The 56,944-nt window shown below is 42.8% G+C and carries 61 protein-coding genes (2 of these 61 cut by a window edge); 30 read left to right on the forward strand and 31 right to left on the reverse strand.

Going from position 1 to position 56,944, the window contains the following annotated elements; translation table 11 throughout:
• Positions 1–80 carry the 5' end (the start) of a diacylglycerol/lipid kinase family protein gene (locus ACFSYC_RS00960; RefSeq protein WP_377122492.1) on the reverse strand. It extends 817 nt beyond the left edge of the window, so 80 of the gene's 897 nt are visible here — the first part of the coding sequence; the start codon lies at positions 78–80; its stop codon lies beyond the left edge, outside the window.
• A gap of 185 nt (positions 81–265) precedes the next feature.
• Between ACFSYC_RS00960 and metK the strand changes: the two genes are divergently transcribed.
• The 4 genes from metK (at position 266) to ACFSYC_RS00980 (ending at position 3,481) form a co-directional block, all read left to right on the forward strand.
• Positions 266–1,516 carry a methionine adenosyltransferase gene (gene metK / locus ACFSYC_RS00965; RefSeq protein ID WP_377122495.1) on the forward strand — a complete coding sequence of 417 codons (1,251 nt, stop codon included), beginning with the start codon at positions 266–268 and terminating at the stop codon, positions 1,514–1,516.
• Positions 1,517–1,589: 73 nt separating this feature from the next.
• A complete protein-coding gene (locus tag ACFSYC_RS00970) occupies positions 1,590–2,120 on the forward strand; it encodes a DUF3347 domain-containing protein (protein WP_377122498.1) in 531 nt (176 codons plus the stop codon).
• A 17-nt stretch (positions 2,121–2,137) separates the two neighbouring features.
• Positions 2,138–2,704, forward strand: a complete 567-nt coding sequence (locus ACFSYC_RS00975) for an NUDIX domain-containing protein (protein WP_377122501.1) — start codon at positions 2,138–2,140, stop codon at positions 2,702–2,704.
• A gap of 39 nt (positions 2,705–2,743) precedes the next feature.
• Positions 2,744–3,481, forward strand: coding sequence for a lysophospholipid acyltransferase family protein (locus ACFSYC_RS00980; RefSeq protein ID WP_377122504.1), 738 nt, complete (start codon positions 2,744–2,746; stop codon positions 3,479–3,481).
• An 85-nt stretch (positions 3,482–3,566) separates the two neighbouring features.
• On the opposite strand, the gene ACFSYC_RS00985 is transcribed toward ACFSYC_RS00980, so the two are convergent.
• Positions 3,567–4,298: a LytR/AlgR family response regulator transcription factor gene (locus tag ACFSYC_RS00985; RefSeq protein ID WP_377122507.1), complete on the reverse strand. Its 732-nt coding sequence runs from the start codon at positions 4,296–4,298 to the stop codon at positions 3,567–3,569.
• 2 nt (positions 4,299–4,300) lie between these two features.
• Positions 4,301–5,335 carry a sensor histidine kinase gene (locus ACFSYC_RS00990; protein ID WP_377122510.1) on the reverse strand — a complete coding sequence of 345 codons (1,035 nt, stop codon included), beginning with the start codon at positions 5,333–5,335 and terminating at the stop codon, positions 4,301–4,303.
• A 195-nt stretch (positions 5,336–5,530) separates the two neighbouring features.
• On the opposite strand from ACFSYC_RS00990, the gene ACFSYC_RS00995 reads away from it, so the two are divergent.
• Positions 5,531–5,743, forward strand: a complete 213-nt coding sequence (locus ACFSYC_RS00995) for a hypothetical protein (RefSeq protein ID WP_377122513.1) — start codon at positions 5,531–5,533, stop codon at positions 5,741–5,743.
• A 186-nt stretch (positions 5,744–5,929) separates the two neighbouring features.
• Here the strand turns inward: ACFSYC_RS00995 and ACFSYC_RS01000 are convergent, their stop codons facing one another.
• A complete protein-coding gene (locus ACFSYC_RS01000) occupies positions 5,930–7,306 on the reverse strand; it encodes a M20/M25/M40 family metallo-hydrolase (protein ID WP_377122516.1) in 1,377 nt (458 codons plus the stop codon).
• 64 nt (positions 7,307–7,370) lie between these two features.
• Positions 7,371–10,553 carry an ATP-dependent helicase gene (locus ACFSYC_RS01005; RefSeq protein WP_377122519.1) on the reverse strand — a complete coding sequence of 1,061 codons (3,183 nt, stop codon included), beginning with the start codon at positions 10,551–10,553 and terminating at the stop codon, positions 7,371–7,373.
• A 141-nt stretch (positions 10,554–10,694) separates the two neighbouring features.
• On the opposite strand from ACFSYC_RS01005, the gene ACFSYC_RS01010 reads away from it, so the two are divergent.
• Complete coding sequence (locus ACFSYC_RS01010) at positions 10,695–10,916, forward strand: hypothetical protein (protein ID WP_377122522.1); 222 nt, start codon at positions 10,695–10,697, stop codon at positions 10,914–10,916.
• A gap of 161 nt (positions 10,917–11,077) precedes the next feature.
• Here the strand turns inward: ACFSYC_RS01010 and ACFSYC_RS01015 are convergent, their stop codons facing one another.
• Positions 11,078–12,802 (reverse strand): glycoside hydrolase family 3 protein, encoded by a 1,725-nt coding sequence (locus ACFSYC_RS01015; protein ID WP_377122525.1) that lies wholly within the window; start codon positions 12,800–12,802, stop codon positions 11,078–11,080.
• Positions 12,803–12,960: 158 nt separating this feature from the next.
• On the opposite strand from ACFSYC_RS01015, the gene ACFSYC_RS01020 reads away from it, so the two are divergent.
• Together ACFSYC_RS01020 and ACFSYC_RS01025 are read left to right on the forward strand one after the other, a co-directional pair.
• Positions 12,961–13,593, forward strand: coding sequence for a porin family protein (locus ACFSYC_RS01020; RefSeq protein WP_377122528.1), 633 nt, complete (start codon positions 12,961–12,963; stop codon positions 13,591–13,593).
• A gap of 106 nt (positions 13,594–13,699) precedes the next feature.
• Complete coding sequence (locus tag ACFSYC_RS01025) at positions 13,700–14,770, forward strand: acyltransferase family protein (protein WP_377122531.1); 1,071 nt, start codon at positions 13,700–13,702, stop codon at positions 14,768–14,770.
• A gap of 65 nt (positions 14,771–14,835) precedes the next feature.
• Here the strand turns inward: ACFSYC_RS01025 and ACFSYC_RS01030 are convergent, their stop codons facing one another.
• Genes ACFSYC_RS01030 through ACFSYC_RS01055 form a run of 6 tightly spaced genes read right to left on the reverse strand, consistent with a single transcriptional unit; the run spans position 14,836 to position 21,479 of the window.
• On the reverse strand, positions 14,836–15,798 hold the full coding sequence (locus ACFSYC_RS01030) for a nucleotide-diphospho-sugar transferase (RefSeq protein WP_377122534.1): 963 nt from the start codon (positions 15,796–15,798) through the stop codon (positions 14,836–14,838).
• A gap of 24 nt (positions 15,799–15,822) precedes the next feature.
• Complete coding sequence (locus ACFSYC_RS01035) at positions 15,823–17,649, reverse strand: ABC transporter ATP-binding protein (protein WP_377122537.1); 1,827 nt, start codon at positions 17,647–17,649, stop codon at positions 15,823–15,825.
• A gap of 53 nt (positions 17,650–17,702) precedes the next feature.
• On the reverse strand, positions 17,703–18,845 hold the full coding sequence (locus ACFSYC_RS01040) for a glycosyltransferase family 9 protein (RefSeq protein WP_377122540.1): 1,143 nt from the start codon (positions 18,843–18,845) through the stop codon (positions 17,703–17,705).
• A gap of 1 nt (position 18,846) precedes the next feature.
• Positions 18,847–19,605 carry a glycosyltransferase gene (locus ACFSYC_RS01045; protein ID WP_377122543.1) on the reverse strand — a complete coding sequence of 253 codons (759 nt, stop codon included), beginning with the start codon at positions 19,603–19,605 and terminating at the stop codon, positions 18,847–18,849.
• Positions 19,606–20,544, reverse strand: a complete 939-nt coding sequence (locus tag ACFSYC_RS01050; protein WP_377122546.1) for a glycosyltransferase family 2 protein — start codon at positions 20,542–20,544, stop codon at positions 19,606–19,608. It abuts the gene before it with no gap.
• Positions 20,545–20,591: 47 nt separating this feature from the next.
• Complete coding sequence (locus ACFSYC_RS01055; protein ID WP_377122549.1) at positions 20,592–21,479, reverse strand: glycosyltransferase family 2 protein; 888 nt, start codon at positions 21,477–21,479, stop codon at positions 20,592–20,594.
• A 144-nt stretch (positions 21,480–21,623) separates the two neighbouring features.
• Between ACFSYC_RS01055 and ACFSYC_RS01060 the strand changes: the two genes are divergently transcribed.
• Entirely contained in the window at positions 21,624–22,232 is a 609-nt protein-coding gene (locus ACFSYC_RS01060) for a hypothetical protein (protein ID WP_377122552.1), read from the forward strand.
• A 57-nt stretch (positions 22,233–22,289) separates the two neighbouring features.
• The gene (gene meaB, locus ACFSYC_RS01065; RefSeq protein WP_377122555.1) at positions 22,290–23,177 is read left to right on the forward strand and encodes a methylmalonyl Co-A mutase-associated GTPase MeaB; all 888 of its coding nucleotides are present in this window, start codon (positions 22,290–22,292) and stop codon (positions 23,175–23,177) included.
• 9 nt (positions 23,178–23,186) lie between these two features.
• Here meaB and ACFSYC_RS01070 read toward each other — a convergent pair whose 3' ends face one another.
• Positions 23,187–24,476 carry an aminopeptidase P family protein gene (locus ACFSYC_RS01070; protein ID WP_377122558.1) on the reverse strand — a complete coding sequence of 430 codons (1,290 nt, stop codon included), beginning with the start codon at positions 24,474–24,476 and terminating at the stop codon, positions 23,187–23,189.
• 150 nt (positions 24,477–24,626) lie between these two features.
• On the opposite strand from ACFSYC_RS01070, the gene ACFSYC_RS01075 reads away from it, so the two are divergent.
• From ACFSYC_RS01075 to ACFSYC_RS01095, 5 genes are all read left to right on the forward strand, one after another.
• Positions 24,627–25,988 (forward strand): OmpA family protein, encoded by a 1,362-nt coding sequence (locus tag ACFSYC_RS01075; RefSeq protein ID WP_377122561.1) that lies wholly within the window; start codon positions 24,627–24,629, stop codon positions 25,986–25,988.
• A 109-nt stretch (positions 25,989–26,097) separates the two neighbouring features.
• Positions 26,098–26,238 carry a DUF6728 family protein gene (locus tag ACFSYC_RS01080; RefSeq protein WP_377122564.1) on the forward strand — a complete coding sequence of 47 codons (141 nt, stop codon included), beginning with the start codon at positions 26,098–26,100 and terminating at the stop codon, positions 26,236–26,238.
• Between the two features lie 46 nt (positions 26,239–26,284).
• Positions 26,285–26,665, forward strand: a complete 381-nt coding sequence (locus ACFSYC_RS01085) for a RidA family protein (RefSeq protein ID WP_377122567.1) — start codon at positions 26,285–26,287, stop codon at positions 26,663–26,665.
• Between the two features lie 13 nt (positions 26,666–26,678).
• A complete protein-coding gene (gene recG / locus ACFSYC_RS01090) occupies positions 26,679–28,787 on the forward strand; it encodes an ATP-dependent DNA helicase RecG (RefSeq protein ID WP_377122570.1) in 2,109 nt (702 codons plus the stop codon).
• Between the two features lie 74 nt (positions 28,788–28,861).
• On the forward strand, positions 28,862–30,184 hold the full coding sequence (locus tag ACFSYC_RS01095; RefSeq protein ID WP_377122573.1) for an MFS transporter: 1,323 nt from the start codon (positions 28,862–28,864) through the stop codon (positions 30,182–30,184).
• Positions 30,185–30,230: 46 nt separating this feature from the next.
• On the opposite strand, the gene ACFSYC_RS01100 is transcribed toward ACFSYC_RS01095, so the two are convergent.
• From ACFSYC_RS01100 to rplM, 9 genes are all read right to left on the reverse strand, one after another.
• Entirely contained in the window at positions 30,231–31,997 is a 1,767-nt protein-coding gene (locus ACFSYC_RS01100; protein ID WP_377122576.1) for an ABC transporter ATP-binding protein, read from the reverse strand.
• Between the two features lie 73 nt (positions 31,998–32,070).
• Entirely contained in the window at positions 32,071–32,634 is a 564-nt protein-coding gene (frr, locus tag ACFSYC_RS01105; RefSeq protein ID WP_377122579.1) for a ribosome recycling factor, read from the reverse strand.
• A gap of 206 nt (positions 32,635–32,840) precedes the next feature.
• Entirely contained in the window at positions 32,841–33,341 is a 501-nt protein-coding gene (locus tag ACFSYC_RS01110) for a lipocalin family protein (protein WP_377122582.1), read from the reverse strand.
• Positions 33,342–33,460: 119 nt separating this feature from the next.
• The gene (pyrH, locus tag ACFSYC_RS01115; protein ID WP_377122585.1) at positions 33,461–34,165 is read right to left on the reverse strand and encodes a UMP kinase; all 705 of its coding nucleotides are present in this window, start codon (positions 34,163–34,165) and stop codon (positions 33,461–33,463) included.
• Positions 34,166–34,215: 50 nt separating this feature from the next.
• Entirely contained in the window at positions 34,216–35,334 is a 1,119-nt protein-coding gene (nagA, locus tag ACFSYC_RS01120; protein WP_377122588.1) for an N-acetylglucosamine-6-phosphate deacetylase, read from the reverse strand.
• A 72-nt stretch (positions 35,335–35,406) separates the two neighbouring features.
• Positions 35,407–36,258 carry a translation elongation factor Ts gene (tsf, locus tag ACFSYC_RS01125; RefSeq protein WP_377122591.1) on the reverse strand — a complete coding sequence of 284 codons (852 nt, stop codon included), beginning with the start codon at positions 36,256–36,258 and terminating at the stop codon, positions 35,407–35,409.
• Between the two features lie 91 nt (positions 36,259–36,349).
• Entirely contained in the window at positions 36,350–37,195 is an 846-nt protein-coding gene (gene rpsB / locus ACFSYC_RS01130; RefSeq protein WP_377122594.1) for a 30S ribosomal protein S2, read from the reverse strand.
• Positions 37,196–37,216: 21 nt separating this feature from the next.
• Positions 37,217–37,603 (reverse strand): 30S ribosomal protein S9, encoded by a 387-nt coding sequence (rpsI, locus tag ACFSYC_RS01135; protein WP_377122597.1) that lies wholly within the window; start codon positions 37,601–37,603, stop codon positions 37,217–37,219.
• 22 nt (positions 37,604–37,625) lie between these two features.
• The gene (rplM, locus tag ACFSYC_RS01140) at positions 37,626–38,063 is read right to left on the reverse strand and encodes a 50S ribosomal protein L13 (protein WP_377122600.1); all 438 of its coding nucleotides are present in this window, start codon (positions 38,061–38,063) and stop codon (positions 37,626–37,628) included.
• A gap of 380 nt (positions 38,064–38,443) precedes the next feature.
• On the opposite strand from rplM, the gene ACFSYC_RS01145 reads away from it, so the two are divergent.
• The 3 genes from ACFSYC_RS01145 to ACFSYC_RS01155 all read left to right on the forward strand — a co-directional run bounded on the left by ACFSYC_RS01145 (position 38,444) and on the right by ACFSYC_RS01155 (position 40,347).
• Complete coding sequence (locus ACFSYC_RS01145; protein ID WP_377122603.1) at positions 38,444–39,253, forward strand: SDR family oxidoreductase; 810 nt, start codon at positions 38,444–38,446, stop codon at positions 39,251–39,253.
• A gap of 101 nt (positions 39,254–39,354) precedes the next feature.
• Positions 39,355–40,005, forward strand: a complete 651-nt coding sequence (gene trmB, locus ACFSYC_RS01150) for a tRNA (guanosine(46)-N7)-methyltransferase TrmB (protein WP_377122606.1) — start codon at positions 39,355–39,357, stop codon at positions 40,003–40,005.
• Positions 40,006–40,014: 9 nt separating this feature from the next.
• The gene (locus tag ACFSYC_RS01155; protein ID WP_377122609.1) at positions 40,015–40,347 is read left to right on the forward strand and encodes an MGMT family protein; all 333 of its coding nucleotides are present in this window, start codon (positions 40,015–40,017) and stop codon (positions 40,345–40,347) included.
• A 40-nt stretch (positions 40,348–40,387) separates the two neighbouring features.
• On the opposite strand, the gene ACFSYC_RS01160 is transcribed toward ACFSYC_RS01155, so the two are convergent.
• The 3 genes from ACFSYC_RS01160 to ACFSYC_RS01170 are packed head-to-tail and all read right to left on the reverse strand — an operon-like array spanning position 40,388 to position 42,224.
• Positions 40,388–41,155: an exodeoxyribonuclease III gene (locus ACFSYC_RS01160; RefSeq protein WP_377122612.1), complete on the reverse strand. Its 768-nt coding sequence runs from the start codon at positions 41,153–41,155 to the stop codon at positions 40,388–40,390.
• Between the two features lie 9 nt (positions 41,156–41,164).
• Complete coding sequence (locus tag ACFSYC_RS01165; RefSeq protein WP_377122616.1) at positions 41,165–41,875, reverse strand: peptidylprolyl isomerase; 711 nt, start codon at positions 41,873–41,875, stop codon at positions 41,165–41,167.
• A 4-nt stretch (positions 41,876–41,879) separates the two neighbouring features.
• A complete protein-coding gene (locus ACFSYC_RS01170) occupies positions 41,880–42,224 on the reverse strand; it encodes a hypothetical protein (RefSeq protein ID WP_377122619.1) in 345 nt (114 codons plus the stop codon).
• 126 nt (positions 42,225–42,350) lie between these two features.
• On the opposite strand from ACFSYC_RS01170, the gene ACFSYC_RS01175 reads away from it, so the two are divergent.
• Complete coding sequence (locus tag ACFSYC_RS01175; protein WP_377122622.1) at positions 42,351–42,686, forward strand: hypothetical protein; 336 nt, start codon at positions 42,351–42,353, stop codon at positions 42,684–42,686.
• A 136-nt stretch (positions 42,687–42,822) separates the two neighbouring features.
• Positions 42,823–45,258 (forward strand): TonB-dependent receptor, encoded by a 2,436-nt coding sequence (locus ACFSYC_RS01180; protein WP_377122625.1) that lies wholly within the window; start codon positions 42,823–42,825, stop codon positions 45,256–45,258.
• 114 nt (positions 45,259–45,372) lie between these two features.
• On the opposite strand, the gene ACFSYC_RS01185 is transcribed toward ACFSYC_RS01180, so the two are convergent.
• Positions 45,373–45,783: a BrxA/BrxB family bacilliredoxin gene (locus ACFSYC_RS01185; RefSeq protein WP_377122911.1), complete on the reverse strand. Its 411-nt coding sequence runs from the start codon at positions 45,781–45,783 to the stop codon at positions 45,373–45,375.
• 189 nt (positions 45,784–45,972) lie between these two features.
• Here ACFSYC_RS01185 and ACFSYC_RS01190 point away from each other — a divergent pair, with 189 nt between their 5' ends.
• The 9 genes from ACFSYC_RS01190 to ACFSYC_RS01230 all read left to right on the forward strand — a co-directional run bounded on the left by ACFSYC_RS01190 (position 45,973) and on the right by ACFSYC_RS01230 (position 52,282).
• Positions 45,973–46,851 carry a peptidoglycan DD-metalloendopeptidase family protein gene (locus tag ACFSYC_RS01190; protein ID WP_377122628.1) on the forward strand — a complete coding sequence of 293 codons (879 nt, stop codon included), beginning with the start codon at positions 45,973–45,975 and terminating at the stop codon, positions 46,849–46,851.
• 14 nt (positions 46,852–46,865) lie between these two features.
• Positions 46,866–47,249: a bactofilin family protein gene (locus ACFSYC_RS01195; protein WP_377122631.1), complete on the forward strand. Its 384-nt coding sequence runs from the start codon at positions 46,866–46,868 to the stop codon at positions 47,247–47,249.
• A gap of 111 nt (positions 47,250–47,360) precedes the next feature.
• On the forward strand, positions 47,361–48,161 hold the full coding sequence (locus tag ACFSYC_RS01200) for a shikimate dehydrogenase family protein (protein ID WP_377122634.1): 801 nt from the start codon (positions 47,361–47,363) through the stop codon (positions 48,159–48,161).
• Positions 48,161–48,763, forward strand: coding sequence for a gliding motility lipoprotein GldD (gldD, locus tag ACFSYC_RS01205; protein WP_377122637.1), 603 nt, complete (start codon positions 48,161–48,163; stop codon positions 48,761–48,763). Before ACFSYC_RS01200 ends, gldD begins: the two co-directional genes overlap by 1 nt.
• Positions 48,764–48,771: 8 nt before the next feature.
• Positions 48,772–49,410 carry an MBL fold metallo-hydrolase gene (locus ACFSYC_RS01210; protein ID WP_377122640.1) on the forward strand — a complete coding sequence of 213 codons (639 nt, stop codon included), beginning with the start codon at positions 48,772–48,774 and terminating at the stop codon, positions 49,408–49,410.
• Positions 49,411–49,475: 65 nt separating this feature from the next.
• The gene (locus tag ACFSYC_RS01215) at positions 49,476–50,705 is read left to right on the forward strand and encodes an FtsX-like permease family protein (RefSeq protein WP_377122643.1); all 1,230 of its coding nucleotides are present in this window, start codon (positions 49,476–49,478) and stop codon (positions 50,703–50,705) included.
• An 11-nt stretch (positions 50,706–50,716) separates the two neighbouring features.
• Positions 50,717–51,097: a hypothetical protein gene (locus tag ACFSYC_RS01220; RefSeq protein ID WP_377122646.1), complete on the forward strand. Its 381-nt coding sequence runs from the start codon at positions 50,717–50,719 to the stop codon at positions 51,095–51,097.
• A 73-nt stretch (positions 51,098–51,170) separates the two neighbouring features.
• Entirely contained in the window at positions 51,171–51,542 is a 372-nt protein-coding gene (gene rbfA, locus ACFSYC_RS01225) for a 30S ribosome-binding factor RbfA (RefSeq protein ID WP_377122649.1), read from the forward strand.
• A 53-nt stretch (positions 51,543–51,595) separates the two neighbouring features.
• Positions 51,596–52,282, forward strand: coding sequence for a peptidoglycan DD-metalloendopeptidase family protein (locus ACFSYC_RS01230; RefSeq protein WP_377122652.1), 687 nt, complete (start codon positions 51,596–51,598; stop codon positions 52,280–52,282).
• A gap of 3 nt (positions 52,283–52,285) precedes the next feature.
• Here ACFSYC_RS01230 and ACFSYC_RS01235 read toward each other — a convergent pair whose 3' ends face one another.
• Entirely contained in the window at positions 52,286–52,669 is a 384-nt protein-coding gene (locus ACFSYC_RS01235; protein WP_377122655.1) for a hypothetical protein, read from the reverse strand.
• A gap of 71 nt (positions 52,670–52,740) precedes the next feature.
• Between ACFSYC_RS01235 and ACFSYC_RS01240 the strand changes: the two genes are divergently transcribed.
• Positions 52,741–54,384, forward strand: a complete 1,644-nt coding sequence (locus ACFSYC_RS01240; RefSeq protein WP_377122658.1) for a M28 family metallopeptidase — start codon at positions 52,741–52,743, stop codon at positions 54,382–54,384.
• 56 nt (positions 54,385–54,440) lie between these two features.
• Here the strand turns inward: ACFSYC_RS01240 and ACFSYC_RS01245 are convergent, their stop codons facing one another.
• From ACFSYC_RS01245 to ACFSYC_RS01260, 4 genes are all read right to left on the reverse strand, one after another.
• Positions 54,441–54,863 (reverse strand): type II toxin-antitoxin system VapC family toxin, encoded by a 423-nt coding sequence (locus tag ACFSYC_RS01245; RefSeq protein ID WP_377122661.1) that lies wholly within the window; start codon positions 54,861–54,863, stop codon positions 54,441–54,443.
• Positions 54,853–55,095, reverse strand: a complete 243-nt coding sequence (locus ACFSYC_RS01250; RefSeq protein ID WP_377122664.1) for a DUF6364 family protein — start codon at positions 55,093–55,095, stop codon at positions 54,853–54,855. The genes ACFSYC_RS01245 and ACFSYC_RS01250 overlap by 11 nt, the downstream gene beginning before the upstream one ends.
• Positions 55,096–55,133: 38 nt before the next feature.
• On the reverse strand, positions 55,134–56,444 hold the full coding sequence (gene thrC, locus ACFSYC_RS01255; RefSeq protein WP_377122667.1) for a threonine synthase: 1,311 nt from the start codon (positions 56,442–56,444) through the stop codon (positions 55,134–55,136).
• Between the two features lie 94 nt (positions 56,445–56,538).
• Positions 56,539–56,944, reverse strand: partial view of a homoserine kinase gene (locus ACFSYC_RS01260; protein WP_377122670.1) — the final stretch only. Its footprint extends 575 nt past the window's final position; the window shows 406 of its 981 coding nt (coding positions 576–981); its start codon lies off the right edge, out of view; its stop codon occupies positions 56,539–56,541.

The following is a 56,944-nucleotide window of genomic DNA, read 5'->3' on the forward strand; positions in this document are numbered from 1 at the left end:
CCATCTTTTCTCTTCCCGCCCGATATTGGGTTAATGATAAATAACGTCTTCCGTTCCAATAATTTATTTTTAGCTGTCAAAAGTAAATGTATTTTCGGCTTTGTAAAAATTGTTTTATTTTTGCTGCATAATAGTGGACTGATTTTTTGCCCCCCAACGGGGGGACGGGATTGCAACCACGTAAAAAAGTGCTAATACCATCTTCTTTACAACGTTCCGTTAAACTTCTTTTTTCTGCTATATTTAACGTAATAATCATTTAAAAATGCCATACTTATTTACATCAGAGTCCGTATCAGAAGGACACCCGGACAAAGTTGCCGATCAAATATCTGACGCCTTAATTGATAACTTTTTAGCAGTAGACCCGGAATCAAAAGTTGCCTGCGAAACTTTAGTGACTACCGGACAAGTTTTTTTAGCCGGCGAAGTGAAATCCAAAGCATATTTAGATGTACAAAAAATTGCCCGTGAGGTGATCAACAAAATTGGTTATACCAAGGGCGAGTACATGTTTGATGGCAACTCATGCGGCGTGCTTTCTGCTATCCATGAGCAATCGCCTGATATTAATCAAGGAGTTGACCGCCAGGCTAAAGAAGAGCAAGGCGCGGGCGATCAAGGTATGATGTTTGGCTACGCAACCAGCGAAACTGACAACTATATGCCGTTAGCACTAGATTTGGCTCATGCCTTATTGATTGAGCTGGCTGCTATTCGTCGCGAAGCTACTGATATTGTTTATTTACGCCCTGATGCAAAATCGCAAGTAACGTTAGAGTACAATGACAATAATGAACCTACTCGTATAGATTCTATCGTTATATCAACCCAGCATGATGATTTTGATGAAGAAAAAACAATGTTGGCTAAAATTAGCAAAGACATCATCGGGGTACTTATCCCACGTGTAAAGGCTAAATATCCAAAATACGCTCACCTTTTTAACAACGATATTAAGTATCACATTAACCCAACCGGTAAGTTTGTTATTGGCGGTCCACATGGCGATACAGGCTTAACGGGCCGTAAAATCATCGTTGATACCTACGGTGGTAAAGGTGCTCACGGTGGTGGTGCTTTTTCTGGTAAAGACCCGTCAAAGGTTGACCGTTCTGCTGCTTACGCTACCCGTCACATTGCTAAAAACATGGTGGCTGCCGGTGTGAGCAGCGAAATTTTGGTTCAGGTGTCGTACGCTATTGGCGTTGCACAGCCAATGGGAATTTACGTAAACACTTACGGTACTGCTAAAGTAGGTTTAAGCGACGGCGAGATAGCTAAAAAAGTAGAAGACATTTTTAACATGACTCCTTACGCTATTGAAACCCGTTTTAAACTACGTAACCCTATATACAGCGAAACGGCCGCCTATGGTCACTTTGGTAAGCCAAGTCAAATTGTAAGCAAAACATTTACACAGCACGATGGCACTACTATTACCAGGGAAGTTGAATTGTTTACATGGGAAAAACTTGACTATGTTGACCAGGTAAAAGCTGCGTTTGGCTTATAAGATTAATGATTTTTTATAATTTAGAGCGATGGATTTTTCCATCGCTCTTTTTTTACCCGATATTTTTTATAGCATGAAACTTGTTAAAATCATTTTGTTTTTAACCATTATAAGCGCCGGTACAGGCATGGCTAAAGCACAACAGCGCGGTTTGGACTATGCCATTACAACGGTTATCAGAGATTATTTTGAGGTTAAAAACGCCCTGACAGCGGGTAATGCTAACCTCGTAAAAAACAAGGCCGGCAAAATGATATGGGACTTAAACAACGTGCCTACAAAGGACATGAATAGCCTACAACACACAGCTTGGTTTAGTTATCTATCCCGGTTACAACTGCCCGCCCGGAGCATCAGCGAGCAATCGGCCATCGCTAATCAACGTAAGCAATTTTCAGCCTTATCTAACACGCTCTATAATACTTTAAAAGATATGAAAGCAAATAGCATGGTCATTTACAGGCAATATAGCGCCGCCAGCGACTCCTATTGGCTAAATGACGGACCGGCCGTCAGAAACCCCTACTATGGCATAGCTGATAAGAAAATGGGGAGAGAAGGCGTGACTAAGGATATACTACCAGCCATCTCGGTTAAGAAATAATACCCACACTATATTTAATGCAACACCCGGAAGATAACCCCTGGCAGGTAACGTCGCAAAAAGAGCTCTATGATAATCCCTGGATAAAACTGACCGAGTTTAAGGTGGTCAATCCATCGGGCAACCCGGGCATTTATGGCAAGGTACACTTTAAAAACAGGGCAATAGGTGTTGTAGCTTTAGATGCAAACTTGAATACCTATCTGGTTGGCCAGTACCGCTTTGCTTTGAGCGAATACAGCTGGGAAATACCAGAGGGGGGCGGACCACTACATGAACACCCGCTGGATGCGGCAAAACGCGAACTACTAGAAGAAACCGGCCTTACTGCAAACCATTGGACAGAGATACAACGTATGCATCTGAGCAACTCTGTAACCGACGAGCTCTGCATTATTTACATAGCCACCGGCCTTGAGCAACTCGAAGCCCACCCTGAGGACACCGAGCAATTAATAGTAAAAAAGCTGCCGTTTAATGAAGTCTACCAAATGGTATGCGCTGGCCGCATAAAAGACGCGGTAACTGTTGCAGCAATATTGAGGGTAAAACTGATGCTGATGGAAAATAGCTTATCCCTTTAATTGACAATTTATTTTTAATTTCGTGGCATTAATTAACGTATGAGAAAATTTCTGGGCTATATTTTAACGCCATTTGCCATACTGGTCTTTTTTTTAGAGTTGGTCATATTTCAGCCAATACAATGGTTTACTTATAAATTCATAGGCTACTCGGCGCATAAAGGCGTGGTAGATTTTCTAGATCTGCTGCTCACCAAAACCGTATACCTTTTATTTAATACTGCCACGTTTATTAACAAACAAAACCTGCCTGTTGGTCGCCCTATGATATTCATATCAAACCACCAGAGTTTTTTGGATATCCCGCCGCTTATTTATTACCTCAGACCCTATCACGTTAAGTTTGTGTCTAAAATTGAGCTTACCAGGGGCGTTCCTTCTATATCCTTCAATTTAAAATATGGTGGTGGCGCAAATATTGACCGTAACGATCCGCGTCAATCGCTGATGGAAATCGGTAAGCTGGGAACCAGAATGAAAGAGAATAATTGGTCGGCAGTGATTTTCCCTGAAGGTACACGCTCAAAAACCGGCAACGTAAAACCTTTTCAGGCTGGCGGTATAGCTATCATCTTGAAAAAATGTCCAAATGCACTTATTGTCCCAATAGCTATCAACAGATCATGGGAAATGATACGCTACGGCTTATACCCTCTCAATACTTTTATAGATATGACCTGGGAAGTGCTTGAACCTATTGAACCAAGTAGTGGCACTGTTGAAGAAGTTGTAAAAGAAGCGCAGCAGAGAATTAAAGTAGCACTGGGTCAGGCCTGATGATTACAATTTACTTAGCCTTTCTCACATCCCTGGCTAAGCTACCGGCGGTTAATCTTGATACACTAACAAAAAAACAAAGTTCTTAAACGTTCTTCCCGTCAATAATCTTAAAGAAATCGTCGCGATAAGTATCTCCTACCGGGATGATTTTCTCGCCTATGCGAATCCGGCTACGCTCTATGCTATCTATCTTGTTTAGCGCTACGATGTATGATTTATGCACACGTACAAAATGTTTCTCGGGCAGCGTGTCCTCCATCTTTTTCATATTCTGCAGGGTGATGATACGCTCTGCTGTGGTAAAGATGGAGATGTAATCTTTTAACCCCTCTATAAACAATATCTGGTGCAGATACACCTTTTGGATTTTATGTTCGCTTTTTACAAATATAAAATCGCTTAAAAAATTATGTTGCTGCTGCTGTACTTGTACGGGCTCGGCAACAGGGGTCTTAGAGGGATGGATTATTGTTTGCGCCTTTTGCGCCGCTTTAAAAAAACGATCAAATGCTATTGGTTTAAGAAGGTAATCAACCACATCAAGCTCATAGCCCTCAAGGGCGTATTGCGGATAGGCCGTTGTTAAAATAACTTTTGTTTTTCCGTTAGCGATGCGCAAAAACTGAATGCCGGTAAGCTCAGGCATTTGAACATCTAAAAAAACCAGGTCAATGTTACCATCCTGCACTAACGTAAGAGCCTCAATTGGGTTGGTGGTTGATTTTACTAACTCCATAAACGGCACCTTAGATATGTAGTCTTCCAGTATGTTTAGAGCCAACGGCTCGTCATCAACTATAAGGCATCTTATCATGGCTATAAAACTAAGGATAATTCGCAAGTGTAGGTGTCAATTTCGTCGCGGATCTGTAAATTATATTTTCCGGGGTACAAAAGATCAAGCCTGCGCTTAACGTTACTTAAGCCAATACCACCTATTGCGTCGCGGTTATTGGTGTACTTTTTATTTTCAATATAAAACTGCAAGTGTTCTTTATCAATGCTGATGACCATGATTATCGGCGACTGCGTATCATTGCCAATCCCATGTTTAAAGGCGTTCTCAATAAAAGCAATAAGCAATAGCGGAACGATCTTTTGATCAGTAACCTCGCCATCAATTTTGTAATCTATTTGTGCATTGTTGCCAAATCGAATTTTTTGCAGATCGATATAGTTTTGAAGGTATTGCAGCTCTTTTGACAGGTCAACCTTATTGTCATTACACTCATAAAGCATGTAACGCATAATCTCTGACAGCTTAAGGATTGCGCCCGGCGTATTCTCTGAATGCTGATAAGCCAGTGAATAGATGCTATTTAACGAATTAAATAAAAAATGCGGGTTGATCTGTGACTTAAGAAATGCCAGCTCGGCACTAAGCCGCTGATTTTCCAGGTCGCGCTGGATACGTTCGTTCAGGAACCAATCGGTACTGAATTTTAGTATTATGCTTAAGAAAACAAACAGTATGCTGGTGAAAAAGGTACTCACAAAATAAGACCAAAAACTAATTGATTGGCGGGTTGCTTTAGTGCCAACCATAACGTTGTGCATCAACACATCATCAACAAAAAGCAGGCCCACGCAGTATTTACCAATAGCATAGGCAGCCATGGTAACCAATACCGATAGTATATAAAGGCTATATTTTTTCCGGTTTAAAAATCGGGGGATAAAAAGCAAGTAGTTGATGTAAAATAGACTTATGTTGATGGCGCCATACAAACCGAAAAGTATGAAAAGACGCCGCAGGCTTATGTCTTCGCTATCGCGAAAAATGAACACGCAAAACGCAATTAAACTTAACCAGGTAATGGCATGGAAAAATATCTGCCAGTTTTTTTTCATTACTTCAAAAGTAATATTTTGACGCACATAGCGCCACTATTTATATAGAGCACCCTATTTTATCGATCAACCGGCAATTTTTATCTACCAACCGGCAATTGGCGTTCATCTACAAATAAAGCGGGTTGGTATAAATGTTTTTAGCAGGATAAAAAAAGAGTGTTCCTTTGTTTCATCAAATAAAACGAACTCACAATGAAAAAGCTTTTTACCAACACCAATCCATTTATATTGTTACTTGCCCCGGTAATGTTTGCATTAATTATGGGCGTTAGCTACCAGTTTGAACAAAAGAAAGCGGATTTTGAAAGCGCAGCGCAATCAACCGCTAAAGCTACATCACTGTTTGTTAAAGGCGTTAGCGTTTTAAAAGGCGTTGTTGCTATTAGCAAGCAAGACGTTTGGTAAGCTGTAATTAGAGGTTGACGATTTAGTCCCAACTTCTTTTTAAGAGCAATAATCTGCGTTTTGTCGCAGCCCTAATATACATAAGTAAAAAGTCCGGGTCAATAATGTTCCGGACTTTTTTTGTTCAATTTCTTTATAAGTGATGGGAAGGAGATTCTTCGTTTCCTCAAGATGACAATTGCCGTGTTACCTCACCGGTTTAGGATACATAGGGAGACTCTCATGCCCTTCGGCATCCACAGATTGTACCGCGAAGAAATAGTTATCCTTTGAGTAGTTTAGCGTAGTTTCAGTGCCGGTTACAAAGATCTTCTTTTCCCAATAAGGGCTTATGGTTTCGCGCATCAGGATGTAATATCCAGCCGGTTTCTTCCCCGTTATTGGCGGCTGCCATTTTAACGTAGTAGTATTGGTTAAGCCCGATGTGGTAACACCAACGTTATCCGGCGATGCAGGTGCCGATGCAAGGTTAGCCAGTACCGATAAATTCATACGGGCTACTTTCTGAACATAGTTATAATCGGCATATTGAGGCAGGTCGCCGTAAATGACACCTTTTTCCGTACGCAGGTCCTGGTGCTGGTGGGTGAAATCTTCATTCATTTCAGTAAGCCTAACAGCGGTAAAGCCTTGTAGTTGAAATGAGGTTTGATCGCCACCACGCAAAAATCTGTCGCGGCGATATATCAATTTAACATCCAGATTTTCTACATAACGCTCGGCAATCTCTTTGGTATAACGTGCCAATTGGCGCGACGGGCCATCATTTTCGCCGCCGTTGCCTATTAGCCCGCCGATAGCTGTGGCAACTCTTCGACTGGTATCACCACGCACTACAGCATTAACAGAGGCAATACCCTCGCTAAATACGCGCACCTTAGTATTGTCTTTAATGCCGTTATCCTGCCCGAAGGTATTGCCTACAATGTCGTTGTTCAACATGGCATCTATATTCCAATGCTCATCCTTAGCGCGTTTAGCAACATGCGCTGATCCGTTAAGCCCTTGCTCTTCCCCAGGTACCGCCATAAAGATTATGGTAGCCGGAAACGCGCGCTGGGCCATAATCCTGCATATCTCCATAGACACAGCTGTCCCCGAAGCATCATCAACCGCACCCGGGGCATCACCCTTAATGTTCATCACATCGGTAACCCTTGAATCATAATGGCCCGATACCATATATACGCGCGTATCAGTAGGGTCGGTCCCTTTCAGTATGGCCAGCACGTTTTTTAAGACTGTCGGCTTAGCATAACGCCCACCTGCAGGTTGGGTAAAGGCATCAAACTCTACCTTCATACGGCCGTTCGAAGCGGCAGCATACTTTTCCATTTCGCCTTTTATCCAGTCGCGCGCTGCGCCAATGCCTTCGGTTTTACTGGTGGTATCGCTCATGGTGTGGCGGGTTTTAAAGCTCACCAGCTTGCGTATTATAGCCTCAACATTTTTAGCTGACACATCATCAACCATTTGCTTAATACCTGCATCCTGGCGGATGGTGGTTTGCGCAAAGGTTGTTAGCGTAAAAAACATTAGAGGTAAGAATTTGGCGAATTTCATATGCAAAAATTAAAACTTCAATATACAAAAAGAGACGTAAATCGATTGCGTCTCAACAAGATTGTTACTCCCCCTCCTCATCAGCTAAAATACCCAACACCTCATCAGCCTGTTTAAAGTTACTTCGGACGAAGTGGCACCAGTCGCATTCTTTTTTGCCGCAGCCTGTGTTAAAATCATGCGCCATGATCTTTTGGTAAACGGTGGTTATCTGGTTAGTGACGATCTCGATATCCTCCGGGGTGATGACAATCTTCTCGCTTGGATATTTGTCGTCAACCGGTTCAACAAAGTCAAATACGGTACTAATAGCTTCCCAATCGTTAGTACGGTCATTATCTATCAGTATTTTATAAAATACTGCCTGGCGCCAATAGTCGCCACCTTTGTCTTCTTCGCCTATGGGCCGTTTAAGCTTGTCCTTGGCATTTTTAAACTTACCCGTCTTGTAATCAACAATGGTGGCTTGCTTGCCGTTAAATTCAATTTTATCGAGGTTACCCTTAATAGGGATGCCGCCAATTTCGATGTTTTTAATGCTGCGCTCGGTAAGGGCAACTTTATTCCAGTTAGGCACATTTAACTCGTAATAGGCAGGCAATATCTTTTCGCCATAATCAACACGAAGTTTAAACTCCTCTTTGGTAAACGAGTCGCGGTTGCGGTACATATACCACTTAAACTCCTTCATAAATTGTTCGGTTGACGGGAAGTTATCGTCATCATCCTTCAACCACCTGAAAGCCTTATTTAGAGCCCAGTGCACTGCCTGGCCAAATGTTGCTGACGGGCTTTTGCCGGATGGCACCCTGATTAAACACTGAAAGTAAAAGCGCAACGGGCAATCCAGGTAGTTACTTAAATGGGTAACAGACAGCGTGTAATTCTGTAATAGTTGATTGATGTAGGTATGATCTATCAGCTCTACCTTTGGCTTGTCTGCCTCGCTAAACTGCGTGACAAAGAAGTCAAGCATGGCAACTTCGCTTACTTTAGGGTACTCAACAACCATGTCGGTCTTGGCCAATATCTCACCAATAAATTGCGACGACTCCTGGTCTTTACCCTTGCGGTCCTTATTAGCGTACGATATTATCAGGCATTGCTTAGCCCTGGTAAGCGCTACATAAAACAACCTGCGCGATTCTTCTTTTTGAGCGATATCATCATTGGCAGCCTGGGTCAATGTATCGGGGTACGTAAAGCCTGTATTGCGGCCCTTGCTATCCCAGGTTCTTTTATCGCAGCCTATAAAGAATACATGCTCAAACTCCTGCCCCTTTGATCCGTGTGCGGTGAAAAAATTGACGCCATTATCAGAAAAAATAACCTGGTTAAGATCCAGCCTGATGCCGTGCTCCTTCATGGTGTCTATAGTAGCTAACAGGTTGACTAGTTTTATTTCGGGGTTCTTTCTACTTTCGTCTTTTAAAAAGTCAAAGAAATTGGTGAGCACCTGCATAAAAGTGCCTTTATCCTGCTGATGCATAATGTATCGCAATATGCCCAACTTACCTATCACCTGCTGAAATAGCTGCTGTACGGTAATACTAACCGCATCTTTCAATAACTCGTCAATGTTATTAAGCAGGTATTTCATCTCGATATTTGGCGCGGCATCAAACAAGCCCTGCTGTGCCGGCACCCTTATTTCGTGAATATACCTTCGCAACGAAGTTTTAGGGGCGTTATTAGCCGACGTGGTAAAGTTTTCTTTTGATACCGCAATGCTGGCCTTGGCAATCTCTATAGGCGGAATGCTAAAGAAATCATAATGTAAAATCTCAAACAACAATTCGTCGCCACTGTAAGGCGAGTCGAGCTCCATGGCCAGGTAGCGTAATATATTGATGATCTTTTCGCCGAAAGGCATGCTTAAAACATCAATTTTTCGGCGGGTATTAACGGGTATTTTCTGGGTATTTAAATAGTGAATTAGGTCCTCAACCTGACTGTGGTTGCGGTAAATTACCACTATTTCGCGGGGTGGGGTACCGTTTTCAACCAAATGCCTGATGCTTTGTGCTACATCTACCATTTCCTGATCGGGGTTCTCGTACTCGCGGATGATGGGCTTTACAATGGCTTCGTCAAAACGCGGATGCGACGCTTTCAGGATTTTATCCAGTTTAAGTTGCTTCGTTAATCGCTCGTTATTGTTGTCAATGAGCGCGCGAGAAATATCCAGGATATGCTGATTTGAGCGGTAGTTATTCCGTAATATAATTGTAGATATTGTATCGATATAATCAGTATTAAAATCAAGGATGTTACGCATGTTGGCGCCCTGAAACTTAAAGATGGATTGATCATCGTCGCCCACTACAAATACATTTGGCGTTTCCCAATAGTTCAGCAAAAACTTCAATAGTTCGTTTTGCGATCCGCTGGTGTCTTGAAACTCATCTACCAATATATAATGATACCGCTCCTGGTAACGGCGCAATATTTCCTCGCTCTCGCGGAAGGCCTTAAGCACCCATATGATCATGTCATCATAGTCATAACGACCGCGGGCTTTCATCTTGGCGTCGTAATTTTTATACTCTCCTACCGCTATCCTAAGCTTCTCCATCCTATCCAGCATGTCCTGGTAGGTTGCTTTTTTGTCGCCTACTGCATTGTTAGCCGATTTTCGTTTATAGTAATATTGCGAATAGTAGGGCGAATCCTGGTCGCAATTATCCACCAGATCGATATAATCTGTGATTGCCTGGTAAAAGTGTCCCTCGTTCCAGTTCTCCCGCTTCATGGTAGAGAACAAGCTTTTCAATCTTGACACATCAAAATAGATATCGCCGGTAAAGCGCTTCAATAAGTGATCTTTCGGAAAATCGTCCACCAACTCGCGGAATAACATGGCCGATTCAAGATCAGACAAGGGCTCCAGGTTAAGTTTACCAAAATACTCCAGGTTTTCCTGTATCACCTCGTTACAAAAAGCGTGAAACGTATATATATGTATGCGGTAAGCATCGGGGCCAATAAACTCAAACAAACGCTTACGCATGGATACCGCGCCGGCATCGGTATAGGTTAAACAAAGTATCTCGCTGGCTAAAGCATCGGTGTCTGTCAATATTTTACCTATGCGTGCAGCTAGTATTTGTGTCTTACCGGTACCCGGGCCGGCAATTACCAGTACCGGGCCATCCATTTTATTAACAGCAGCTAACTGCTCGGGGTTTAATCCGGCAAGGGCATCCTGAAACTTTTGGTTGTATTTATTTAGGTTTGATTGCATCATTATTTGATAAAGATACTAAAGATATTAGTTAACCCCATTTGCTTTAGGAATAACATTTCAACAATATTTTACAACAAATAAAATTCATTGCAAATGTATCCGTTATATTTACAACCGAAGATTGAGACTATGGGACTACCGATGAGAATTACTTTTGATGATATAGATTATACTTATCAAATATTAAATACAAACCAAATAAATAAGCACACTACCGAGTTGGAGCTGATATTTAACGGCGAAAAGCTGGACCTGATATTAGACGAAAAGAAAAATTGGATACAAAACAGTGAAGAGAAGTCCGTCAATCCCGAGTTGGTACAGGCGCTTGGCAGGTCAGTGTCTTTGAGGCTGAGGATGTAATTATTTAGAATTAGCTCTTTTAAGCTTATTAAGTTCATTAATGTCTGATAAATCTTGCTTTCGGCCGCTAATGCTTTTATTTTTTATCAAATCATCCAATCCGATATAGTTGACGGGCACGCCATCTACATCAATAATCGGTATGCCTGGACCTACTAACGTTACAGCCCAAACCCAGTCCCTGTAGGGAAAAACACGTTGACACTTACCGGCAACTTACCACTTGGTTTTAGCTCGCCGGTAATAACTTTTGCTGCAGCGCGCTGCATTTCGGGGCTATTTTGGTAGCATTCAATAAGGCCGGTGCTTTTTTCAATACCCGGTAAACCTGCTATGGCATAAGGGTTGGCAAATACGCACATCACCACATTTTTATGCGCCGTGGCGGCGGCAATAAACTCTTTAATCGCATCGCTATAGTCTATCTTACTGGCAGGGCGCGTGCGGGTATCATGCAAACTGATGTACACCTGATCATACTCATTAAGCATATCTAACATTTTTTTCAGGTAAGGCACCTGGGCTTTTTTGTTTATAATAAATAGGTGGCCGTTGGTTGTCCATTTACCTAGCTCGGTTTGAAATGTGGTGTACTGATCTGCGCCGATGCTTACAACGGCTGTCTTCATTATCGGCTTTAATTTTATCCCCGCAGCATCGCCTTTTAAAACAGTTACGGCAGCGTCACTTAATTGCTGTATGAGCTGTTTAGCAGGCTCGCGGTTTAAGTCGGCCAAAATATTGGCAGCCGATACATCTTTACGGTTTGCCAAGCCTGCCCAATATTTAGCGGCCAGCACTTTCTTTACTTTTGCTTCAAACTCGGCGTATGGTATTAGGTGCTTACGTAATGCCACCTTTATTTTCTGCACAGCTTCCTTTGAATTCATAGATAGCTCTATGATATCGTTACCAGCCAAAAAAGCTTTTACTTCGGCCTGGCCATGAGGGTTGTTGACCGTAACGCCTTTCATTTCCATAGCATCCGACACCACCAACCCCTTAAAGCCAAGCGAGTCTTTAAGTACGCCGGTAATAATTGTGCGCGACAAGGTGGATGCCTGGTTAGGCGTTTTATCTAACGCCGGAATGCTCATGTGCGCTATCATCATCCCGCTCAAACCGGCTGCAATGGCTTCTCTGAAAGGATACATTTCTAACGAATCTAATCTCGCCCTGGTAAAGGGTAGCAGCGGCAAGGCCAGATGCGAATCGACGTTAGTGTCGCCATGGCCGGGGAAATGTTTGGCCGTAGTTAACAGCCCGGCATCTTGCATACCTTTAAAATAAGCAATGCCTTTTTTAGTTACGTTATATTTGTTATCGCCAAAACTACGGTAATTGATCACCGGATTGTTAGGGTTATTGTTAACATCCATTACCGGCGCAAAATTCATATGCATGCCTATGCGTTTAAAATCATAAGCTATGTATTGCCCCATTTTGTATATTAAAGTATTGTCTTGTATGGCCCCCAAAGTCATTTGATATGGGTATGAAAGTGTAGAATCTAAACGCATTCCTACTCCCCATTCTGCGTCTTGAGCAATCAATAGCGGCACGTCTGACAGGTGCTGGTAACGGTTAATTAAACCGGCCTGCCTACCCGGCCCACCCTGGAAAAACACCACGCCGCCAAGTTGCTCATTTTCAATAACTTTAGCTACAGAGTCCTCATATCTGCGACCCAAGTTGGTGTGTGCCCGCACAAAAAACAACTGGGCAACTTTATGCTTGCGGCTAAGCTTTTGATAGACAGAGTCCACCCACTTGTTCTGCTGACTTAATGATTGAATATAATCTGTTTGTTGAGCGAGGGTTACGGTGCTGATTTGGGTAAGAAAAATGAAGGCTGCACAGCTTGCAAATATTTTGATCCGGGTCATGCGTCAAAAATAAATTAAAAAATATTAGAAAACTGTAACCACTTAACAAAGTGCACCGTATAAGAGATATAATAACAGCAATAATAAATTAACCACAGCTATCGGTTGTACTTTTTAAAGTAAAAGGATATTACAAGGACTATAAATTTTTTACTCCCATGAAAAGACTTATCATTTTAGCCGCCATAATCCTTACGTCAGTATCTGTTAAAGCTCAAACATACTTCAACAATGCCCGCGCTGATTACGATAGCTATTTTGAAACCAAATTTGGTGTGCAGTTAAGCGGTAACCTTTCAAGCGCAAGTACAGGTTCAAATTTCACCACATCAAACATTGCAGGTTTTACCGCCGGCGTAAACATTGATTTCCCGGTTAACTATACTGTTTCAATTGTACCTGCGGTACTATTTACACAAAAAGGCTTTTCTGCCAATACCCCCTCAGGTAGTTATACCCAGCGTTCGCAATCAATTGATGTCCCTGTGTTAGCTAAATTTAGATCAAATGGTGCAATAAACTTCTATTTAGGCCCTCAGGTATCTTACCTGATATCAAACAGCAGCCAGTTTAATCAGAATTTTTCATCCGGGGATCGTAGCTCATACCAATATGGAGGCTCAAATATTCGGCTACAAGGGGTTGCGGGCGTCGGTGTTGATGTTAGCAGAACCCTTAGCTTGCACGGACGTTACGCTTTTGATTTAAATTCGACATCTCAAAATGGCAATCCAACAACGCCAACCTACCGTATGCAAGCATGGCAGTTTGGTTTCGGAGTAAATATTTAACTGATCTAATAAACATTAAGCGCTACGGCCGCCTTAAACAGGTGGCTTTTTTTGTTGCTCAATTATTCTGACAGCCATTAAATAAGCATTGTTATATTTGCACTTGATGCAAAATTTAGTCAACACGGCCCCGGTAAAAAAAAACTACGAATTCATAGATGTGATAAGGGGCATAGCTATGATAAGTATTGTAGCAGAGCACAGCATTACCATCGGGGGATATCAATTTCCGTATAATTCTGACAAATACTGGATGAATCTGGTGCTGGTACAATTGACCAAATTCGGAACTATTTCCTTCTTTTTATTGGCCGGTTTCTTGATAGGCGAAAAGTTTGCAGATTACTCGCCTACCGAATACTTAAAAAGGCGGGTATCAACCACCTTTGGCCCTTGGCTATTTTGGACCTTTATTTACATAGTAGCCATGCTGGTAACATTGCGAATCACAGAACGGATTTATCATGATAACAGGTTTAGCCTGCATAACATCTTAGAGCAAATCAAAACCCTTTACTTATACACCAGCTATTGGTTTATCATCAATTTTTTAATAAGTATCAGCATTTTGCTGATGTTTAGGAGATACCTATATTCTTATTATTTAGGCGGATCATTGCTTTTATTTACCTTTTTTTATGTCGTAAACATACACTTTGAGTGGGTAGACCCAAGACATACCACCGCCATTTTAGGATTTGTATTTTTTTTGTGGTTGGGTGCACAAATGCGTAAAAATTGGACTACTATAGAGGCCCTTATTAGCCGCACCTCTTATTTTACCTTTATCATATTATTTATCATTTCCTTTTCGCTATGCATTTATGAAATAACACAACTTCATGGCAAAAGCGTAGATCCGTTCAACACCTTGAGAATAAGTAACATATTGCTGTCGCTGGTAGTTTTTGGCTTGTTGCTGCGAATAAAAACTTTTAAACGCATCAGCTGGTTAAAGCCGCGACAAACTACGTATGGCATCTATTTGATACACTACATACTACTGATATTCTTATTGCCGGAGTTATTTGGTCATCTGCATATAGACGTACCTAACCTCTCTGTTCCGTTATCACTTTTATATAGGTTATCTCTGTTTATAGCGTGCTATGCGCTTACCTTCATAATAGTTTTACTCATCAGCAACTCCCGGTTAAAAAGACTAGTAGGAAATTAACAGATGTACGCTGTCTAAAAGCCATATCAGTAAAACCTCAATTCAGTATAACTCGGTTTAAAGAATCATTTGACCCTCACAATAGCCCAAAACCATCTTTTAAATCGTCTTCTTAAAGAATTATGCTTTTTTAAGTAATCAAATATTGGCTTAAACTCACGTGTTAAAATAAGATGGTCTGCCTCTTTCTCAGGCACCATAAATTTAGGATGTACAATGTCTGTGATTTCTTCTAGTGGAATGTTTGAGAATACGCTGTTTGCGTCCATAGTGTTCTCAGCAAGCTGCCCAAAACCTATGTTGCTTACCAGGTTTTTGTTAGGCACTACGTTAACACAATTATTAAAGAAATGAGCAAAGCCTGCCTGATAGTCCCAGGTATTAATCTCTCCTGACTTTGTTTTTTTGAAAATATCCAGCCAGCAATAAACAATAAACGGATCTGTGAATATCTTTTTAAGTTGTTGCTCTGCTTCCTGTTCGGTATAGCTAGTAAGGTCGCGGTCATATTGCACCCATGATCTTCGCCAGGTGGCAAAGCCCCAACCATTGGTAAGTTGCGAAAAGTAATACGTCGCGTTGTTCCAACTCCGGCCTTTTAGTAAGTTACTTCCTGATATCAGCCATACGCGCTCATCAAATCTATATTTTTCAAGCAAGGTGTCGCAAAACTTAAAAAAACTATCAGCGGGTAGGCAATCGTGTTCAAGTATTATACCTTCGGGCTCATGCTCAAAGAACCAGTTGATTGCGGTAGAGATCGCCATCTTGGGGCCCATATTCTCTTCATAAAATAGCGTTCGTAGCTCGCAGTGCCAATCTATGCCAGCTAATACTTTAACTTTGGTTTCTGCACATCTTTCTACTTCGTCGGCGCGATTATCACGTGGTCCATCAGCAACTATATACAATCGTTCGGGCTTGGCTTTTCTTATTTTTGCTAACACTTGCAAGGCAGTATCATGCCTGTTAAATATAATGAATAAAATGGGCGACGATGTTTGATATTGATGCTCTGTGGTATCCATATATTTATCTGATGTAGCAGTATCCTACTCGCTGAAAGCCTGCATATCTATCAGCTTACGGTATAGGCCATTGTTGTTAAGAAGCTCAAGATGCTTGCCCTGCTCGACTATTTTACCCGCCTCAAGTACCACAATAACGTCTGCATTTTGGATGGTGCTTAAGCGGTGGGCGATTACAAGTGAGGTGCGGTTTTGCATTAGGTTATTCAAGGCATCCTGTACCAGTTTTTCCGATTCGGTGTCCAATGCCGATGTCGCTTCGTCTAACAACATAATTGGCGGATTGCTCAATACTGCACGGGCAATACAGATTCGCTGGCGTTGCCCCCCCGAGAGTTTAGTACCACGGTCGCCTATGTTGGTATTGTAACCATCCTCGGTTTCTTCAATAAAATTATGAGCATTGGCAATGCGTGCGGCAGCTTGTACTTCATCCGGTGTGGCGTCGGGTTTGCCAAAAGCAATGTTGTTGTAGATGGTATCATTAAACAGGATAGACTCCTGGTTTACTATTCCCATCAGGCTTCTTAACGAGTCGGCGGTTACGTGTTTGATATCATGATTATCAATAGCGATCTGGCCCGACTGCGGGTCCATAAACCTTGGGATCAGATCCATCATAGTGGATTTACCACCACCTGATGGACCAACTAAGGCTACCGTTTTTCCCTTAGGTATTGTTAGGTTAAGGCCGGCCAATACTACTCTTTCGCCGTAAGCAAAGTGTACATCTTTAAAGTGGATACCCTCGTTAAAACTATTTAACGCAACCGCATCAGGCAGATCTTGTATTAAAGGCTTTTCATCTATCAGCGCCAGTACACGTTCGCCGGCGGCAATGCCTGAGTGGATATTACTGAATGAATCAGAAATGGCCTTAACCGGACGCATAACCTGAGAAAACAGACCTATGTAGGTTATAAACTGTGCAGGTGTAAGTGCGTCCTTGTCATTATCAAAAATCAAGCTGCCACCATATAACACAATACCGGCAATCATTGCTATCCCAAAAAACTCAGACACCGGCGAAGCCAATTGTTGCCGGCGCGCCATAGATTTAGCAATGCCGGAGTAAATTCTGTTTTCCCGATCGAATTTGTCTTTAATGTATCCGGTGGCATTAAACGCCTTAATGATTTTAATGCCCGACAAAGATTCGTCAAGATAACTGATCATGTTACCAAAGGTTTCGTGTATGGCGGTAGCTTGGGCTTTCAGGCGTTTAACTATTCGTGCTATAACAAACCCAGCTACAGGGATAACCAATAACGAAACCAACGTCAAATTAACTGATATAGCGAACAGCGAAATTACATATGCTATTAACGTAAGCGGTTCTTTAAAAATAACCTGGAGTGTGCCGGTTACAGAAAACTGAACCACCTGAACATCCGACGCAATTTTTGAGATGATGTCGCCCTTGCGCTCATTATTAAAATAGCCTAAATGAAGGTTCATCACATTATTAAATACAGTACGCCTGATATTAAGCAATGTATGCACCCGTAAATTCTCCATGGTACGCTGCGAGAGGTATCTGAAAAGGTTACTAAACAATGCCGACACCACGATTACCCCACATACAACTTTCAAAGTGCCAAACTTGCCGTAGTTGATAAGCATGTAGTTGACATAGTATTCAAACGTAGCCATAAAATCCAGCGCCGAGGGTTTTACGCCTAACTCAACAACCGGTGCATTGTCTTTAGAAAACAAGGTTTGCAACAATGGCGCCAACAGGGTAAGCGTGAAAGTGCTGAACAAGACGTAAATTATAGTGCAGATTATATAGGGAATAGCAAATTTTTCAATTGGCTTGGCAAATGATAATAACCGGAAATATGTCTTCATCAAAAATTTATAAAGTCTGCAAAGTTAACATGAAATAATGAGAATTATTGTCATTACTGCGCGACAGGCAATAGCGGTAAGGTAGCCTGCCATACATCAGCCAGTGTTACAATATCTACGCAAGGATGTGGCTCCGTTGGTAGCGTTTTAAAAATACATTGCCAATTACAATAGTAGCATGGCATTTTTTCGTAAACGCAAACAGGCCTGTTTATAATATGTGAGGGATAAGGCGCGAAACGTTCAAAATGACCGCCACCCAAAATACACACGCAATTAGTTTTTGTGGCCGCTGCGATATGGATGGCACTGGTTTCGTTAGATATAATCAGCGATGCCTTGCCTATCAGATCCACAAGGCCGGGCAAGGTGGTTTTATTAATAAGATTTGTAATAGCCCCGGCCGGTAAATTTTGCGCTATAAAATCGCCTATAACAACTTCGCCCGGGCCACCTGCTAAATAAATAGTGTCGCCTGTTTGCTCTCTGATCAGCTTTATCAATGCTAAAAATTTATCAGCTTCCCAGGTGCGTTTAATGATCCCTGCGCCGGGAAAAATAACGATCCCTTTTTTATCGGCACCAAAATCGCCAATGGACGGACCATTTAGGGCGAGGCTTTGCGCAAGTACGCTTTCGAAGAAAAACTTTGTGCGGTCAAATTCAAAGTAAATTTGCTGCGGCAAGGGCAATAGTTTTGTGTAAAAGCTGTCTGTTTTGCCTTTATATTTAGGCAACATGCGCTCGGTATCACTGGCAAAACCAATAATCTGCTTCGCCGCGGTCAACCCTGCCAGGCCGTCGTTGATTAGCGTGCGCGAGTAGCTGGGCTGCAAAACCACGCCATAATTATTGCTAAATAACTGCCAGGCAAGTTTAAGGGTATCCAGCGGTTTATCATACAAACTTTCGGCCTTGGTGAATATAAACTGATTTACAAAAGGCGCATCATATTGCGCGGCAAGGTCTTTCCAAAGCGGGTTCCCCAAAATATCCATTTTATAATCGCAGTATTGAACAGATGTCTTTACCTCTTCTATAAAATTTCGGAAGAGGATATAATCACCAATAGCATCCGTCTTAATAATTAACAGCCGTTTTTGCGACTGCCTAAACTTTGCGAAAAACCTGAACAGCCACGGCAATTTAAGCAGGGTGAAACGGGTAAGCCTGAACATATTTCGGTTTTGTGCCATATTATTTATTCAGTATAAAACGCTTTAATGCACCCAATAATCCTATGGTACGGTTAAGGTAACGGTAGTATGAGGCAGGCTTCAGGTATTGTTTAAATAATTGATCGCGTTGGCTTTCAAACAACTGGTCTTTAACCGTAGATGAAAATCCGCCTTCTGAGAAACTGGCCATTAGCTTATCCAGGTGTTCAAATTGGTAAGCCGTATCTTTCCATAAACGAAGGTTAAGGTGATAGTCGGCATATACCTTATATTGGGTATCGTACTGGTAGCTTTCAAAAACCCCCTTAGGGTAAAATAGCGCTTGGTGTATAAAATTTAGTTTGGTTAAATAATAGTCATCATACACCTTATAAAAAGGCTGGCCATAATAAACCACATTGGCATAGTAAACCGTTGACGCATTATTCAAAAGCGCCGGAACGTCTTTAAAATCCTCCAGCAAGGTATCATCCACTCCTAAAAAATAAACCCATTGGCCTCGGGCATATTTAACAGCCTGGTTCATGGCGTCGTAGATACCACCATCAGGTTTACTGGCCCAGTAGCTTATGCTATTCGGATGTTGTTTTAACAGGTCGATGGTACCGTCGGTACTGGCACCATCAAGAATAACCAGTTCTATATCATCACTCAAAAAACGGGTTACATTTTCAAGATAGCCCGGCAATAGCGCAGCAGCGTTTAACACCACTGTTATAATAGTAATCTTTGGCGAGGTGTTGTTCCCGCCGGTTAACCGTTTGCCGCCTTCTGTCATTTACCCAAATAGCTTTTTAAATTTATAGCCCCACACCTGCTTAATTATAAAATTAAACTTACTTACGGACGATTTTTTCTGAATATACAATAAGGTATCCCTGTTAATAAACATGAACCACACCAAGCCGAACGCGAAATAATTTTGCATCCTGTCTTCCATCAGCCTAAATAGCTTCTGCTTAAACTCGTTATGGTTATTATGCGGATAAGCGGCAAATTCGCGGGTAATGTTATACTGGTTCTCAATTTTCTCCAATCCCTTGTTTTTCTTTTTAGCCTGGCCCCTGTCCTGTCGTAATATATTGGTACTGGCCTTTTGATGCTGGCGATATTGTACTAAAGCCTGCGGCAGATAACCAATGCTCCCCACGTTGCAGGCAATATAAGCCAGCCACCAGTCATGTATAATCACTTTATTAAAACCTGTAAGGTAACTAACCAGCTCGCGCTTAAATAAGATGCTATGGCCCGATACACAATTCTCGAATAGAAAAACACGCGAATCGTTCCCAGCGTAAAAGTTCCTGACGTCAGTTACCTTTTTATTTAGAGGCTGCTCTTGCTCGTCAGTAAACTCCGAATCATGGTACAGCATAATATTGTCGGCAATACCTTCCACCATCAACCTAATCTTATCCGTATCCCAAATATCATCCTGGTCGGCCAGGGCAATTAATTCACCCTGCGTTAATGATATGGCTTTTTCGAAGTTTTTTACATAACCCAGGTTACTTAGATTATGATGCAGTTTAAGCTGCGGATGGTTGGACGCGTATTCTTGAAGTATTGTAACAGTACCATCGGTAGAGCAATCATCAACTACAATTAACTCTATATTACTGTACGTTTGGCCAACCAGCGTATCTAACTGCTGCCGCAAATACGGCGCGCCGTTGTAAGTACATAAAGCTATAGAAACCAGTGGCTGCTGTATCATACTTTTAAACATGTATTCTGCTTGAATGTCTTTTTAGTAGTCACGCTTTATTTTACCAGTTTGTAATTACGGTACTCGCTTACGCGCCAACCGGTAATATCTTCTATTTTTTGCAAAACCTTGCGCCTAAATGGCATTTGTTTGCGTAGGGTTTGCAAATCTATATCAAGTTTCCAACTGGTAGCTGCCAAACGCTTTTGCATTACCGCGGGGTGTGTGCCGTCAAAACGTAACAGCCTATCTGGGTTTTTATGGCCGTAATCAAACGTAAAGCTTTCGGGCAGGTTTTGGGCCATCCACTCATCGTCATGATAAAACTGGTTAAAGTTGCGCAGCTTGTTTGCAAGCCCGCCCGGCGGCTTTACCCAGCCGTAATGATATATATAGGCGTCTATCAGCTTTACATTAAGTTTGTGGTTGTCGGCCCATCTAAATCCCTGCGCGTCGCGGTACGAGTGTATGTCTTTATTGTTCCTGATGATCCTGATCTCGCGGCGATACCACCTGCGCGAATGACCGTAATAATCATACGATCCATAAAAGTGCAGGTACTTAAACAGCAAACCGTCTATAGCGGGGTTGTTTAAAGCTTGCTGTAACTCCCGCTGTACCGTATCATGGTATTTTTCATGTACGCATTCATCGCCCTGTATATAAAAGGCCCAATCTACATCGAACGAGATGGCGGCAAAAGCCTTATCAGTTTCGGCTGCGAATACAGCCCCCCCGTCGCGTATAGATTCGTCCCAAACAGTGTTGACGATCTTTATTTTGGGCGACTTGATATCGCGCACTAACTGCTCGGTTTCATCATCGCTATTGCCAACAGCCACCACAAACTCATCACACAAAGGCAATACAGATGTAATAGCTTCAACAATGGGATAATCGTTTTTTACCGCGTTGCGGATAAAGGTAAAACCGGCTACTTTCATTAAGCGTTTTTAGTTCAAAGCACAAATATAGTTATCTGCCGGTTTTAAGCGCTTATATAATGTAATAGGACAGTAAGTGGTTTTTAGCCAATAACCTAACTATCGCGCGTATGTCTAACCCTTTGTAGACAATAATTGTTATATTTGAAAATCAGGGTAGCAATGCATCATTCTCCGCAAATCAATCATTTTCTTAAAGAGTCGTTTTTTTTCTACACCATTGCCATTGGGATGGATAGTTGTTACTCTTACGTTAGCAAGAATTACGACCGCAATTTTGAGTTTACCGATAGCACCTTATTGGGTAGACATTTCAGTGTAACGCTACACCCCGAAGATATTATCATTTGCGAAAAAGCAGGAATGCAATGTTTCAATGCTCCGGGTCAGCTTTTTTCGGCCACTTTGCGCAAACATAACGGTCACGGCGGCTTTGTAACCACCCAATGGGAAATGCAGGCCATCTTTGACGACAACGGCCAACCTGAAGGGATATTTTGCGTTGGTTATAACATCACAGAATTTGTAGACACGCGCAGCAGGTTAAATACTGCCCATACCCAACTAAACGAAATTGGCTTTATACAATCGCACCTGGTGCGTAAGCCCTTGGCTAATATTATTGCGCTCACAGCGCTAATTGAACAAGACTTGACCGATGAACGCTCGAGTCAGCTTTGTAAAATGCTCACCCAGAGTGCCGGCGAACTTGACCAGATGATCAGAGATATATCTGATAAAACAGACGAATAAACCAAAGCTGTTTAATATTGGTCCTCATCTTGACGTTATTTTTGTTCCTTTATAACTATGCAGGCAGCCAGCAACATACAACCCACCGTTACTGATTTTAAATCGGTTGCGCGGGCGCTTACCATTGTTGAGAATGACTTGCCCGGTGCTGACACCTTATTAAAGGGTCTTCAGTTTACCAAAGCCACGCCTATTATAGGTATAACCGGCCCACCCGGTGCCGGCAAAAGCACTTTGGTAAACAGCCTGATTGGGCAATTAGTTAGCAACGGAAGCAAAGTGGCCGTATTGGCTATTGATCCAACCTCGCCATTTAACTTTGGTTCTTTACTAGGCGACAGGATCCGCATGAGCAGTCACTTTAACCATCCGGATGTTTTTATACGGTCGCTAGCTACCCGGGGATCATTAGGGGGGCTTTCAGCAAAAACGATTGAGATGACGGATGTATTGCGAGCCGCCGGATTTGATTATGTGCTGATAGAAACCGTAGGCGTGGGCCAATCAGAAATTGAAATAGCGGGCCTGGCCGATATTACTTTTGTGGTGTTGGTGCCCGAGTCGGGCGACGAGATACAGAACATTAAATCGGGTTTGATGGAAATTGCAGACGCCTTTATCATTAACAAGGCCGACCGTGACCATGCCGACCTGTTTGCCAACAATCTTAAAAAGATCATTCATCAAAAAGAAGGCGCGGAAACACCAGTATTTAAAATCACAGCTACTACCGGCGAAGGGATTGAGCAAATAAGCGCCTTTATATCAACAGCTAAAACTACCGCAAATACCCGCAAAGAGTTTTTACTGGCCGAAAAAGCCTATCGTCTAATTCAGCAAAAACGCATGGCGGGCGTAGACAAAAAAAAGCTGCAACAAGATATTGCTGCAGCTTTAAATGATGGTGGGTTTAACTTGTATAGTTTTGTAGAGACGCAATACTAAATCCGAATCTTACGAATTCATGATCTCCTCTATATGATCAGCCTCTAACGGGATATCGGCCATCAGGTCGATATTGCCTCCCTTGGTAATCAGGATATTATTTTCTAACCTGATACCCAGATTTTCGGCCGGGATATAAATACCGGGTTCGCAGGTAAGCAGGTTTCCCGCTTCGAAAGGTTTGTAGCGACTGGCAAAATCATGCACATCAATACCCAAGTGGTGCGATGTGCCGTGCATAAAGTATTTCTTATAAGCCGGCATCTTAGCGTCTTGCTTTTCAACATCATGTTTAGTTAACAGGCCAAGATCAATCAGCTCGCCCGTCATCACCTTGCCAACTTCGTCATGATAGTCATTCCAGACGGTGCCTTCTACCAACATTTCTTTGGCCGCGTTCATTACACGCAGTACAGCATTATATACGTCGCGCTGGCGTTTGGTAAAACGGCCGCTAACCGGTATTGATCGGCTCATGTCGGCATTATAGTTACCGTACTCGGCGCCAAAATCAAATAGTATTACATCGCCATCATTACAAACCTGGTTGTTATCTATATAATGTAATACAATAGCGTTTTTGCCCGACGCAATGATTGGGCTATAAGCATGCCCTGTAGCACGCTGACGGATAAACTCGTGGATGATCTCTGCTTCTATCTCATACTCAGTGACGCCCGGTTTGGTAAACTTAAGCACACGCTTAAAAGCATCATTAGTAATACTAATGGCTTTTTGGGTTAATTGCACTTCTATATCAGATTTCACAGCGCGCAGATCTCGCATAATAGGTGCCGAGCGCTCGTAATTATGCAGGGGATATTTCGCCTTCAATTCTTCCAGCATCCGCAAATCGCGGTATGGTACGGTAAAACTGGCACGATCATTCTCGTTTGTGTTGATATATATATTATCAGCATAGTTAATAATGCTATGCAGTATATTTTGATAATCGCTTAACCAATAGACATTTTGTATCCCCGATACTGCGCGGGCTTCCTCCTTAGTGTACTTGTGTCCTTCCCAAACGGCAATGTACTCATCGGTTTGTCTTAAAAACAGTACTTCTTTGTATACAGAATTAGGACAATCCGGATACAAAAGCAATATGCTCTGCTCCTGGTCTATACCTGTCAGGTAAAAAAAATCGGCGTTTTGTTTAAATATAAATGCCTGATCGCCACTACGTGGAAACTCATCATTAGCGTGAAAAATAGCCGCAGCGTTGGATTTAATTCGTAAAACGAAATTTTTTCTATTATTTCTAAATAAATTATTTTCGATAGGTAAATATTTCATAGTATTCATTATTATTTGTACTACTTATAGAACATTTTTCATTTCTTTGTGTTATAAATATAATTTTGGAACAGTTATTGGTAACCGTTTCAAACATAATTACTATTTTTGGAAAAAATCACAATTAAAACATTGTTTAATCTTAAAACTATGAACTATTCTACATTAAAAAAAACAGTCGCTCTATCTGTAGCTTCATTAATGGCAGTTGCTGCTGTTAACGCGCAGGATGCGGCTAAACCTGCTGCCAAAGTGTTTGGTGGCGCGGGTCAGTACAGTACCTGGGATCTGGGTATCAACGTTGGCGCTACTTCAACAACTATGGCAACTGGTCAGGCAGCCGATTTTAATGGCAACATTGTTAGCTTAGGCTTCGGTGCTTCATTGAAAAAACAACTTGCGCACTCTTTTGCTTTACGCCTTGATTTAAACGGTGGTAAAGTACAAGGTACTGCAGGCAATGCAGGTTATGTTGGTGATGGTGTTACTGGTAACAGATACATCAAATTTTCAACTCCTTACATGCAAGGTACTATTAGCGGTGTTGTTAACGTAGCTACTATCGACTTTTTACGTCGCGAAAATTCTGTAAACTTCTTAATAAGTGCAGGTGCTGGTTTAATTAACTTTAACCCAACCGTTTACGGTGCAACCACTCCAGGTTACCCAACTACCGTTTCTGCAACTTACAACACTGCAAGTGCAACTAACACAAACCCACACAGAGTTACTAACTTAGTAATCCCTGTAGGTGTAGGTGTTAAATTCAAATTGTCTGATGTTGTTGGCTTGAACTTAGGTTACAACGAAAACTTCATCGATGGTGATGTATTTGACGGTGTAAACAGAGCACACCCTACTAAAGATCATTACTCTTACGGTTATGCTGGTTTAGAGTTCACTTTAGGTGGTGCTTCAAAACCAAACTTACAATGGGTTAACCCGGTGGCTATGATGTATGACGAACTTTACGACGAAACTTTACGTAAAGAAGTTGAAGCATTGAAAGGCCGTGTTACTAACGTTGAAAACGCTGTTAACGACTTGAAAAAAGATTCTGACGGTGACGGTGTTGCTGATCAATTTGACAAATGCCCTAACACTCCTGCAGGTACTGTAGTTGATGGTTCAGGTTGCCCTATCGTATTCCCTAAAGTAGCTGAAGCTGCTGCTGCTGGTGCAACTGGTGAGGCTTATAGCAACATCCAGTTTGAATTTGATAGCTCAGTATTAAGAACTTCATCTTACCCAGTATTAGATGCTACTTCTGCTGACTTACGTGCAAACGGTGCTAAAGTTGAAATCGGTGGTTACGCTTCATCTGAAGGTACTGCTGCTCACAACTTATCATTGTCAAAAGATCGTGCTAACTCTGTAAAAACTTACTTAGTTAACTCTGGTGTTGACGCTAAAAACCTTAAAACTAAAGGTTACGGCGAAACTAACCCACTTGCTGACAACTCAACTGAAGAAGGACGTGTAATGAACCGTCGTGTTTCTTTCAAAAGATAATTTTTGAAATCAGTTAATGCATATAAAGGCTCTCCAATTTGGGGAGCCTTTTTTGTTTAGCTATATTTGCTCCTGCAATTTCAGATCAGAAATGCAGTAAATTTGAAGCATGTACTTTTTCCGTAAGAAAGATCCAAACAGGCCCACCAGTTTTAACCTAAGAGCAATGCATACCATTAATGCTATTGCTATTATTATGTTCCTGCTAGGGATTACCTGGAAATTAATTGACTGGTTCATCTTGAAGTAAATATTAATCACCGGTAGCTTTAGCTGCCACAATACGCTTATCTAAAATGAAAAAAGTAATCAAAACCGAAGACGCGCCTGCTCCCATTGGCCCATACAACCAGGCAATACAGGCCGGTAACACCATATTTGTATCAGGCCAGATACCTTTGCATCCGTATACCGGTGAGCTGGTTACCGACAACATTGCCGCCGCCACGCATTTAGTAATGGAAAACATTGGCGCCATACTAGCTGCCGCTAAAGCTGATTTTACCCATATTGTTAAAAGCAGCATTTTTTTAACCAATATGGCAGATTTTGCCGAGGTTAACGAAGCTTACGGCTCCTATTTCGAAGATAATTTCCCGGCGCGCGAAACTGTGCAGGTATCTGCCCTGCCTAAAGGCGTTAGTGTTGAAATTTCTGTAATAGCGGTTAAAGCCTAAGGATAATAATCCCTTGAACGGTCAGCCATTTCAAACACCTGTTGAATATTTAAAAGGCGTTGGCACCGCGCGTGCCGAGGTACTTAAAAAAGAGCTGGGTGTTAAAACGCTTGGAGATTTGCTACAGCATTTCCCTTTCAGACATATTGACCGTACAAGGTTTTATAAAATAAAGGATGTACAAGATGACCTGCCGTATGTACAGGTTATTGCCCGCGTAACCCGCAAGGAAATCCTAGGCGAAAAACATACCAAACGCCTGGTGGCGCAGGTACAAGACGATACCGGCGTAATGGAGCTCGTATGGTTTCAAGGCATTAAATGGGTTGAAAAAAACCTTACCGCAGGCAAAGCTTACATCCTGTTTGGTAAGCCGGGATCATTCAACGGCAAGGCACAAATGTCGCACCCGGAGTTTGATCTGTATGGGTCAGAAGCGGCACAGCGCAAGGGTAATCTAACCCTGCAGCCGGTATACAGTTCTACCGAAAAACTTAAACAGTTTACTTTAGACAGCAAAGGCATACAAAAGCTCGTAGTCGGCTTGTTAGATCAGTTTGCCCGCGAGATTACCGAGAACCTGCCGCTATACATCGTCAATAAATTTAAGTTGATGGCGCGAGCGGATGCCTACCGCAATTTCCACTTCCCCGAAGATGCCAACAAACTTGCCGAAGCCCGGCATCGACTTAAATTTGAGGAGCTTTTTTTGTTGCAGCTCAAGCTGCTTAAAAACAAAGTACTACATACCCAAAAGTTTAAAGGCGCCATTTTTGATAAGGTAGGCCCGTTTTTTAACGAGTTTTATGCCCACAAACTCCCTTTCGAGCTTACTAATGCACAAAAGCGCGTACTAAAGGAAATACGTCAGGATACACAGCGCGGGGTGCAGATGAACCGCCTGCTGCAAGGCGACGTTGGCAGCGGCAAAACCGTGGTGGCGTTAATGAGTATGCTGATAGCTATTGATAACGGCTTTCAGACTTGTATTATGGCACCAACTGAGATACTGGCATCACAGCATTATCAAACCATAAAAAGCTTAGTTGGTGATGGCTTTATTGAAGTTGCCCTGCTTACGGGCTCGGTAAAAACTAAGGACCGCAAGATCATCCACCAAAAACTAGAGAATGGCGAGCTTAAAATATTAATAGGCACCCATGCCCTTATTGAAGATAAGGTACAGTACCAAAACCTGGGCATGGTGGTAATTGACGAGCAGCATCGCTTTGGTGTAGAGCAGCGCTCAAAATTATGGCGCAAAAATGTGATCCCACCGCATGTGTTGGTGATGACAGCTACGCCTATTCCCCGTACCCTGGCTATGACTTTGTACGGCGACCTTGACGTATCTGTAATTGACGAACTACCGGCCGGGCGCAAGCCAATCAAAACGGTTCATCTATATGAGTCGAGCCGCCTGCGGATGTTTGGCTTAATGAAGGAGGAGATTGCCAAAGGCCGGCAGATCTATATCGTTTATCCGTTGATACAGGAGAGTGAAAAGCTTGACCTTAAAAACCTGATGGATGGCTTTGAAACCATATCACGCGAGTTCCCCTTACCGCAGTACCGCATAAGCGTTGTTTATGGCAAGATAAAAGCTGAAGAAAAGGAATACGAAATGCAGCGCTTTGTGCGCGGCGAAACGCAGATCATGGTGGCCACTACAGTGATTGAGGTTGGCGTAAATGTTCCAAACGCTTCGGTGATGATTATTGAGAATGCCGAGCGTTTTGGACTATCGCAATTACACCAGCTGCGAGGCCGCGTGGGGCGGGGTGCAGAACAATCCTATTGTATCCTCATGAGCAAGGATAAACTCAGCGCCGATGGCCGTATTCGCCTAAATACGATGGTTAAAACCAACAATGGCTTTGAGATAGCCGAAACCGACCTGCAGCTACGCGGCCCTGGCAATATTGAAGGCACCCAACAAAGCGGTTTGCTGGATTTGAAAGTATCCGATTTGACTACCGACCAGGAACTACTGATGCTCTGCCGTAAATGTGTAGAAGACATCTTCGCGGTAGATCCGCAACTGGCCGCACCTGAACACCAGGTGTTAAATATGGCCTTTCAGGATAAGAACGCGGGCTTAAGCTGGAATAAAATTTCTTAAACATCTTTGTCGGCCTGCTGTCTTAATTTCAAATAAACAAAATTGGTTAAGCCACTATTTGTAGTTTTGTGTATATGAGCGATTCTGATAGTCAATTACAACAAAAACCCGATCCGTTTTTAGCTTTACGGTATAAACAATTCCGCTCATACCTGGGCATTCGCTTTTTCTTCACCTTTGCTTATCAAATGCAAACCACGGTGTTGGGCTTTTATGTATACCAGACAACACATAGTAAGGTGGCGCTGGCTTTTGTCGGTTTGGCAGAGGCTATCCCTGCCATAACTATAGCGCTTTACGGGGGCTATATTGCCGATAAATACGAAAAACGCAAGATGCTTCTATTAGTGTATGCCGGGGCCATCTTTGCCGCTATAATGATGTTTACCGTTACGCTGGATAGCATGCGGGCATACATCGGCGCGCATTGGATACTGCCGGTTTTATATGCCATGATATTTTGCAACGGCGTCGTTCGTGCGTTTTATGGTCCGGCCGCTTTTACCATCTATGCCCATAGTGTACCGCGCGAGGTGTACCCTAATGCCAGCACCTGGAGCAGCTCAACCTGGCAAGCCGCATCTATTTTAGGGCCTATGACCGCCGGCTTTGCTTATGCCTTTGCAGGCCATATTATCCCCGGCACTAGTGGTATAACAGCTACCTTTGGCATTGTGCTCCTATTTCTGCTGATAGCGCTAACACTTGTATACCGTTTACCCATGTTTCCGCCTGTATTTGTACCTAAAGAAAACATTTGGAAAAGCCTTTCAGAAGGGATCAATTTCGTTTTTAAAAATAAGATCATGCTATATGCCATGAGCCTGGATCTATTTTCGGTGCTATTTGGCGGCGTTGTTGCCCTGTTACCTGTATTTGCCCTGGATATATTAAGAGTAGGCGCAGAAGGCCTCGGACTGATGCGTATGGCCGCATCCTTAGGCGCTGCTATTACTATGGTTATCATGATCCGCTTTTCACCTATGGGTCGCCCGTGGCGCAATTTACTGATCGCGGTGGCTGGTTTTGGTTTAGCTATTATTGGGTTTGGTTTATCGCAAAGCTTTTACCTTACACTTTTCTTTCTATTTGCACAGGGCGCCTTTGATAGCGTAAGTGTCATCATTCGGGGTACTTTAATGCAATTACTTACGCCTGATCATATGCGTGGCCGGGTATCGGCAGTTAATTCTATGTTCCTGAGTTCGTCTAACGAAATCGGCGATTTTGAATCGGGTATGGCAGCTAAGTTTTTGGGCACGGTACCAGCTGTTTTGTTTGGCGGCAGCATGACCTTGCTGATAGTCGGCGTTACTTATATTAAAAGCAGCAGGTTAATTCCACTATCCTTAAATCAAATAACCGGGCCAGAAGTTAAAGAAGAAGTTACAGCATAACAAGCAAGAAGCAAATCGGCTGCCAACCGTTGTGAGTTTAGTACAGTTAGTCTTCTACCTCAACAGTAAATTTCTCGCCTATTTGCTGTCTCCACATGGCGTAGTACAGGCCTTTTTGATCTAACAGGTCACTATGCTTGCCGGCTTCAATAATTCGGCCTTTCTCCAGCACGTAAATCCTGTCGGCGTGCATTATGGTTGATAAGCGGTGCGCTATTAGTATGGTGATATGATTATTAAACTCTGATACATCTTTAATGGTTTCAGTGATCTCTTCCTCGGTTAATGAGTCTAAAGATGATGTTGCCTCATCAAATACCAACAAATCAGGCCTACGCAGTAAAGCACGTGCGATAGACAGCCGCTGCTTTTCGCCACCTGAAACCTTTACACCACCCTCGCCAATTGCGGTATCCAATCCATTGCTGGCACGGCCCATCAGGGTTTGACAGGCGGCACGCTGCAGCACATCCAAACATTCCTCATCCGTAGCATCCGGGCGCACAAATAACAAGTTCTCGCGGATAGTGCCCGAAAACAATTGCGTATCCTGGGTTACAAAACCAATCTTTTCGCGCAGTTGATCCAAGTCTATTTCTTTACTGGCAATGCCGTTGTAAGCGATGTCACCTCCTAAAGGCTGATACAAGCCAACCAATAATTTTACCAGAGTAGTTTTACCTGAGCCGGAAGGGCCAACAAATGCGATGGTTTCGCCGGTATTAGTTTCAAAGCTAATATGGTTCAGCGCGTTACGATTTGCTGTAAGGTGCTTAAAGGTAACATCATTAAAAGTTAACTTGGCGATCTTTTCAACCAGTACAGGTTTTTCTGGCTTTTTGTCTATCGGCGTGTTCAAAATAGATTCAAAGTTGGCAAGTGAAATCTGCGCCTCGCGCCATGATTGCACTACGTTACCAATTTCCTGCAAAGGGTTAAACAAGAAAAACGAATAGAACAAAAATTGTATGTAATTACCGGTAGTTAGCGTGTGCTTAAATATGAGCATCAGCAACACAACGATCATGGCACTGCGCACAAGGTTTACTACTGTGCCTTGAATAAAGCTCATACTCCGTACAAACTTCACTTTCTTTAATTCAAGATCAAGAATTTTGTAGGTGGTTTTATTGAGCCGTTCTATTTCTTGTTTAGCAAGTCCTAAGCTTTTTACCAGCTCAATATTTCGTAACGATTCGGTAGTTGAGCCGGCCAAAGCCGTGGTTTCTTTAACAATGGCCCCTTGAATTTTTTTTATCCGGCGGCTTAGCAGCGTACTTACTATCGCAATAATAGGCATCGAGGCAAAATATACGAGCGTAACCTGGTAGTTTATTTTAAGCGAGTAAATGATAACGAACCCAATACCCACCACACTCACAAACAACACGCTGATAAAAGATGTGATGAATTTTTCGCAATCGATCCTAACTTTTTGTAAAATACCCAGCGTTTCGCCGCTACGCTGATCTTCAAATACCTGGTAAGGCAGTTCAAGCGAATGACGCAAACCATCGCTATACATCTGAGCGCCGGTTTTAAGTACAATAATATTTGTAAAGTAATCTTGAAAGTTTTTAGCTATGCGCGATATCATAGCGGCGCCTATAGCCAAACCGATGAGTACCAGCGCCCCATGCAACCGATATTCGTAGGTGTAAAGAGCGCTATCTTTAGGAAGGATATAATTATCGAGTAATTTACCGGTGATAAGCGGATCAAGTAATGAAAAACCAATATTGATGCCAGCTAATAATAAGGCCAGAACAACTGTCCAACGATGATTTTTTAAATAGGATAAGAGTATTTTCATATAACAGGATCAAAAATAAAAAAAGGGAATGGCTATTAAGCTCATCCCCTCTAATTTGACAATCAGGTTAATATTAAACCGTCATGATATCTTTTTCTTTAGCTTCGGTAAGCTGGTCAACTTTAATGATATAAGCATCTGTCAATTTTTGGACTTCGGCTTCGCCGACTTTCATTTCGTCCTCTGATACACCTTCAGTTTTTAGCTTGCGGATCTTCTCGTTAGCGTCTTTACGCACGTTACGGATAGCAATTTTGCCATGTTCGGCTTCGCCTTTGGCTTTCTTTACCAAATCGCGGCGGCGTTCTTCTGTTAAAGGCGGCACGTTAATGCGAATAATCACACCATCATTTTGCGGGTTAACCCCAAGGTTAGCCTCCATAATGGCTTTCTCGATAGCGGTTAACAATGATTTTTCCCATGGTTGTACCACAATAGTACGGGCGTCGGGTGTATTTACCGTACCAACCTGGCTTAACGGGGTTGATGTACCGTAGTAATCAACATATATATCGTCAAGCATTGAAGGACTGGCCTTACCTGCACGTATTTTATTCAGCTCATTATCTGCGTGGTCAATTGCACGGTCCATTGCAGCCTTAGCGTCGGTAACTTGTTTTTTAATGAGTTCGCTCATTGTAATATGATTTTTGACAAAAATAGTAAAATCTGTGAAATAGGTTAAGCAAATATAATATACCTGCCCATATTGCCGGTATAAACTAAAAAAGACGCAAAATGTTGCGTCTTGTATTTTTCCTGTCAGCCAGTTACCATTGCAAAACCGCGGAAATTAAATGCTCCTGGTAAAAAAGATATTGGTTAGCTATGCGGCAGTATAAATCAGTCATGATGCTGCGACGTCAATTTCTCTACCGGATAACCCATAGCCTTGCATTTGGCAACTAATCCATCATATAGCTTTTTATCAAGGGCCGGCTTGCGACTCATGATGAATAAAAACTTATGCTCGGGGTGCCCCACTACCACATACGAGTAATCTTTCGCCAGGTCAATCACCCAATAATCAACCTTAAAGGGCCAAATAAACTGAGCTTTCATTTCGGCATTGTTTTGCTTGGCGTCCGGGAAGAGCTTTGATTTATAGGTGTGCACCTCGTTGTCATCTTTTTTAGCGGTGGTTATCACGCTAAAGTAACCATAGGTATTAAGGGTATAGGTAGTGGTGGTTTCGCGGGTGCCTTTATCAAACGCTGTGGGGATGGAAGATAAAGAGTACCATTTACCCGCAAAGCGGCTCACGTCAACTTTATCAACGGGCTTATTAGGGATTGCAGCAAATGTTGTAAAAACAGAAAGCGATATTAAACAAAAAATCTTCATAACAGTAGGCGTATGTTCTAGATACGCACCTAACTGTTATGAAGATTTTATATAACGGACTTTGGTAATCCTGTGGGTTGTAGGATAGAAAAACTAATCTACAACCTTTAATCACTAACTTATTTCACCAACGTCCCGATAGGCTCGCCCTGGGCAATTTTCATAAAATTGCCTTCTTTGTTCATATCAAATACTATGATAGGCAGCTTGTTTTCCTGGCAAAGGGTAATGGCGGTCATGTCCATTACATTTAAGCCTTTGTCGTAAACTTCCTGGAAAGATATCTCGTCAAAGCGGGTAGCAGTTGGGTCCTTCTCCGGGTCGGCGGTGTAAATACCGTCCACTCGGGTACCTTTTAATACCACGTCGGCTTGTATTTCTATAGCGCGTAAAGACGCTGCAGTATCAGTTGTAAAGTACGGGTTACCTGTACCGGCACCAAAAATTACTATTTTACCGCACTCTAAATGGTGCATAGCACGGCGGCGGATATAAGGCTCGCAAATCTGTTCCATTTTAATGGCCGATTGTAAACGGGTTTCTACGCCAACGGTTTCTAAAGCGTTTTGCAGGGCCATGCAGTTAATTACTGTTGCCAGCATGCCCATATAATCCGCCTGCGCACGGTCCATACCCGATTTTTCGGCACTCAGTCCTCTAAAAATATTACCACCGCCAACAACAATAGCTATCTCAATGCCTTGCTCATGAACACTTTTTATATCCTGCGCATATTGCAATACCTGCTTGTTGTCAATACCGTATTGCTTGTCGCCCATTAGGGACTCGCCGCTAAGTTTTAGTAATAATCTTTTGTATTTCATGAATGATGTGGATTTATCAAAAATATGCAATTAAAGCTATTGTTTAAATTTTATGTTGTTTTTATTAGGCCCTTGTGTATTACATGGCTAAGCGCAAACTCACTGTTAAAGGAAATCATGTCGGCCGCAAAGCCTTGGACAATTTTTCCTTTTTCAGTAGCGCCAATCAGTTCTGCCGGATATAAGGAAGCCATATTTATCGCCTCGGCCAGCTCAATACCAACATGCCCGACACAATTTTGCACCGCCTTAAGCATGGTAAGGCATGAGCCTGACAATGTGCCGTCGGGTGTAACAAACCTGTCCGTTTTAAATTTATGTTGATAGGTGCCTTTGTCGCTTTCAACTACCGCGTCAGTAATCAGGAACAGCTTGTCCCCAAGTTCGCGCTTAGCCAGGCGAATCATCGTATAATCCACATGTACGCCATCAGCAACTATGCTGGTATAAGGGCGCGCTTCAAATATGGCGGGGATGTAGCCAGGCTCGCGGTGATGCATCGGCGGCATGGCGTTGTACAAATGTGTAACTGCCTGTACCGTTTTATTTAAGAAAGATTTACCTTCCTGATAAGTAGCGTTACTATGGCCCGATGAAAGTATAATGCCCTGCTGGGTCAGGTAAGCTAACACTTCTTGATCTTGCAGCTCCGGCGCAAGGGTAATCATTTTTATCAGTCCCTGTGCTTTTTCAACCCACGCTGTCACCTGTTTAAGCGTAGCCTTTTTAATAAGCTGAGGCGGATGGGCGCCACAGCGTTTGGGATTAAGGTAAGGGCCCTCCAGGTGCAAGCCTAATAGGTTACCTATACGTTTATCCCAATGCTGTAGGGCAGCTTCAATGCCTCGCTCAACAATGTCATCAGTATTGGTCGCAATGGTTGCCAGGAAACCTGTACAGCCTTCGGCCAATAATGCGTGCTCCATTTGGGCAAGCGCGTCAGCAGATGGGTCGCCACCAAAGAAAAAAGGTTTACCGGCTCCGTAGATTTGCAGATCGATTAAGCCGGGGGCAAGGTAATTGCCATTGAGGTTTACAAGTTGCGTGTTTGCAGGGATGTTCGTATCCGCAATAATATCAATGATCTTACCGTCTTCAATTAAAACAGCCATGCCGCTGGTAATACTACCATCAGATATTAGCCGAAGATTAAATAATGCAGTTACCATTTCCAATATTTTGCGTCCCTACAAATTTTTGGGCAAAAAAAATCCCCCGATAATTATCGGGGGATAATATAATTAAGCTCCTAAAGCTACTCGCTTAAAGGCTGTCACTGTTAAGCCTTTTTCAACAGTATCTAAAAACTGAGATACGTTTTTCGAAGAGTCTTTAACAAACTCCTGGTTTAACAGGGTTGAGTCTTTATAAAATTTGTTCAATTTGCCGGCAGCAATCTTTTCAACCATTTCTTCTGGTTTACCTTCTGCACGGATAACGTCTTTAGCAATTTCAAGCTCACGCTCAATAACTGTTGCGTCAACACCATCTTTATCAATAGCTACAGGGTTCATAGCTGCAATTTGCATAGCAACGTCTTTACCTGCCTCGTCAGCAGCAGCTGCGTTAGCACTTAAGCCAACCAATACACCTAAACGGAAGTTACCGTGGATGTAAGCAACAACTTTTTCGGCTTCAATAACTTCGTATTTAGATACGCCGATTTTCTCGCCAATTTTACCCGTTTTGTCAATGCAAGCCTCAGCTATAGTTAAACGAGAGTTTTCAACGTCGATAGACAATTGGTTCAGCTCGTCAATTGAAGCAGGGTTTTGCTCAACAGCTTCGTTAGCTATGGCGTTAGCAAAAGCTACAAAGTCGGCATTTTTAGCTACGAAATCAGTTTCGCAGTTTAACTCAATGATGATACCACGTTTGCCATCAGCTGATGAACGCGCGATAACCACACCTTCGTTAGACTCGCGGTCTTGACGGCTGGCGGCTAATTTAGCACCTTTTTTTCTTAAAAAATCAATTGCTGCTTCAAAATCACCATTGGTTTCAGTTAAAGCTTTTTTGCAATCCATCATACCGGCACCGGTTTGCTGGCGCAGTTTGTTTACATCAGCTGCAGAAATTTGTACTGTAGACATTTTGTTTATGTTTTTATGTTTTAAATAGTAAATGGCAAGTAATGAGCGGTGAGTAAACTACTCACTATTCACCACTCGCCATTCAACAATATTATTCTTCTGAACCTTCAGCCGCAGGAGCTTCGTCCTCTACAGCTGCAGTAGCTTCAACAGGAGCTTTGCGGGTTCTTTTACCTTCGACAGCTTCCGGTGCGTCAGCTTTAGCTTTAGACTGGGCTGCTTCTTTTTCAGCTTCGTCATCTTTCTCGCGTTTACGCTCGTCTAAACCTTCTTCAATAGCTTTGATAATGATACCGGTAATCAATGAAATTGATTTGGTAGCGTCATCATTAGCCGGGATAGGGAAATCGATGTTTGAAGGATCAGAGTTAGTATCAACCATTGCAAAGGTTGGGATATTTAACTTCAAAGCTTCAGATACCGCGATGTGCTCTTTTTTAACGTCAATTAAAAACAATGCAGCCGGTAAGCGATTCAAATCAGCAATACCACCTAATAAAGTTTCTAATTTGATACGCTCACGCTGTATCATCAATCTTTCTTTTTTAGAAAGGTTAGTGTAAGTACCGTCTTTAGTCAATTTATCGATGTTTGACATCTTTTTGATTGACTTACGTACAGTAGCAAAGTTGGTTAACATACCACCCAACCAACGCTCGGTGATGTATGGCATGTTTACGCCTTTAGCATAATCAGCAACGATGTCTTTTGCTTGTTTCTTTGTAGCAACAAATAAAACTTTACGTCCTGATTTTACTATTTGTTTTATAGCTGAAGCAGCTTCTTCAAGCTTAGCTAATGTTTTGTTTAGATCGATAATGTGGATACCGTTACGCTCCATGAAAATGTACTGAGACATTTTTGGATCCCATTTGCGGGTAAGGTGACCAAAGTGTACACCTGCTTCCAGTAACTCGTCATATGTTGTTCTTGCCATTGTGTTGTTCTCCTTAAAATATTAACGTTTACTGAATTGGAATCTCTTACGAGCTTTCTTACGACCTGGTTTCTTACGTTCAACCATACGGTTATCACGTGTCATTAAGCCTTTAGCGCGCAATGAAGGTTTTTTATCAGCATCGAGTTCAACAATTGCTTTAGCTATGGCTAAACGAACAGCTTGCGCCTGTCCGGTAACGCCACCACCGGCAACATTTACTTTAACGTCGTATAATCCGGTTGAGCCGGAAACCTCAGTACTCTGAGTAACGATGTATTGCAATGGCAATGTAGGGAAGTATTCTTTGTAATCTTTACCGTTAACGGTAATTGCACCGCTACCATCTGTAAGGTAGATACGTGCAACGGCTGTTTTTCTTCTGCCTGAAGTGTTAGTTGTTGGCATTTCTTTTTTCCTTAGTTTTTAATTAAATGGCTTTCGGGCTTTGAGCTTCATGTGGGTGTGTAGCACCTGCATATACATGCAAATTGCCAAACAATGCTTTGCCCAAACGATTTTTAGGTAACATACCACGCACCGCTTTTTCAATTACGCGTGTTGGATGTTTTGCCATTAACTCCTTAGGAGAAATGAAACGCTGACCACCTGGATATCCAGTGTACGAAACATAAGTTTTGTCGCTGAATTTATTACCGGTCAACTTAACCTTGTCTGCGTTGATAACTATTACATTATCACCACAGTCTACGTTTGGGGTAAATTCTGGCTTGTTTTTTCCACGAATGATCATTGCGATCTTTGTAGACAAGCGCCCCAAAATCTCGCCTTCCGCGTCAACAACAACCCATTGTTTGTTAACGGTTTTTTTGTTGGCTGAGACAGTTTTGTAACTTAACGTATTCACTTGCTTTGAATTAAATTAAATAAATATTAATAATACCCCGCTTTTTCGGGACTGCAAAGATACAGCTATTTGTTTTATTTGCAAGTGGTTTAGGTAGTTATTTGCCGATTTATTAAGCTGTAATATGCGGTTGCAGGCATAAAATACCCGATAGTGGTTAGATTAGTAGCCTGAACCAGGATTATTGGATCAGATCGTCACTAAGCTGACTTGCCAAAAACGATTGCTTTGGACAGCACCATTCAAAGCACGAGGCATCTTACTTTGCGACAACTTATACAAATTTTCTGTTACAAAAAACGCCCTCAAAATCATATGCTTTATTTTATCTTTGGCAGCATTTTAACCACCAGCCCTTTAATTTTATTTCGACCCGACAAATGAAAAAAGTAATTCTAGTAACAGGCGCATCATCAGGTATAGGTTTGGCCAGCGCAACCGCCCTGCATAATGCCGGACACACCGTTTATGGAACCACCCGTAACCTTGCCAAAAAAGTAAACGCTCCATTTAAACTGATTGAGTTAGATGTCACTAATGATGAGTCGGCAAAAGCCGCCATTGCTAAAATTATCGAGGCCGAAGGCAGAATTGATGTGCTGGTTAACAACGCCGGCAACGGGATAGCAGGCCCCGCTTATGCAATGCCCGTAGACAAAGCAAAACAACAGTTCGAGGTTAACTTTTTTGGCGTAGTGCGCATGTGCAGCGCTGTAATACCAGAGATGCTTAAAAACAATAGCGGCCTTGTAGTAAACATTAGCAGCCTGGCTGGTTTATTCGGCTTACCTTACCAAAGCATGTATGTAGCATCAAAATATGCCGTTGAAGGTTATACCGAAAGTTTGCGTATGGAACTGCGCAAAACCGGCATTAAACTAACTACCATTAATCCGGGCGACTTTAAAACCGAGTTTACCGGCAGCCGCGAGGTAATACCGTTTACAATTGACCATGCTGTGCTTAAAGCAAATTACGAAACAGCCGTAGCCAGCATAGAAAAAGATGAAAATGCGGGTGCCGACCCGATAGCAATAGGCAATCAATTGGTTAATATAGTGGGCAAACGCAGCCCCGCGCACCAGTACCTTGTAGGTGCTATTGGCCAAACCATTGCGGTTACGCTTAAAAAAGCTTTGCCGGGTGGGATATTTGAAGGCTTGATGGCTGATCATTACGGAATAAAATAAATGCCCCTCCCAGCCCCCGGCAGGGAGGACTTTCAAATGATTTCATTAACATACACAAAAAAGTCTCCCCTGCCGGGGGAGATTTAGAGGGGGCTGACAAAATGGGAAAAGACAAACTAAGGCGCTTTGCTGAGATAGAGACATTTAGCAACGTATTGCAGCTGGACGAAGGGAAGCCATATAAAGGCGAGTGGAGCAAAAGTTTTTTTAAAAATGACAATCCGGTAGTGCTGGAGCTGGCCTGCGGTAAGGGTGAATATACGGTTAACCTGGCAAAGCTCTTTCCTGAGAAAAACTTTATTGGGATAGATTATAAAGGCAACCGCATTTGGCGCGGGGCTAAAACAGCTTTAGAGGAAGGGGTAAACAACGTTGCCTTTATAAGGATGCAGATTGAGACGCTGACAGAATTTTTTGCGCCGGGTGAGGTAGACGAGATCTGGATAACCTTCCCGGACCCGCAACCACAGTTGAGTCGTGAGAAAAAAAGGCTGACTTCACCACGGTTTTTAAATATGTATGTTGAAGTTTTAAAACCCGGTGGCTGCGTTAACCTCAAAACAGACAACGACGGATTTTATGCTTATACCGCCGAAAAAGTACAGGAACTTAAACTGGTAGAACATATCAGCACCGCCGACCTTTACCATTCTGAGTATGCTGACGAAGTGTTATCCATCAAAACCTATTACGAGAAAAAATATTTACAGCATAATAAGAACATCAATTATATTAAGTTCTCGTTTCGATAATTGACCGCTGTGACCGAGTATAACTTTTTCACTAACGTATATGACGTTGCACGACAAATCCCGTCAGGCAGGGTAACATCTTATGGTGCTATCGCTAGTTATTTGGGCGCAAAGCGATCTTCGAGGGTCGTGGGCTATGCTATGCAAGTAGCTGGCTCGGTTAAACCGCCGGTGCCGGCACATAGGGTGGTTAATCGATTGGGGCAACTAACTGCAGCTACACATTTTGGCGGCAATACGATGGCGCAACTTTTAGAAAGCGAAGGTGTTACAGTGATAAAAGACCAGATCCAAGACTTTGATAAGGTATTTTTGGACCCGACGGTAGAACTGGCGTTATAAAACGACCTGTCACCCTTGTTCCCTTCAGGGGATGGAGGGGCTAAAACTCCAGCTCCAATAATACAGGGCAATGGTCAGAGTGCCTTGCCTCCGGCAATATCGCTACACGTTTAATGTTGTCTTGTAGCGCTGTACTGGCCATTACATAATCAATACGCCAGCCCAGGTTTTTGGCGCGGGCGTTGGCGCGGAAACTCCACCAGGTATAATTATGTGGTTCTTTGTTCAAATGCCTAAAAGTATCTATATAACCAGACTCAATAAAGTTTTCCATCCATTCGCGTTCCTCGGGTAAAAAGCCCGATGAGTTGGCGTTTGATTTTGGGTTATGAATATCCATGGGCTTGTGGCAAATATTGTAGTCGCCACACACTACCAGTTTAGGATGGTCAACTTTTAACAAAGTCAGATACTTACCAAATTCATCCAGAAAACGGAACTTAAACGCCTGCCTGTCTTCGCCGCTTGAGCCTGAAGGAAAGTAAACGCTCATTACAGATACCTCGTCAAAATCTACACGGATATTACGGCCCTCGCGGTCAAAATCGGCGATGCCGCAACCGTACTCTACATGATTAGGGGTACGTTTGGTTAAGATAGCCGTGCCACTATACCCTTTCTTTTCGGCCGGGAACCAGTAGTGTTTGTAACCCAAAGCGTCAACGAGGTGCAGATCGGTTAAAACCTCGGGGGTAGCTTTTATTTCCTGCAAGCAAACTACATCTGCATCAGTAGCCTGTAGCCAGGCCAGCCAATTTTTATTGATCGCAGAGCGGATCCCGTTAACATTATAGGTGATAATTTTCATTCAGATTTATTATGATTTCTTGTCCAGCCCAAGCAACTTATCCAGCGATTTGCAATCTCCCTTTTTAAGCAGCGTAACAGTCATTGCTACATTCTGTAATGGTCGGTCGCTGAGATCTTTTTTAACAGCAGCTATACGGTCAACCATATCAATACCGGTTACTACCTCCCCATACACGGTATAGCCTTGGTCTAGATGAGGTACACCGCCAACGGTTTTATAAATTTCGCGTTGCGATGCCGGTATGGCGCGGCCCTGCATGCGGCTGGCTATCAGCTTATCCAAATCTTCATCGGTAAAACGCTTGCCTTCTACAATGTAAAACTGGCAACCGCTTGATGCTTTTTCAGGGTTATTGTCACGCGCTGCGGCAAGCACTCCGCGCTTGTGGAAGATGCTGTCTTTAAACTCGGCGGGTATGGTGTATTTTACATCGCCATTGCCCAGCTCTTTGCCCGCCTTATTCTTACTGGTATCGCGCGAATCAGGATCGCCACCCTGTATCATAAAGTTTTGTATAACCCTATGAAACAGGGTACCATTATAAAAACCCTGTTTAGTTAGCTTGACAAAATTATCGCGGTGCCTGGGCGTTTCGTTGTATAGCCTAATGATGCAATCGCCGTAAGCAGTACTAATTTTTACGTACTGATTTTTAGGTGGTTTAGCAATAGCGGCTACGGTTAATAGTAAAAAAACGAGTGTAAAAAGTCTTTTCATATTATCAATTAATTTCTTCGTCAAAATAGGTAATTATTAGCGATTTTATCAGCAACTCCTGCTCCATCAAAGCATAGTTAGGTATAGTTTTTACCAGTTTCCAATGTGGCCAGCCATCTTGGTCTACACCTTCTAACTCATAAAACCCCATCAAACTAAAAAGCTTGCAGTTGGCAATATGCATTAACTCCTCTTTTTGGCGTTTGCTAAATTTGCGTGGCCCCTGCCCTAATTCCTGTACGCCTATCAAAAACAGCATCACTTTAACATCGGGCTTTTCATTGTCAAAATCTTCGGCTATCCGTGCCTGTAGTTCGCCCCATTTTTTATGTATCTCTGCCGGTTTCATAGCCACAAATATACGGTGATGTAAATGCTGTTTTCTATAAATATTATTTAGTAATGCAACAGTATTGCTTTTAATAACTATTTTTGCCTTACTTTTGCAATACGCACATTAAAGGGGCCGCCCATTTTGAAAGAAAACAAAGCAAATATTTTTTACGCCTGGCTGGTAATGTTCTGTTTTATAGCAGGGCAATACACTGTTTACAGCCATCAGCATAAAATCATTAGCAGCTGCGCGTCAAAAACACATCGCCACGCTAATCATCAAACGGGCCCCATTGTACAAGAAAAATGTTCTGCCTGCGATGCCATGCATCACTTAAATGCGGTAATAAGCCCTGATACATACATCAGTCTTAATATTGTTACAAAGCATTTTCAGCCAGTTTATAATTACACTTTTGTAAGCATTGCGCTTATATTGTCAGCCGGTCGCGGGCCGCCAGCCTTGGTTTACTGCTAAGTTATTTCTGCGTTTTACGCATTCCTTATCCCATTTCCTTGAACAATAGCTGTGCATTTCTATAAAGAATAGCCGCTGTTTTAACAATATTCGAATGAAAATTTCAATGAAATTTTTTGCCACTCTGTTTATCATAATGGCATCAACCCTGTACACCAAAGCTGATATTGCCCCCGGTACATTAACCGGCATAGTAACAGACAAGAAAGACGGCACACCCATCATAGGGGCAACCGTGAGCGTACCCGACCTAAAAACCGGTACGGTAACCGATGCTAACGGCCGTTACACATTAAGCCACGTATCAAAAGGAATTTACGTAGTACAGTTTAGCTACGTAGGCTATTCGAGTTTTACGCAAAGGGTCGATTTTGCAAAAACAACCGAACTTAACGCAAAACTTCAAGCATCATCGATAGAAGCCGGCGAGGTAATCATCACCGGCGTTAGCCGCGCCACGGAGCTAAGGCGTAGCCCAATACCAATGGCGGCAGTAGGCAAAACATTTATTAATGAGCGTGCCGGGGCAGGTAATATTATAGACGCCATAGCTAACCTGCCGGGCGTAAGCGCTGTAACCACCGGACCTAACGTTTCAAAACCATTTATCCGCGGCTTAGGTTATAACCGTGTGGTAACGCTGATGGATGGCATACGCCAGGAGGGCCAGCAGTGGGGCGATGAGCATGGCATAGAGGTGGACCAAAACTCGGTAGATCGTGTTGAGGTTATAAAAGGACCGGCCAGTTTAACTTATGGGTCTGACGCTATTGGCGGAGTTGTTAACCTGATATCACCCCAACCGGTACCCGATGGCACCATTTCGGGTTCGGTGATGTCTGTATACGGTACTAATCAGGGGCTGTTTAATAATTCCCTTCGCGTACAGGGGCATAAAAACGGTTTGGTCTGGGGGGCTATCGCGTCGGCTAAAGATGCTAAAGCATATCAAAACCAACACGATGGCCGGGTATATGCCACGGGCTTTAAAGAGCGTGATGCACGCTTAATGGCAGGTGTTAATCGCGCATGGGGCTACTCCTACTTTAACGCGTCAATATATGACAATAAGCAGGCTATCCCTGATGGAAGCCGGGATTCAGCGTCGCGCAAATTTACACGCCAGACAACTGAGGATGATGCTTTCAGGCCGATAGTACCTAATGAGGTTTTGAATTCATATGGCCTGCCGGCGCTGCATCAGCGCGTGCAGTTATACCGTATTTACAATAACAGTAATTTCATACTTAATAATGGCGCTAACCTTTTTGTAAACCTGGGTTACCAGCTTAGCCATCGCCGTGAGTATACACACCCTGAAGACGCAGGCACGCCCGGACTTAACCTTAAATTGGCTACGTATACTTATGATTTTAAGTACAACCAAGCCTTTGGCGATGGCTTTGAGACCACCTTTGGCTTAAACGGCCAATATCAGGACAACGCTATTGGTAACGCTACCGATTTCCCGATACCGGCTTATCACCAATTTGACATTGGGCCGTTTGCGGTTATTAAGAAAACCTTTGGCAAGTTGGATGTATCGGCAGGTGCGCGATATGACCGCAGAAGCTTTAACGGACAAGCCGCGTATATTGACACATTAAGTGCAAAATATCCGCAACTTTATAAAGGCAACAATAATACTTCGGCAGGGGTAATTAAACAATTTGACCCTTTACATAAAATATTTACAGGTGCCTCTGGTAGTGTTGGCGCAACCTATAATGCTTCTGACCGCTTTTTATTAAAGGCTAATATATCGCGCGGTTTCAGAGCGCCGAGCATTGCAGAATTGTCGGCTAATGGCCCAGACCCAGGTTCGCAGATTTACCATACGGGTAACCCTAATTTTAAGCCAGAGTTTAGCTTCCAACAAGATATTGGCGCGTTTATCACACTGCCTGACGTATCCATCAGCGCTGAATTATTTAATAACGAACTGCAAAACTACATCTATCAGCAACAAGTATTAAATGCGGACGGCAGCGCGGCTGAGAATCCAAACTATCCATCGTACACCATATTTGCCTATAACCAGAGCAAGGCTCGTATTTATGGTGGCGAAGCTAACTTGGATATCCACCCGATATCATGGCTGCATATAGAAAACTCAATAGCGTTAACCTATGGCAAAAACCTGGGTACAGGCGGCCCGGTTGCCGATAGTTTAAGATACCTGCCCTTTATACCGCCACTACATTCGCACCACGAGTTGAGGGGGACCTTTGCCAAAGGTTTTTCAAAGTTTAAAAATTTGTATGCATTTGTTGGGCTTGATCATTTTGCTGCGCAAAATCGTTTCTTCTCGGCATACGGAACAGAAACTTACACTTCAGGTTATAATTTGATAAGCGCCGGTATTGGCGCCAACATATTTAATGTGGCCGGCAAAAAGGTGATGGAACTATTTATAGAAGGAACCAATTTGGCTGACGTTAATTATCAATCAAATATGAGCCGGTTAAAGTATTTTGACAATGAAAACCCGGGGCCAAACGTACAACCCGGTATATTTAACATGGGCCGCAACATCAGCTTTAAAGTGATTGTACCGTTTAGCCTAAAGTAGAATTCAAGCGTCAAAACAAAAAAGCTCGCTGCGATAATCGTAGCGAGCTTTTTGTTTATAAGCTGATCAGTCACACAAGACCAATTAACAAATGACTATTTACCAAATGACAATTTAGCAATATTGCTCAAAAGCGCCAACCAGGTTGTCAGCAATCATTTGCGCAGGGCGGCCTTCAATTTGGTGGCGCTCTATCATATGTACCAATTTACCGTCTTTGAACAAGGCCATTGCCGGAGATGACGGAGGGTAAGGCAACATATAGTTACGTGCTGCATCAACAGCTTCTTTTTCCATGCCTGCAAATACGGTAACCAATCTATCAGGATGTTTTTCATTTTGCGATGCCATACGTGCAGCAGGGCGCGCATTAGCGGCAGCACAACCACATACAGAGTTTACCATAATAAACACAGTTCCCTCGCCTTCAATAGCTTGCTTAACTGCATCTGCGTCTTTTAACTCTTCAAAACCAACGCGGGTAAGCTCTTCGCGCATGGGGGTTACTAAATATTCTGGATACATCATAAAGGTGTCTTTTTGCAAAAATTTGTTCACAAAAATAATAAATACGTAACAGTTATGTTTTATAAATCGTAATAATGTCACATTGTTGACAATGCCCACACAATCAAAATGTTGATTTTTTTATATTAAAATTGATTTGTTGTCGCCTTTTTTTAAATTGCAAACCCTACTTACTCATTTAAGTATATGAAAGTTAACCCTAAAGACGTTAGTACTATAGTTATTTTGAGTAAGAATAAGCAAAGTGCCAAGACTATACAAGTACGTACTAAGCACATTGTTAATCTTAAATTTTACGCGCTTTCTCTGGTTGGCGTGGTAGCCCTTTTAGTAGGGGCCATTGTGTTATTGCGTAGCAACATTAAGCAGCAGGAAGTTGAACGCCAGAGTGAGCGGCAATTATTACTCAACCAAATAGTACACCTTAAAGGACAAATACCTGCAGTTCTACAAGCGCAGTCCGAAAAAAACTCGGCTCAAAGCTACATTCAGGCAATTGAAGAAAAACTAAAGCACGTTAACCAATATTTAAGAAAGCGCGGCCTTAAAGGTTTTTCTACAAAAGCAGTAGGCGGCGGCGATGCTAACGGCGACACGAAACTTTCTGAAAAAGAAGTTTATATGGCTTATAACGATTACTTAACCGACCTGGTTAACACGGTTGGCTTTACGCCAATGGGTTACCCGCGCGTTAGTTCAATGACGTCTCGCTTTGGGTTCCGCAGCGACCCTTTTAGCTCAGGGCATGCTGAGTTTCATCCGGGTTTAGACTTTAAAGGCAACCGGGGCGACAATGCCAGTGTTACCGCCAACGGTCGGGTAGTATCTGCCGGCTGGAACGGTGGTTACGGCAATTGCGTTAGGGTTGCACACACTAATGGTTATGAAACACTTTATGGCCACTTGTCAAAGATCACTGTCAAAGTGAGTCAAAAAATATCTGTAGGAGAAAAAGTTGGCGAAATAGGCTCAACAGGCCGCTCGACAGGCTCTCACCTACACTACGAGGTCAGACAAAATGGCCGCCCGGTAAACCCTGCTAAATTTTTAACGCTTAATAATTAATAGCAAACGCTACTATGGGTGTTTTTACAAAGAAGGATAAAGTATCGCTTGACCAACAAACTATTTCTACCCTTATTAGCGAGGGAAGCACCATTTCAGGCAACGTAAGGGCCCCGGCCGTTGCCCGCATTGACGGCCACATTACCGGCGATGTAGACATAAAGGAAGGTTTGATACTCGGCGAAAGGGGCTTGATTAAAGGCAACGTAATAACCAAAAATTTAATAGTTTACGGCACCGTAAACGGCAATATCAACGTAGAATCGCTCGAAATTAAAGCAAGTGGCAAAATTACCGGTGATATTGCAACAGCCACTTTACTGGTCGAAACCGGCGGTATATACAATGGCAAATTAGCCATGTCATCGGCTGACAGCAAGGTTAAGCCTAGCGCTTAGTTCGCACGCAGATAATTCACCCCGCCTTGCTTCGCGGTTAAGAGGACGCCACCAGCCATCCGCCTCAACAAAAAATGCCAAATCCTCATTGTTTGTTCTTAATATTACAGCATGAAAAAATACGGGCTTATTGGATTTCCGCTTACGCATTCGTTTTCAAAAAAATATTTCACCCAAAAGTTTCTGGACGAAAACATTGCCGACTCGGTATATGATTTATATACCCTTGAACACGTTAAAGACCTGCAAGATCTGTTAGATGCTCATCCTGATATACGCGGACTGAACGTAACTATCCCTCACAAACAAAACGTTTTAAAATATTTAGACTGGATAGAGCACGATGCCCGCAACGCCGGTGCAGTAAACTGTATCCGTGTAATTAAACAAAGCCCTTTGCTGGCAGCCTTTAGTGGCGAAGTTGGCATTGGCGGTCACGATTTCAGGCTGGAAGGTTTTAATACTGATCTGTACGGCTTTGAAAAGTCGTTACGACCCTTGCTTAAAGACCACCATACCGACGCCCTTATTTTAGGCGATGGCGGCGCGGCTAAAGCCGTAAAATGCATTTTGCATAACCTGGAAATAAACTTTAAAACCGTTACCCGCAAAGCGCATGGCGATAATTTGTTGTTTAAAGATTTGAAGCCCGCCCATATAAAAAAGCACACGCTTATTATTAACACTACACCTTTAGGCACGGCGCCTAATGTAGATGAGTGTCCGGATATTCCGTATCATGCCATCACCGACGACCATTTATTGTACGACCTTGTGTATAACCCGCCAGAAACCGCGTTTTTAAGACGCGGTGCCGAACGTGGCGCTACCCCTAAAAATGGTTACGAAATGCTGGTGCTGCAGGCAGAAAGATCATGGGAGATATGGAACGCCGAGGAGAACATACTATAATGAAGGGATTTGCTGCTACTATTTTTGCTGTACTATTACTGTCGGCCTGTAGTGGTGGAGGTACGGATTACTCGCCTAAACCGCGTGGCTTTTACCGGATAGACTTCCCCAAAAAAGAGTACCAGGATTATCAATCGCCCTACCCTTTTACATTTAAATATCCGGTTTATGCAACTATTGAAAAGGATACCCAATCGCGCGTTGGGCCAAACCTTATCAATATGACGCATTTACTTAATATGCAGTTTAAGCAATTTAACGCTACCCTGCATTTAAGCTACGAAACCGTCCCGTCCAAACAGGTATTTAACCAGTTGGTAGAAGACGCGCGTAAGCTGGCATTTAAAAATACGGTGAAATCGCCCCGCATTGAGCAGGTTAACCTGGCTATACCAGAGCATAAAATTTGGGGCATCTATTACAACATTGATGGTAATGCGGCCTCGTCGGCGCAGTTTTTTTTAACCGATAGCACGCACCACTATCTTCGGGGGGCGCTATATTTTAATAATGAACCACGGCTTGATTCTATACAGCCTGTCCTTGAATTTATAAAAAAGGACGTCGGCAAAATGATTGAAAGCTTTAGGTGGAAGCAATAAATAAACACATGTCTACAGTAAAAGCATTTCAAAATAATCCTTTTCAGGAAAACACCTATATCGCATACGATGAAACCGGTCAATGTGCCATTATCGACCCGGGTATGGAGTCGGCTACAGAACAAAACACGGTGGTTAATTTCATCAAAAACAATAAACTGAAACCGGTTTTATTACTTAACACGCATTGTCATATCGACCATATATTAGGCAATAAGTTTGTGTTTGAAATGTATGGGTTAAAGCCGCAATTTCATAAAGGCGAGCTGCCTTTGCTTGAAGCAGGGATAGCCTACGCGCCACAGTTTGGTATGCGCTATGACCCATCGCCTGTGCCCGATGTTTTTTTAGAAGAAGAGGGCAGCATTAGCTTTGGTAACACTACTTTTAAATTCATTTTTGCGCCGGGGCACTCGCCTGCGCATTTATGTTTTTATAACCAGGCCGCAAACTATGTTATAGCCGGCGATGTGTTATTTAGAGGTAGTATAGGGCGCACAGATTTGCCGGGGGGCGATTTTAAAACGCTAATTGACAATATCGAGCAAAAGATTTTGACATTGCCTAATGATTGCACCATCTATCCCGGTCACGGCCCCGAAACCAATATCGGCTTTGAAAAACAACACAATCCGTTTTTAACCTAAGTCCGATAGTGCTTTTACCTGTAGGTTTTGCGTACTTTTATGCCGTAAAATAAAAGCCTCATAACTTGAATACCTCCGTCTATATAGCCAAGCGATACTTGTTTTCGAACAAGAAAATGCATGCTATAAATATCATTTCGGGGATATCCATGATAGGGGTTTTAATTGGCACCGCGGCGCTTATTATCCTGCTATCGGTATTTAACGGGCTGGAGAAAACGATACTGGCCATGTACAGCAACTTCTCGCCCGAGATACGCATACAGGCCAAAGTGGGTAAAACCTTTAATCCGGATACACCCTATTTAAAATTGCTGCAAAAAGATAAAACCATTTTATCGTATGCAGAAGTATTACAAGACAAAGTAGTAGTTAAATACGGCGAACGAACCTTTATAGCCACCATGATGGGCGTGAGCGGCGGCTTTTTGAACAACCCCGGGCTTGACAGTACAATCATGGACGGTTCATTTAGCCTGCACGCCGGCGACATACCGGCTGCTGTAATTGGCATTACGGTTAAATACATGCTATCTATAGATATCCGCAACGCGGCAGCACCCTTGCAAATTTTTGGGCCGAAACGCGGCAATGTGATATCCATAAATCCGGCCGATGAGTTTATTCCGGGCTATATTACCCCTGTTGGCGTTTTCCAGGTACAGCCAGAGTTTGACGGCATGGTAATAACGCCGATTGAATTTGCCCGTCAAATTTTTGACGAACCTAATCGGGTGTCTTACATCAATCTTAATTACACAAAAGGAACCAACCTTAATAAGGTGCAGGCTGATATTCAGGAAAAACTGGGCCACCAATACGTTGTAAAAAGCCGTAGTCAGCAAAATACCGCTTTATATAAAACCCTCAATTTCGAAAAATGGGCCATATTTATGATTTTGGCTTTTGTAATTGTTATTGCCGCCTTTAACATTATAGGCTCATTGACCATGTTGGTGATAGAGAAGCGTAAAGACATAGCTATATTAACCAGCCTTGGCGCTAATAAACAACTAATACAGGGCATTTTTTTTGTTGAAGGAATGATGATATCGCTTATTGGCTGTGCTGTTGGCATTTTGCTTGGCTACGCTGTTTGTATATTGCAGCAATACTACGGGCTGGTTAAAGTAAATGCAAACATCGCCGTAGCTAATAACGCTTACCCCATTGACATACGCAGCGGCGATTTTGTGCTTGTATTTGTTACGGTACTGGCTATTTCACTGCTTGCGTCGGCTATAAGTGCGAGATTAAGTATAAAAGGTTTAGATGATATTAAACAGGATTTATAATTTTGCCATATATGCGTTTAACTCAACAACATCTGCTTTTTTGGACAATGATCGTTATAGCCATGGCAACATCATGTAAAAGCAAGCCGGATACAAACGCAGACGAAGCACCTGCCACTATTAAAGGTCTATATACTTTTGAACCCGGGGCAAAAACTTTTACGCCATGCGGCAAAAGCAGCCAGTTTTGGGTAGTCGATAGCTCAGCGCAGTTAGAGTTACAGTATTCGCAAACAATAAATTTTGAACAACAGGGCAGCACTGTTTATGTTGAAATTGAGGGCAAAATAGCCCCGTCAGCCGCTGGGACAGAAGCCGCTGTCTTTGACAGCACGCTGGTTGTAAAAAAACTTATAAAGATCACAAAAGATATCCCCGCCGATTGCAAGTAAGTTTTATTAGCACTAACTTGTATCAACATAAATTTGAAACTCATTTGCCTGTTTGGCGTTAATTATTAATACTATGGAATCAAAACGTCAACAAAAATTTGCCGGAGTAATACAAGAAGACCTGGCCGCTATATTTCAGCGCGAAGGGATGAATTACCTACCAAACACCCTGGTAACCATTACCAAAGTTAGGGTAACGCCCGACCTGGCCATTGCAAGGGTATTTTTGAGTTTCTTCAACAATGGCAATACCGCACAGTCGTTAGCAACTGTAAAGCAACACGCGTCAGAGATCCGTTATAAACTGGGCAGCCGCATTAAAGACCAGGTAAGGGTAGTACCCCAATTGGAGTTTTTTGTGGATGATACCAGCGAATACGTAGACCGAATGGAAAAGATATTTGACAAAATACACCGCGAGGAGGAACAAAAGGACTCGGAATAGCTAAATCATTGCCTATATAGCGATGCTTGTACCATTGCTACTTGCTATCAAACATGTCTTCAAAAGATCAACTCCTTACGTATCTCAAAGCCTACCCAAATGCTGTTGGTAAGGTCGTCGATTATACCCCGGGCACCGACAAGCTATATTCGTTTGATTTTACCGCAAGCAATGCAGAATTGGGTATCGACGTTATCAGCGACAGCGGCAAATTCAGCGCTTGGGTCTGTGATAAATTAAACTCAGGCTATTATAAGTACGGCATAGGCGGCTACATGGAACACCGCACCATTTACGCCCGTAGCACGCATTTCGACACTAGCGATGAGCCAAGACGCTTACATTTGGGCATCGACATATGGGGCAATACAGGTACGCCTGTTTATTCGCCCTTAGATGGCGTCATCCATAGTTTTCAGGACAACGATAGTTTTGGAGATTACGGCCCAACCATCATTTTACTGCATAACTTAGATGGATTGGCCTTGTACAGCCTTTATGGTCACCTATCGCGCGAAAACCTTGATGGATTAACGTTGGGGCAGAAAATTAGCAAAAACCAACAAATAGCTACGTTTGGTAATGTTAACGAAAATGGAAATTGGCCACCCCACCTGCACTTTCAGCTTATGTTTGATATGGAGGGTAAAGCAGGCGACTATCCTGGCGTAGCTAAGTTTTCTGAGAAAGAAATGTGGCTAAAGAATATCCCCGACCCCAATTTGATACTGAGATTTTAAAGACTATTTAGCTTCTTTCTTTTTTGCCTTAAACTCGCTCACCTCAAACTTGGTAACTATCGAGTCCTTGCTGAAAAACACCACGAGATTTTTTTTGTACATGGGTTTTTGTTTAAAATCAAAGCTATTGTCTAATATCTGGTAGGTAAATTTCAGCGAGTCGCGGCGCTGGGGGCTGCCAAGCGAATCTATCACCTGGTCAAAGGTTAAACCTTTAATATGGTGGTTGGCCATCAGGTCGTCTAAAATATTGTCTCGCATAGGGTATTCCAGCCCGTCGCTATAGGCCCATTTCTTTCTGTCGAATTTGCTGTTATCATTGCAACCGGTAAGTGTTGCAAACCCAATCATTCCCAATAAAATATAAACCGAAGCCTTGTATACCATGATGTTTATCAAAGCTCTAAAATTACTAAAGCCATCGGGTTAATTTCATATATTCGTTAAAATCAAATTAAATGGCTAAATTTTTTCAGCATTTACTGTTAGCGGGCGCTACCCTGGCAGTGTTTTCATGTAACCAAAGCACGACGGTTGATGACCAGGGTGGCCTTGCGGCAATTAGTAAGGACAGTTTATCAGCACATATAAAGATTCTGTCGTCCGACGAGTTTAAGGGCCGCCGACCGTTTACCGAGGGCGAAACGAAAACCGTAGATTTTTTGCAAACCGCATTTAAGGGCATTGGCCTCCAACCCGGTAACGGCGACAGCTACGTGCAGGAAGTGCCCTTGGTAGAGATAACACCAAAGTCGGTTACATCGATGAAGGTGCAATCGGCCAAAGGCAGTTTTGAGTTAAAGGCGATAGAAGATTACGTGGTGTTTACCAAACGTACAGATACTGTGCAAACCTTAAATGCCGATGATGTGGTTTTCGCAGGGTTTGGGGTGGTAGCACCCGAGTATAACTGGAACGACTATGCCGGCCTTGATGTTAAAGGCAAGGTAGTGATGGTAATGGTAAACGACCCCGGCTTTGAGACCGGCGATACTACGATGTTTAAAGGCAAAGCCATGACCTACTATGGCCGCTGGACCTATAAATATGAGGAAGCCGCACGCCAGGGCGCAAAGGCTTGTATTGTTGTGCACAGTACAGCCGCAGCGTCATACCCTTTTCAGGTGGTGCAAACCTCTAACGGTGGCGTTAAGCTTCATTTGGATTTAAGGGCAAGCAACCCGTACCTGTTAGCAATGCAGGGTTGGGTGACGCACAACGCGGCGATTAAAATGCTGCAAGCTGCTGGTAAAGATACCAGCGTATTACACACCGCCAATAACAAAGGCTTTAAAGGTTTTGATATGGGGCTTAAAGTGTCGGCTACTTTACAAACCAAAGCTGTTTTCAACAAATCGAAAAATGTTATAGCTAAAATACCCGGCAGCAAACGCCCGGATGAATATGTTATTTTCAGCGCGCATTGGGACCATTTAGGCGTGGGCAAGCCCGATGCCAAAGGCGACAGCATTTACAACGGGGCGCTGGACAATGCCAGTGGGACCGCCGCCATTATAGAAATTGCCCGTGCATTTAAAGCCATGAAAACCCCGCCGGAGCGTACAATTGTATTCTTATCAGTAACGGCTGAAGAGCAAGGGCTGCTGGGCTCTGCCTATTATGGCGAAAACCCGGTTTATCCCGCAGATAAAACTGTGGCCAACATCAATATTGACGGCATAAACTTTTACGGCAAAACTAAAGACGCGGCCATTTACGGCAGCGGACAATCTGAGTTAGAAGATTACCTGGTTGATGAGCTCAAAAAAAGCGGTCGGTACCTTGCCCCCGAGGCGCATCCCGAAGCGGGTTTATATTATCGGTCTGACCATTTCAGTTTCGCCAAAGTGGGCGTACCGTCTATCACTATCGATGGCGGCAATGAAGTTATCGGTAAAGAAAAAGGCTACGGCCAAAAAATGGGCGACGATTACACCGCCAAACGTTATCACCAACCAGCAGATGAATACGACGCTACCTGGAACCTTGAAGGTGCCATTCAAGATATCGGGATGATATTCCACATTGGTAAACGCATAGCTTTTGAAACTAAATTCCCGCAGTGGCGGGAGACGTCGGAGTTTAAGAAGTTGAGGAAGTAGTTGCGTTTTCGTTGCTTCCTTCCTGCAATAACAAAGGCCCATAAACTGGGCCTTTGTTATTGAGCCAAATCATCTAAAAAATTTTCCGGCAAATAAACCGGCAAATTAGGTATTGCTACTTTTTGAAGCTGCTTATCACGGCTAATAAAGAAATCTAGCTTATGATCCAATGCAGTATAATATTGTAAAGCATCTTCAATATCAACCATCGCAGAGCTTAAAGCGGTTACTGTTATTTTGTGGCTGCAATCAATAATCTTAATATCCGTAAGCAGGTTCAGCAGTATCTCTTTAGCTTTAGCTGCGCCGTACGCTTTGGTTAACCAATAGCCTGTAATATGAACGATTGAAGGTGTGATAAAAGCTTGAAAATCTCCATTAATAATGCCTTGCATCAAGCTTTTGGATACTTCGTACTTTTCTCTTTGAAGCGTAAAGTCTAATAAGACATTAGCGTCTAAAAAAACTTTAAAAGCCATACTTAGAAGATTGTTGTTCGTAAAAGGATTTTTTTAGATCAGTCCCTTCTTCTAAAACAGGTTTTTCTAATCCTTCTATCAAATCAATAACGGTAAATGTTTTGGAAGGCTTTACAATTTTAGAGAAATACGCCTCAACTAAATCCGACACACTTATTTGCCTTTTTTCTGCATAAGCTTTGATCTTTTTAACCAAATCTTTTTCTATAGACAAGTTCATATGTGTTTTCATAAATCAAATATACGTATAAATTATTCTAATGCGCATATCTATATATTCTTCAACAAAAAATCCTTAAACCCGTCAAAATCTTTGCCTAAAGCAACTGTGTGCTTTTGCTTTGCCTGCAATGAGGCTACCTGCTCGGGCTGTTCAACATGAGCGGCAATTTCTGATGGGAAAACATCAGGGAATTTGCACGGGTGCGCGGTAGACAGGAAAATACCCGCAGTGTCGTCTACATGCAAATCTTGCTGGTAATCTTTAAGCGCTTGCCAGGCAATGGCGGTGTGCGGGCAGGCTATATATTTGTAACGATCATAAATAGCCTGTATAGCTGCCGATGTTTCATCGTCAGTAAAACTGTATCCTGCAATTAGTTTATTCAGCTCGCTCATGTCCTCCTTAAACAGATTTGCAATGCGTATCCAGTTGCTTGGGTTACCAACATCCATCGCGTTTGATATGGTTGCTACCGATGGTTTTGGCTCAAACACGCCATGTTTTAAAAATTGAGGGACGGTATCATTAGCGTTTGTCGCTGCTATAAATTGCTGTACTGGTAATCCCATTTTCCAAGCCAGTAGACCGGCACCTATGTTACCGAAATTTCCGCTCGGCACAGAAAAAACCACCTTAGTTTTACCCTGTTTTAAAGCTTGCGCATAGGCATTGAAATAGTAAAATGTTTGCGGTATCAGTCGCGCAATGTTTATCGAGTTGGCTGATGTTAAACGATATTTTGCATTTAGCTCGATATCGGTAAAGGCTTGTTTTACCAGTGCCTGGCAATCATCAAAAGTACCATCAATTTCTAAAGCGCGGATATTTTGACCATTGGTGGTTAACTGCAATTCCTGGATCTCGCTTACTTTACCTTTCGGATATAGTATGGTTACGCGGGTATTAGGCACGCCTAAAAATCCCAGCGCCACGGCGCCGCCGGTATCGCCTGAGGTGGCTACCAGTACGTCCAGCTGCTTCTCGCCCTCTTCTAAAAAATAGCTCATCACCCGGCTCATAAAGCGCGCGCCAAAATCTTTAAATGCAAGCGACGGTCCGTGGAATAGCTCCAATACATACACATCATCCTCCAGCTTAACTATGGGCGCATAAAAATTAATGGCATCTTCAATAATGGCTTGCAAGTCATCCGCCGGGATATCGTCACCCAACAAATTTTGCGCTACGTAGAAAGCTATCTCGGGCAATGTATAACCGTCCAGGTTGTTGATAAATTTATCATCCAGTCGAGGTATCTCAACAGGCATGTATAGGCCTTTGTCTTGCGGCATGCTGTTAAACACGGCTTCTTTAAAACTTACTCTTAAATCGGTATTGTTGGTACTGTAAAATTTCATATTACCCCCTCTAAATCTCCCCCGGTAGCGGAGACTTGTTTATTATTATGTTTAACTGTTGAAGCCCTCCCTACTGGTGAGGGTTGAGTGGGGCTTATATAACCTTCGGCCCAACGTCATTTATTGGCGACACATACCCTTGTGATCCTATCTTTATGTGGGTTAAATGCGCCTGCAATTTTTGCGTGATAGCGTGAGCGGTATGTCCATCACGGGTAAACGCAAATACAGACGGGCCAGAGCCGGAGATGCCGAAACTTACTGCGCCCAGCTCCATAGCCATTTCGCGCATCTTGTAAAAATCAGGTATCAGCATGGAGCGCACCGGTTCAACTAAAACATCCTGCATGCTACGGCCAATCAGGTCAATATCGTTCATAAACAAACCACTTACAAGGCCGGCAATATTGCCCCACTGGGTAACGGCGTCTTTCATCTGTATTTTTTGACGGATGATTTGCCTTGCCTCGCGGGTAGGTACATCAACATCAGGGAATACA

This window comes from Mucilaginibacter antarcticus (assembly GCF_042686155.1).
GTDB classification, from domain to species: Bacteria; Bacteroidota; Bacteroidia; order Sphingobacteriales; family Sphingobacteriaceae; genus Mucilaginibacter; species Mucilaginibacter antarcticus.

What these genes read in the sequence shown, in the direction of transcription:
- ACFSYC_RS01190 (WP_377122628.1), top strand. Translation starts at nt 45,973, where the DNA reads ATGAAAGTTAACCCTAAAGACGTTAGTACTATAGTTATTTTGAGTAAG.
- ACFSYC_RS00985 (WP_377122507.1), bottom strand. Translation starts at nt 4,298, where the DNA reads ATGATAAGATGCCTTATAGTTGATGACGAGCCGTTGGCTCTAAACATA.
- ACFSYC_RS01170 (WP_377122619.1), bottom strand. Translation starts at nt 42,224, where the DNA reads ATGAAACCGGCAGAGATACATAAAAAATGGGGCGAACTACAGGCACGG.
- ACFSYC_RS01195 (WP_377122631.1), top strand. Translation starts at nt 46,866, where the DNA reads ATGGGTGTTTTTACAAAGAAGGATAAAGTATCGCTTGACCAACAAACT.
- ACFSYC_RS01080 (WP_377122564.1), top strand. Translation starts at nt 26,098, where the DNA reads ATGTACTTTTTCCGTAAGAAAGATCCAAACAGGCCCACCAGTTTTAAC.
- ACFSYC_RS01110 (WP_377122582.1), bottom strand. Translation starts at nt 33,341, where the DNA reads ATGAAGATTTTTTGTTTAATATCGCTTTCTGTTTTTACAACATTTGCT.
- pyrH (WP_377122585.1), bottom strand. Translation starts at nt 34,165, where the DNA reads ATGAAATACAAAAGATTATTACTAAAACTTAGCGGCGAGTCCCTAATG.
- rbfA (WP_377122649.1), top strand. Translation starts at nt 51,171, where the DNA reads ATGGAATCAAAACGTCAACAAAAATTTGCCGGAGTAATACAAGAAGAC.
- ACFSYC_RS01040 (WP_377122540.1), bottom strand. Translation starts at nt 18,845, where the DNA reads ATGGCACAAAACCGAAATATGTTCAGGCTTACCCGTTTCACCCTGCTT.
- ACFSYC_RS01005 (WP_377122519.1), bottom strand. Translation starts at nt 10,553, where the DNA reads ATGATGCAATCAAACCTAAATAAATACAACCAAAAGTTTCAGGATGCC.
- nagA (WP_377122588.1), bottom strand. Translation starts at nt 35,334, where the DNA reads ATGGTAACTGCATTATTTAATCTTCGGCTAATATCTGATGGTAGTATT.
- ACFSYC_RS01055 (WP_377122549.1), bottom strand. Translation starts at nt 21,479, where the DNA reads ATGAAAGTAGCCGGTTTTACCTTTATCCGCAACGCGGTAAAAAACGAT.
- gldD (WP_377122637.1), top strand. Translation starts at nt 48,161, where the DNA reads ATGAAGGGATTTGCTGCTACTATTTTTGCTGTACTATTACTGTCGGCC.
- ACFSYC_RS01000 (WP_377122516.1), bottom strand. Translation starts at nt 7,306, where the DNA reads ATGAAATTCGCCAAATTCTTACCTCTAATGTTTTTTACGCTAACAACC.
- metK (WP_377122495.1), top strand. Translation starts at nt 266, where the DNA reads ATGCCATACTTATTTACATCAGAGTCCGTATCAGAAGGACACCCGGAC.
- rpsI (WP_377122597.1), bottom strand. Translation starts at nt 37,603, where the DNA reads ATGCCAACAACTAACACTTCAGGCAGAAGAAAAACAGCCGTTGCACGT.
- ACFSYC_RS01100 (WP_377122576.1), bottom strand. Translation starts at nt 31,997, where the DNA reads ATGAAAATACTCTTATCCTATTTAAAAAATCATCGTTGGACAGTTGTT.
- ACFSYC_RS01020 (WP_377122528.1), top strand. Translation starts at nt 12,961, where the DNA reads ATGAAAAGACTTATCATTTTAGCCGCCATAATCCTTACGTCAGTATCT.
- ACFSYC_RS00970 (WP_377122498.1), top strand. Translation starts at nt 1,590, where the DNA reads ATGAAACTTGTTAAAATCATTTTGTTTTTAACCATTATAAGCGCCGGT.
- ACFSYC_RS01035 (WP_377122537.1), bottom strand. Translation starts at nt 17,649, where the DNA reads ATGAAGACATATTTCCGGTTATTATCATTTGCCAAGCCAATTGAAAAA.
- ACFSYC_RS00975 (WP_377122501.1), top strand. Translation starts at nt 2,138, where the DNA reads ATGCAACACCCGGAAGATAACCCCTGGCAGGTAACGTCGCAAAAAGAG.
- ACFSYC_RS01235 (WP_377122655.1), bottom strand. Translation starts at nt 52,669, where the DNA reads ATGGTATACAAGGCTTCGGTTTATATTTTATTGGGAATGATTGGGTTT.
- ACFSYC_RS01015 (WP_377122525.1), bottom strand. Translation starts at nt 12,802, where the DNA reads ATGACCCGGATCAAAATATTTGCAAGCTGTGCAGCCTTCATTTTTCTT.
- trmB (WP_377122606.1), top strand. Translation starts at nt 39,355, where the DNA reads ATGGGAAAAGACAAACTAAGGCGCTTTGCTGAGATAGAGACATTTAGC.
- ACFSYC_RS01160 (WP_377122612.1), bottom strand. Translation starts at nt 41,155, where the DNA reads ATGAAAATTATCACCTATAATGTTAACGGGATCCGCTCTGCGATCAAT.
- ACFSYC_RS01030 (WP_377122534.1), bottom strand. Translation starts at nt 15,798, where the DNA reads ATGGATACCACAGAGCATCAATATCAAACATCGTCGCCCATTTTATTC.
- ACFSYC_RS01245 (WP_377122661.1), bottom strand. Translation starts at nt 54,863, where the DNA reads ATGGCTTTTAAAGTTTTTTTAGACGCTAATGTCTTATTAGACTTTACG.
- ACFSYC_RS01075 (WP_377122561.1), top strand. Translation starts at nt 24,627, where the DNA reads ATGAACTATTCTACATTAAAAAAAACAGTCGCTCTATCTGTAGCTTCA.
- tsf (WP_377122591.1), bottom strand. Translation starts at nt 36,258, where the DNA reads ATGTCTACAGTACAAATTTCTGCAGCTGATGTAAACAAACTGCGCCAG.
- ACFSYC_RS01230 (WP_377122652.1), top strand. Translation starts at nt 51,596, where the DNA reads ATGTCTTCAAAAGATCAACTCCTTACGTATCTCAAAGCCTACCCAAAT.
- thrC (WP_377122667.1), bottom strand. Translation starts at nt 56,444, where the DNA reads ATGAAATTTTACAGTACCAACAATACCGATTTAAGAGTAAGTTTTAAA.
- meaB (WP_377122555.1), top strand. Translation starts at nt 22,290, where the DNA reads ATGCAGGCAGCCAGCAACATACAACCCACCGTTACTGATTTTAAATCG.
- ACFSYC_RS01085 (WP_377122567.1), top strand. Translation starts at nt 26,285, where the DNA reads ATGAAAAAAGTAATCAAAACCGAAGACGCGCCTGCTCCCATTGGCCCA.
- ACFSYC_RS01070 (WP_377122558.1), bottom strand. Translation starts at nt 24,476, where the DNA reads ATGAAATATTTACCTATCGAAAATAATTTATTTAGAAATAATAGAAAA.
- ACFSYC_RS01250 (WP_377122664.1), bottom strand. Translation starts at nt 55,095, where the DNA reads ATGAAAACACATATGAACTTGTCTATAGAAAAAGATTTGGTTAAAAAG.
- ACFSYC_RS00980 (WP_377122504.1), top strand. Translation starts at nt 2,744, where the DNA reads ATGAGAAAATTTCTGGGCTATATTTTAACGCCATTTGCCATACTGGTC.
- ACFSYC_RS01200 (WP_377122634.1), top strand. Translation starts at nt 47,361, where the DNA reads ATGAAAAAATACGGGCTTATTGGATTTCCGCTTACGCATTCGTTTTCA.
- ACFSYC_RS00990 (WP_377122510.1), bottom strand. Translation starts at nt 5,335, where the DNA reads ATGAAAAAAAACTGGCAGATATTTTTCCATGCCATTACCTGGTTAAGT.
- frr (WP_377122579.1), bottom strand. Translation starts at nt 32,634, where the DNA reads ATGAGCGAACTCATTAAAAAACAAGTTACCGACGCTAAGGCTGCAATG.
- ACFSYC_RS01240 (WP_377122658.1), top strand. Translation starts at nt 52,741, where the DNA reads ATGGCTAAATTTTTTCAGCATTTACTGTTAGCGGGCGCTACCCTGGCA.
- ACFSYC_RS01210 (WP_377122640.1), top strand. Translation starts at nt 48,772, where the DNA reads ATGTCTACAGTAAAAGCATTTCAAAATAATCCTTTTCAGGAAAACACC.
- ACFSYC_RS01165 (WP_377122616.1), bottom strand. Translation starts at nt 41,875, where the DNA reads ATGAAAAGACTTTTTACACTCGTTTTTTTACTATTAACCGTAGCCGCT.
- ACFSYC_RS01010 (WP_377122522.1), top strand. Translation starts at nt 10,695, where the DNA reads ATGAGAATTACTTTTGATGATATAGATTATACTTATCAAATATTAAAT.
- ACFSYC_RS01145 (WP_377122603.1), top strand. Translation starts at nt 38,444, where the DNA reads ATGAAAAAAGTAATTCTAGTAACAGGCGCATCATCAGGTATAGGTTTG.
- ACFSYC_RS01045 (WP_377122543.1), bottom strand. Translation starts at nt 19,605, where the DNA reads ATGACAGAAGGCGGCAAACGGTTAACCGGCGGGAACAACACCTCGCCA.
- ACFSYC_RS01180 (WP_377122625.1), top strand. Translation starts at nt 42,823, where the DNA reads ATGGCATCAACCCTGTACACCAAAGCTGATATTGCCCCCGGTACATTA.
- rpsB (WP_377122594.1), bottom strand. Translation starts at nt 37,195, where the DNA reads ATGGCAAGAACAACATATGACGAGTTACTGGAAGCAGGTGTACACTTT.
- ACFSYC_RS01050 (WP_377122546.1), bottom strand. Translation starts at nt 20,544, where the DNA reads ATGATACAGCAGCCACTGGTTTCTATAGCTTTATGTACTTACAACGGC.
- ACFSYC_RS01185 (WP_377122911.1), bottom strand. Translation starts at nt 45,783, where the DNA reads ATGTATCCAGAATATTTAGTAACCCCCATGCGCGAAGAGCTTACCCGC.
- ACFSYC_RS01025 (WP_377122531.1), top strand. Translation starts at nt 13,700, where the DNA reads ATGCAAAATTTAGTCAACACGGCCCCGGTAAAAAAAAACTACGAATTC.
- ACFSYC_RS00995 (WP_377122513.1), top strand. Translation starts at nt 5,531, where the DNA reads ATGAAAAAGCTTTTTACCAACACCAATCCATTTATATTGTTACTTGCC.
- ACFSYC_RS01095 (WP_377122573.1), top strand. Translation starts at nt 28,862, where the DNA reads ATGAGCGATTCTGATAGTCAATTACAACAAAAACCCGATCCGTTTTTA.
- ACFSYC_RS01220 (WP_377122646.1), top strand. Translation starts at nt 50,717, where the DNA reads ATGCGTTTAACTCAACAACATCTGCTTTTTTGGACAATGATCGTTATA.